The 56909-nt window shown below is 65.5% G+C and carries 51 protein-coding genes, 1 tRNA gene and 1 riboswitch (1 of these 53 running past the window's edge); of the genes, 33 read left to right on the top strand and 19 right to left on the bottom strand.

From position 1 onward, the window contains the following. The 5 genes from lptB to RPPS3_RS00240 form a co-directional block, all read right to left on the bottom strand. Positions 1 to 649, bottom strand: the 5' portion of a protein-coding gene (gene lptB, locus RPPS3_RS00260; protein WP_107342323.1) for an LPS export ABC transporter ATP-binding protein. It extends 314 nt beyond the left edge of the window; only the first 649 of its 963 coding nucleotides appear in the window; it begins with the start codon at positions 647 to 649; its stop codon lies beyond the left edge, outside the window. Between the two features lie 167 nt (positions 650 to 816). Beyond that, positions 817 to 1482 (bottom strand): LptA/OstA family protein, encoded by a 666-nt coding sequence (locus tag RPPS3_RS00255; protein WP_107342322.1) that lies wholly within the window; start codon positions 1480 to 1482, stop codon positions 817 to 819. Positions 1483 to 1490: 8 nt separating this feature from the next. Then, positions 1491 to 2231, bottom strand: a complete 741-nt coding sequence (lptC, locus tag RPPS3_RS00250; protein WP_107342321.1) for an LPS export ABC transporter periplasmic protein LptC — start codon at positions 2229 to 2231, stop codon at positions 1491 to 1493. Between the two features lie 229 nt (positions 2232 to 2460). Further along, positions 2461 to 3075: a ribonuclease D gene (locus RPPS3_RS00245; RefSeq protein ID WP_107342320.1), complete on the bottom strand. Its 615-nt coding sequence runs from the start codon at positions 3073 to 3075 to the stop codon at positions 2461 to 2463. Between the two features lie 168 nt (positions 3076 to 3243). Further along, positions 3244 to 3328, bottom strand: a tRNA-Leu gene (locus RPPS3_RS00240). 160 nt (positions 3329 to 3488) lie between these two features. Here RPPS3_RS00240 and RPPS3_RS00235 point away from each other — a divergent pair. Continuing rightward, on the top strand, positions 3489 to 4454 hold the full coding sequence (locus tag RPPS3_RS00235) for a complex I NDUFA9 subunit family protein (protein WP_107342319.1): 966 nt from the start codon (positions 3489 to 3491) through the stop codon (positions 4452 to 4454). A gap of 49 nt (positions 4455 to 4503) precedes the next feature. Here RPPS3_RS00235 and RPPS3_RS00230 read toward each other — a convergent pair whose 3' ends face one another. Next, positions 4504 to 5310, bottom strand: a complete 807-nt coding sequence (locus tag RPPS3_RS00230) for an undecaprenyl-diphosphate phosphatase (protein ID WP_107342318.1) — start codon at positions 5308 to 5310, stop codon at positions 4504 to 4506. Positions 5311 to 5509: 199 nt separating this feature from the next. Here RPPS3_RS00230 and RPPS3_RS00225 point away from each other — a divergent pair, with 199 nt between their 5' ends. Both RPPS3_RS00225 and queG read left to right on the top strand, forming a co-directional pair. After that, positions 5510 to 6202 carry a glutathione S-transferase family protein gene (locus RPPS3_RS00225; RefSeq protein ID WP_107342317.1) on the top strand — a complete coding sequence of 231 codons (693 nt, stop codon included), beginning with the start codon at positions 5510 to 5512 and terminating at the stop codon, positions 6200 to 6202. Further along, positions 6151 to 7359 (top strand): tRNA epoxyqueuosine(34) reductase QueG, encoded by a 1209-nt coding sequence (queG, locus tag RPPS3_RS00220; protein WP_199852178.1) that lies wholly within the window; start codon positions 6151 to 6153, stop codon positions 7357 to 7359. Before RPPS3_RS00225 ends, queG begins: the two co-directional genes overlap by 52 nt. A 166-nt stretch (positions 7360 to 7525) precedes the next feature. Here queG and RPPS3_RS00215 read toward each other — a convergent pair whose 3' ends face one another. After that, on the bottom strand, positions 7526 to 8311 hold the full coding sequence (locus tag RPPS3_RS00215) for an alpha/beta hydrolase (protein ID WP_107342315.1): 786 nt from the start codon (positions 8309 to 8311) through the stop codon (positions 7526 to 7528). A 320-nt stretch (positions 8312 to 8631) separates the two neighbouring features. On the opposite strand from RPPS3_RS00215, the gene infC reads away from it, so the two are divergent. The 6 genes from infC to pheT all read left to right on the top strand — a co-directional run bounded on the left by infC (position 8632) and on the right by pheT (position 14660). Beyond that, entirely contained in the window at positions 8632 to 9171 is a 540-nt protein-coding gene (gene infC / locus RPPS3_RS00210; protein WP_107342314.1) for a translation initiation factor IF-3, read from the top strand. A 334-nt stretch (positions 9172 to 9505) separates the two neighbouring features. Then, entirely contained in the window at positions 9506 to 9706 is a 201-nt protein-coding gene (gene rpmI, locus RPPS3_RS00205) for a 50S ribosomal protein L35 (protein ID WP_011155610.1), read from the top strand. Between the two features lie 83 nt (positions 9707 to 9789). Continuing rightward, positions 9790 to 10149: a 50S ribosomal protein L20 gene (gene rplT, locus RPPS3_RS00200; RefSeq protein WP_011155609.1), complete on the top strand. Its 360-nt coding sequence runs from the start codon at positions 9790 to 9792 to the stop codon at positions 10147 to 10149. 143 nt (positions 10150 to 10292) lie between these two features. After that, a complete protein-coding gene (pheS, locus tag RPPS3_RS00195) occupies positions 10293 to 11375 on the top strand; it encodes a phenylalanine--tRNA ligase subunit alpha (RefSeq protein ID WP_107342313.1) in 1083 nt (360 codons plus the stop codon). 237 nt (positions 11376 to 11612) lie between these two features. Beyond that, positions 11613 to 12104, top strand: a complete 492-nt coding sequence (locus RPPS3_RS00190) for an endonuclease domain-containing protein (protein ID WP_107346361.1) — start codon at positions 11613 to 11615, stop codon at positions 12102 to 12104. 144 nt (positions 12105 to 12248) lie between these two features. Then, positions 12249 to 14660: a phenylalanine--tRNA ligase subunit beta gene (pheT, locus tag RPPS3_RS00185; protein ID WP_107342312.1), complete on the top strand. Its 2412-nt coding sequence runs from the start codon at positions 12249 to 12251 to the stop codon at positions 14658 to 14660. Between the two features lie 6 nt (positions 14661 to 14666). Here pheT and RPPS3_RS00180 read toward each other — a convergent pair whose 3' ends face one another. Further along, positions 14667 to 16124 carry a flavin monoamine oxidase family protein gene (locus RPPS3_RS00180; protein ID WP_107342311.1) on the bottom strand — a complete coding sequence of 486 codons (1458 nt, stop codon included), beginning with the start codon at positions 16122 to 16124 and terminating at the stop codon, positions 14667 to 14669. Positions 16125 to 16472: 348 nt separating this feature from the next. Between RPPS3_RS00180 and RPPS3_RS00175 the strand changes: the two genes are divergently transcribed. Then, positions 16473 to 17354 (top strand): YiiX/YebB-like N1pC/P60 family cysteine hydrolase, encoded by an 882-nt coding sequence (locus tag RPPS3_RS00175; protein WP_107342310.1) that lies wholly within the window; start codon positions 16473 to 16475, stop codon positions 17352 to 17354. Positions 17355 to 17357: 3 nt separating this feature from the next. On the opposite strand, the gene RPPS3_RS00170 is transcribed toward RPPS3_RS00175, so the two are convergent. Continuing rightward, complete coding sequence (locus RPPS3_RS00170; RefSeq protein ID WP_107342309.1) at positions 17358 to 17930, bottom strand: thermonuclease family protein; 573 nt, start codon at positions 17928 to 17930, stop codon at positions 17358 to 17360. Positions 17931 to 18016: 86 nt separating this feature from the next. Then, the gene (locus tag RPPS3_RS00165; RefSeq protein WP_107346360.1) at positions 18017 to 18235 is read right to left on the bottom strand and encodes a DUF1674 domain-containing protein; all 219 of its coding nucleotides are present in this window, start codon (positions 18233 to 18235) and stop codon (positions 18017 to 18019) included. 152 nt (positions 18236 to 18387) lie between these two features. On the opposite strand from RPPS3_RS00165, the gene RPPS3_RS00160 reads away from it, so the two are divergent. The 3 genes from RPPS3_RS00160 (at position 18388) to purH (ending at position 23601) form a co-directional block, all read left to right on the top strand. Further along, positions 18388 to 19740, top strand: coding sequence for an RsmB/NOP family class I SAM-dependent RNA methyltransferase (locus tag RPPS3_RS00160; protein ID WP_107342308.1), 1353 nt, complete (start codon positions 18388 to 18390; stop codon positions 19738 to 19740). 337 nt (positions 19741 to 20077) lie between these two features. Next, positions 20078 to 21793: a heparinase II/III family protein gene (locus RPPS3_RS00155; protein ID WP_164572407.1), complete on the top strand. Its 1716-nt coding sequence runs from the start codon at positions 20078 to 20080 to the stop codon at positions 21791 to 21793. 111 nt (positions 21794 to 21904) lie between these two features. Further along, a riboswitch (ZMP/ZTP riboswitch) is annotated at positions 21905 to 21986 on the top strand. Positions 21987 to 22011: 25 nt separating this feature from the next. Continuing rightward, entirely contained in the window at positions 22012 to 23601 is a 1590-nt protein-coding gene (gene purH, locus RPPS3_RS00150; protein WP_107342306.1) for a bifunctional phosphoribosylaminoimidazolecarboxamide formyltransferase/IMP cyclohydrolase, read from the top strand. 258 nt (positions 23602 to 23859) lie between these two features. On the opposite strand, the gene RPPS3_RS00145 is transcribed toward purH, so the two are convergent. Together RPPS3_RS00145 and RPPS3_RS00140 are read right to left on the bottom strand one after the other, a co-directional pair. Continuing rightward, positions 23860 to 24948 carry a 3-deoxy-7-phosphoheptulonate synthase gene (locus RPPS3_RS00145; protein WP_107342305.1) on the bottom strand — a complete coding sequence of 363 codons (1089 nt, stop codon included), beginning with the start codon at positions 24946 to 24948 and terminating at the stop codon, positions 23860 to 23862. 215 nt (positions 24949 to 25163) lie between these two features. Continuing rightward, positions 25164 to 26561 (bottom strand): MFS transporter, encoded by a 1398-nt coding sequence (locus tag RPPS3_RS00140; protein WP_107342304.1) that lies wholly within the window; start codon positions 26559 to 26561, stop codon positions 25164 to 25166. A 105-nt stretch (positions 26562 to 26666) separates the two neighbouring features. On the opposite strand from RPPS3_RS00140, the gene ggt reads away from it, so the two are divergent. Both ggt and RPPS3_RS00130 read left to right on the top strand, forming a co-directional pair. Continuing rightward, complete coding sequence (gene ggt, locus RPPS3_RS00135) at positions 26667 to 28400, top strand: gamma-glutamyltransferase (protein ID WP_107342303.1); 1734 nt, start codon at positions 26667 to 26669, stop codon at positions 28398 to 28400. 190 nt (positions 28401 to 28590) lie between these two features. After that, positions 28591 to 29466: an SDR family oxidoreductase gene (locus RPPS3_RS00130; RefSeq protein ID WP_107342302.1), complete on the top strand. Its 876-nt coding sequence runs from the start codon at positions 28591 to 28593 to the stop codon at positions 29464 to 29466. A gap of 95 nt (positions 29467 to 29561) precedes the next feature. On the opposite strand, the gene RPPS3_RS00125 is transcribed toward RPPS3_RS00130, so the two are convergent. Next, positions 29562 to 30230, bottom strand: coding sequence for a glutathione S-transferase (locus tag RPPS3_RS00125; RefSeq protein ID WP_107342301.1), 669 nt, complete (start codon positions 30228 to 30230; stop codon positions 29562 to 29564). Between the two features lie 215 nt (positions 30231 to 30445). On the opposite strand from RPPS3_RS00125, the gene RPPS3_RS00120 reads away from it, so the two are divergent. The 12 genes from RPPS3_RS00120 (at position 30446) to RPPS3_RS00065 (ending at position 41417) form a co-directional block, all read left to right on the top strand. Next, entirely contained in the window at positions 30446 to 31048 is a 603-nt protein-coding gene (locus RPPS3_RS00120; RefSeq protein ID WP_107342300.1) for a 2-hydroxychromene-2-carboxylate isomerase, read from the top strand. A 121-nt stretch (positions 31049 to 31169) separates the two neighbouring features. Then, entirely contained in the window at positions 31170 to 31907 is a 738-nt protein-coding gene (locus RPPS3_RS00115; protein WP_107342299.1) for an SDR family oxidoreductase, read from the top strand. 73 nt (positions 31908 to 31980) lie between these two features. Further along, complete coding sequence (gene panE / locus RPPS3_RS00110) at positions 31981 to 32901, top strand: 2-dehydropantoate 2-reductase (protein ID WP_107342298.1); 921 nt, start codon at positions 31981 to 31983, stop codon at positions 32899 to 32901. A gap of 312 nt (positions 32902 to 33213) precedes the next feature. Next, complete coding sequence (gene ccoN, locus RPPS3_RS00105; RefSeq protein WP_107342297.1) at positions 33214 to 34860, top strand: cytochrome-c oxidase, cbb3-type subunit I; 1647 nt, start codon at positions 33214 to 33216, stop codon at positions 34858 to 34860. 12 nt (positions 34861 to 34872) lie between these two features. Beyond that, complete coding sequence (gene ccoO, locus RPPS3_RS00100; RefSeq protein WP_107342296.1) at positions 34873 to 35607, top strand: cytochrome-c oxidase, cbb3-type subunit II; 735 nt, start codon at positions 34873 to 34875, stop codon at positions 35605 to 35607. Positions 35608 to 35616: 9 nt separating this feature from the next. Further along, positions 35617 to 35781: a cbb3-type cytochrome oxidase subunit 3 gene (locus RPPS3_RS00095; protein WP_011155588.1), complete on the top strand. Its 165-nt coding sequence runs from the start codon at positions 35617 to 35619 to the stop codon at positions 35779 to 35781. Between the two features lie 7 nt (positions 35782 to 35788). Further along, positions 35789 to 36670 carry a cytochrome-c oxidase, cbb3-type subunit III gene (gene ccoP, locus RPPS3_RS00090; RefSeq protein WP_107342295.1) on the top strand — a complete coding sequence of 294 codons (882 nt, stop codon included), beginning with the start codon at positions 35789 to 35791 and terminating at the stop codon, positions 36668 to 36670. 116 nt (positions 36671 to 36786) lie between these two features. Next, entirely contained in the window at positions 36787 to 38238 is a 1452-nt protein-coding gene (gene ccoG / locus RPPS3_RS00085) for a cytochrome c oxidase accessory protein CcoG (protein ID WP_107342294.1), read from the top strand. Between the two features lie 19 nt (positions 38239 to 38257). Next, entirely contained in the window at positions 38258 to 38758 is a 501-nt protein-coding gene (locus tag RPPS3_RS00080; RefSeq protein WP_107346359.1) for a FixH family protein, read from the top strand. A gap of 34 nt (positions 38759 to 38792) precedes the next feature. Further along, on the top strand, positions 38793 to 40991 hold the full coding sequence (locus RPPS3_RS00075) for a heavy metal translocating P-type ATPase (RefSeq protein WP_107342293.1): 2199 nt from the start codon (positions 38793 to 38795) through the stop codon (positions 40989 to 40991). Next, on the top strand, positions 40982 to 41167 hold the full coding sequence (ccoS, locus tag RPPS3_RS00070) for a cbb3-type cytochrome oxidase assembly protein CcoS (protein ID WP_107342292.1): 186 nt from the start codon (positions 40982 to 40984) through the stop codon (positions 41165 to 41167). The genes RPPS3_RS00075 and ccoS overlap by 10 nt, the downstream gene beginning before the upstream one ends. Position 41168: 1 nt before the next feature. Continuing rightward, complete coding sequence (locus RPPS3_RS00065) at positions 41169 to 41417, top strand: hypothetical protein (protein ID WP_107342291.1); 249 nt, start codon at positions 41169 to 41171, stop codon at positions 41415 to 41417. 84 nt (positions 41418 to 41501) lie between these two features. Here RPPS3_RS00065 and RPPS3_RS24865 read toward each other — a convergent pair whose 3' ends face one another. Next, positions 41502 to 41924: a hypothetical protein gene (locus tag RPPS3_RS24865; protein WP_159060633.1), complete on the bottom strand. Its 423-nt coding sequence runs from the start codon at positions 41922 to 41924 to the stop codon at positions 41502 to 41504. Here RPPS3_RS24865 and RPPS3_RS00055 point away from each other — a divergent pair. From RPPS3_RS00055 to RPPS3_RS00035, 5 genes are all read left to right on the top strand, one after another. Beyond that, positions 41905 to 42414: an Lrp/AsnC family transcriptional regulator gene (locus tag RPPS3_RS00055; protein ID WP_107342289.1), complete on the top strand. Its 510-nt coding sequence runs from the start codon at positions 41905 to 41907 to the stop codon at positions 42412 to 42414. The two genes, RPPS3_RS24865 and RPPS3_RS00055, sit on opposite strands and share 20 nt — an antisense overlap. A 263-nt stretch (positions 42415 to 42677) precedes the next feature. Next, a complete protein-coding gene (locus tag RPPS3_RS00050) occupies positions 42678 to 43757 on the top strand; it encodes a methyl-accepting chemotaxis protein (RefSeq protein WP_107342288.1) in 1080 nt (359 codons plus the stop codon). Between the two features lie 209 nt (positions 43758 to 43966). Beyond that, positions 43967 to 45658: a circadian clock protein KaiC gene (gene kaiC / locus RPPS3_RS00045; RefSeq protein WP_107342287.1), complete on the top strand. Its 1692-nt coding sequence runs from the start codon at positions 43967 to 43969 to the stop codon at positions 45656 to 45658. A 9-nt stretch (positions 45659 to 45667) separates the two neighbouring features. Then, on the top strand, positions 45668 to 45952 hold the full coding sequence (locus RPPS3_RS00040) for a circadian clock KaiB family protein (RefSeq protein ID WP_107342286.1): 285 nt from the start codon (positions 45668 to 45670) through the stop codon (positions 45950 to 45952). Next, complete coding sequence (locus RPPS3_RS00035) at positions 45949 to 47400, top strand: sensor histidine kinase (protein ID WP_107342285.1); 1452 nt, start codon at positions 45949 to 45951, stop codon at positions 47398 to 47400. The genes RPPS3_RS00040 and RPPS3_RS00035 overlap by 4 nt, the downstream gene beginning before the upstream one ends. 45 nt (positions 47401 to 47445) lie before the next feature. Here RPPS3_RS00035 and RPPS3_RS00030 read toward each other — a convergent pair whose 3' ends face one another. Then, the gene (locus tag RPPS3_RS00030) at positions 47446 to 47925 is read right to left on the bottom strand and encodes an Lrp/AsnC family transcriptional regulator (RefSeq protein ID WP_164637548.1); all 480 of its coding nucleotides are present in this window, start codon (positions 47923 to 47925) and stop codon (positions 47446 to 47448) included. Positions 47926 to 48051: 126 nt separating this feature from the next. Here RPPS3_RS00030 and hppD point away from each other — a divergent pair, with 126 nt between their 5' ends. Further along, on the top strand, positions 48052 to 49170 hold the full coding sequence (gene hppD, locus RPPS3_RS00025) for a 4-hydroxyphenylpyruvate dioxygenase (protein WP_107342283.1): 1119 nt from the start codon (positions 48052 to 48054) through the stop codon (positions 49168 to 49170). Between the two features lie 285 nt (positions 49171 to 49455). Here the strand turns inward: hppD and gyrB are convergent, their stop codons facing one another. The 4 genes from gyrB to dnaA form a co-directional block, all read right to left on the bottom strand. Beyond that, positions 49456 to 51897 carry a DNA topoisomerase (ATP-hydrolyzing) subunit B gene (gyrB, locus tag RPPS3_RS00020; protein ID WP_107342282.1) on the bottom strand — a complete coding sequence of 814 codons (2442 nt, stop codon included), beginning with the start codon at positions 51895 to 51897 and terminating at the stop codon, positions 49456 to 49458. 216 nt (positions 51898 to 52113) lie between these two features. Further along, on the bottom strand, positions 52114 to 53253 hold the full coding sequence (gene recF / locus RPPS3_RS00015) for a DNA replication/repair protein RecF (RefSeq protein ID WP_107342281.1): 1140 nt from the start codon (positions 53251 to 53253) through the stop codon (positions 52114 to 52116). Between the two features lie 199 nt (positions 53254 to 53452). Then, the gene (gene dnaN, locus RPPS3_RS00010) at positions 53453 to 54571 is read right to left on the bottom strand and encodes a DNA polymerase III subunit beta (protein ID WP_107342280.1); all 1119 of its coding nucleotides are present in this window, start codon (positions 54569 to 54571) and stop codon (positions 53453 to 53455) included. 241 nt (positions 54572 to 54812) lie between these two features. Continuing rightward, entirely contained in the window at positions 54813 to 56231 is a 1419-nt protein-coding gene (gene dnaA, locus RPPS3_RS00005) for a chromosomal replication initiator protein DnaA (protein ID WP_107342279.1), read from the bottom strand. Between the last annotated feature and the right edge of the window lie 678 nt (positions 56232 to 56909).

Raw genomic sequence — 56909 nt, 5'->3', positions numbered from 1 at the left:
GCGCGATCGACGGCGATTTTCGCAGCCGTTCGATGTTGAATTCCTGCAGCAGATTGTCGAGCTGGGCTTCGCGCTTGCGCTTGTCAGGCTCGACCGCCTCCAGCACCGCGCGGATGTTCTGCTCGACGGTGAGGCCGCGGAAGATCGAGGCTTCCTGCGGCAGGTAACCGATGCCGAGCCGAGCGCGCTGATACATCGGCAGCTTGGTGACGTCATGGCCGTCGAGTTCGATCGCGCCGTTGTCGGCCTTGATCAGCCCGGTGATCATGTAGAACACGGTGGTCTTGCCAGCACCGTTGGGGCCGAGCAGGCCGACCGCTTCACCGCGGCGAACATAGATGCTGACGCCGCGCACGATCTTGCGGGTGCCGAAGCTCTTCTCGACGCTGTGCACCGCCAAGTAACTGGATGCCGGTGCGGCCTGCGGCGCAGCCGCCTGCGGGGCGACGGTGCGGCGCGGTGCTGCAGCCGCGGCCGGTTGTCGCTGCGGAGCCGCGTACGCCTCGCTGCGTGCGATCGGCGGCGCGTCGCGCACCGGCGTGGCGAGCAGATCGCCGACGTCGTCGCTGTATCCGGTAATGTCGTTACGCGCGCTGCCGAACCCGGGAGCTTTCGGGCGCCGACGGAACATGCCGCGAAGATCCACCATGCGCTACCGAACCTGTCCCGTGAGGTGCGCCCCCGCAAGGCTCGCGGTGACGTCATTGGCGTCTGCCGAGGCCGTGTGGACGCGGCAAAGCGACGCTTCGCCGGCGCTGTTAAAGGCGGCCGCCGTCCGGTTCAACACTCGCGGTGCGTGCTGGTGACCCGGTACAGTCACTTCGGCTTGCCCGAACTGGTCGGCGGGCCGAGCGGCAGCGGACCGCCGCCATTCGCGCCCGAGGATTGAAACAGGCCCTGCACCCGGCCGCTGTCCGATTCCACCCGCGATACGCCGGTGGTCATGTCGACCAGCAGGCGGTCGCCGCGCACCACGTTGCGGGCCTGGGTCAGCACCACGTTGCCGGTCATCGTCACCAAATTGGTCTTGGTCTCGAACACCGCCTTGTCGCCGGTGACCACCTGATCCTTCTGGGTGACCACGACGTGGCCCTTGGCTTCGAGCCGACGGATCGACGAGGCGCCGTCAGGGCCCGGCGCGGCCGCCGGCATCGGCTTGCCCTTGGCGCCCTTCGCCGGCGTCTGATCCTGGTCGTAGAACACCACCAGCGTCTGCGACGTCATGGTGGTGTCGCCCTGCACGACTTTGACGTTGCCGGTGAAGGTCGCTTCCTTGTTCTTGTCGCGCACTTCGAGGGTGTCGGATTCGATCTGGATCGGCTTGTCGCGGTTCTGCGAGAAGCCCTGCATCGCGTTAGGCACGCCCTGCACGGCGCTCTGCGCCGCCGCCGGCACCGTGCCGGCAACCGACAGAGCAACCAGCGCGGCACTGGCCAGCGCGGCCGGGCCACGAAGCCGGCGAAACCAAACAGCAATGTGCATTGTCGAGATCACCTCGCGACGGCCCGCTGGCCGGGATTGGGGGCCGGCCGCGACTTGGTCGGGGCGGGCGGCGGCGCGGTCTGCGCGGCGGGGGCCGGTTCTCCGAGCGAGGCGTTGTCGATGTTCATCACCACGCCGCCCTCGAACCGGATCAGGTCGCCCTTCTCGGTAATCCGCATCCGCTGGCCGCGCAGCGTGCCGCCGTCCCATTTGACGTCGACCGGCGCGTCGGACGTGACGGTGCCTTTGCCCATGTCGATGTCGGCCTGGGTCATCCAGGCCTCGGTGCCGGTCGAATTGTGCAGATAGACGTCCTTGTTCAGCTTCAGAAGCTGCGCCTTGGTCTCGAACTGGCCTTCGCGCGACTCGATGATGACGGTGGACTGGTCCTCCGACTGCACCTTGGCGCGCAGCGTATGCAGATCGACGTGGTCCTGGCTGGTCAGATCCTGGGTGGCGGTGCGCGCCCACATCTCGTAGGGGCGGCCGTCATTGGTGAAGCCGGCCAGATGCGGCGACTCCATCGTGATCTTGGTGCCCGAGACCACCAGATCGCCGACGTCGATCGGCAATTTCGACAGATAGCGGAACGGGTTGAACACCGAGATCGCGATGATCACCGCCATCGACAGCACCACGACCAGCGGCACGGCGAGCCGCAGCGTGCGCACCAAACGGCTGTGGCGCGCCGCTGCCGCGAAGCGCGCCTCCATTCCGGTCTGATAGGACGACAACTGAACCGCTGTCACCGCTGCTCCCGAGCTCGTCTCGCGCGTGTTACGGAGCCGTGCGCTCCGTCCTCCGGAGCGCCGCTTCGAGCGCGGTCTCCAGTCTGCAATACATCCTTAAGCTTATCTTAATCACCCCGGCAGGGGAGGGCCATGGCAGGCCCCGGCCCATCAGACCGAGGAGTATGACCGAAACGCGGCGCAGGGTGCCGCTCGGGCGCAGGAACCGCCGGGAGGGCCGCCCAGCCGGTCACGAATGAGCGAAAATGTCCTCTTCGCTCCAGCCGTCGAGGTCGAGCCGGGCGCGGACGGGCAGGAAGCCGAAGCAGGCGGTGGCGAGATCGGTGCGATTCTCCCGCGCCAGCATGGTGTCGAGCTTGTCGCGCAGCGCGTGCAGGTGGAGCACGTCGGAAGCGGCGTAAGCGAGCTGCGCGTCGGTCAGGGTATCGGCGCCCCAGTCGCTGGACTGCTGCTGCTTCGACAGATCGACGCCGAGCAGCTCGCGCACCAGGTCCTTCAAGCCGTGCCGGTCGGTGTAGGTGCGGGTCAGGCGCGAGGCGATCTTGGTGCAGTACACCGGCTGCGGCATCACGCCGAACGCCTTGTACAGCGCCGCCAGATCGAATCGGGCGAAGTGGAAGATCTTCACCACGGCCGGATCGCCGAGCAGCTTCTTCAGGTTCGGCGCATCGGTCGACCCTTGCGGGATCTGCACCACATCGGCGCTGCCGTCGCCGTTCGACAATTGCACCACGCACAGCCGGTCGCGATGCGGATGCAGCCCCATCGTCTCGGTGTCGATCGCCACCGAATTTGTATAGCGGGAAAGATCCGGCAGGTCGCCGCGATGCAGGCGGATCGTCATGTGTCGCAAACCTTTGGGCCATGGAGGAGAGCGCCGAACGCCCCGAATCGGCAGCCCAACCTATCGCCCCGATCCGCGCGACGCGAGGGGCGGCGCCACCTTGCGGTGGACGTCTCGAACCGATGTCGATGTGAAGAGATGCGGATACGAGAAGAAGGGCGTGGGCAATGGTGCCCAGGAGAGGACTCGAACCTCCACGGTGTTACCCACTGGTACCTGAAACCAGCGCGTCTACCAATTCCGCCACCTGGGCCCGGGGCGCTTGATAGGGAGGCGTTACGGAAAAGTCAAATGGCTTCCGCCAACCAAATCCGCTGTACACCGGAAGGTTGATGGCGTAACGCGAAACCGCCAGAATGTCCGCGAATTCCCGGACGTCTAAAGACGCTCCTCCGCGATCAGGATCAGCCCGCATGACTTCGAATATCGACACGCTCGTCACGGTTTTCGGTGGCTCCGGCTTCCTCGGCCGGCACGTCGTCAGCGCGCTGGCGCGGCGCGACTATCGGATTCGGGTCGCGGTGCGCCGGCCGGAGCTTTCCGGGCATCTGCAGCCGCTCGGTCGCGTCGGGCAGATCCACGCCGTGCAGGCGAATCTGCGTTACCCCGAATCGGTCGCGGCGGCGATGCGCGGCGCGCATGTGGCGATCAACCTGGTCGGCATCCTCGCCGAAGGCGGCGCGCAGAAGTTCGACGCGGTGCAGGGCAGCGGCGCCGCCAACGTGGCGCAGGCCGCGGCGGCCGCCGGCGCCCGGATGGTGCATGTCTCGGCGATCGGCGCCGATCCGAACTCGCCCGCCCGCTACGCCCGCAGCAAGGCGGCCGGCGAACAAGCGGTGCTCGCCGCCGTGCCGCAGGCCACCATCTTCCGTCCGTCGGTGGTGTTCGGGCCTGAAGACCAGTTCACCAACCGATTCGCCGCGTTGGCGCGGTTGTTGCCGGTACTGCCGCTGGTCGGGGCCGACACCAAGCTGCAGCCGGTCTATGTCGGCGATGTTGCGACCGCGATCGCCGATGCGGTCGACGGTCTGGCCAAGCCGGGCGCGACCTACGAACTCGGCGGTCCGGAACAGCTGTCGATGCGCGAAATCATGCGCATCATTCTGCAGACCACCGATCGCAATCCGCTGCTGGTGCCGCTGCCGTTCGGCCTAGCCAGCCTGCAGGCGATGCTGCTGCAGTTCGCGCCGGGCGCCTTCAAGCTGACGCCGGATCAGGTGCGGATGCTCGAGGTCGACAATGTGGTGTCGGAAGCCGCCAAGTCGGCCGGGCTGACGCTGCAGGGCCTCGGCATTCAGCCCGATTCGCTGCAGGCGATCGTGCCGTCCTATCTGTGGCGGTTCCGCAAGACCGGCCAGTTCGCGCGCAAGACCGCGTAAGCGAACCGCGGCGGCGTCCCTCAAGGACGCCGCGTTCCGAGAGGGTTTGTTACCGCCCCAGCGCCAGCGCGATCAGGCCGAGCGTGCCGACGATCACGCGCCACCAGGCGAACAGCTCGAAGCCGTGGCGGGTGACGTAGCTGAGGAAGGTCTTCACCACGATGATCGCGGTGATGAACGACACCACGAAGCCGATCGCCACGATGATCAGGTTGTCGGCGGTCATGTCGGCGTGGTTCTTGTAGAGATCGTACACGAACGCGCCGAGCATCGTCGGGATCGCCAGGAAGAACGAGAATTCGGCCGCCGAGCGCTTGTCGGTGCCGAGCAGCATTGCCGCAACAATGCTGGCGCCGGAGCGCGATACTCCCGGGATCATCGCGGTGCACTGCGCGCAGCCGATATAGAAATAGGTCAGCAGCGGGAACGCGGTGGCGTCGTGATAGCGCGGCTTCAGGTTGAGCTGGTCGACCCACAGCAGGATCGCGCCGCCGACGATCAGCGAAAAACACACGACCCACGGATTGAACAGGTAGTGCTTGATATAGCCGCCGAACGCCGCGCCGATCACCGCTGCCGGGAGGAACGCCACCAGCACACCGATGACGAAACGGCGAGCGTTGGCATCGGTGAACATGCCGAGCGCGATTCGCCACAATTTCACGAAATACAGCGCCAGAATTGCCAGGATCGCTCCGAGCTGGATCAGCACTGCGAAGCTCTTCCAGAAGTTGCCTTCGCCGAGATTGAAGAACCGCTCCGCCAACAGCAGGTGGCCGGTCGAAGATACCGGCAGGAATTCAGTGACACCCTCGACGATGCCGAGAATGACGGCTCTGATGATATCGATGAGCATGGAATTGTCCGCTGCAAGGGATCGGGCGCCCGCGAGGCCGGACCTTGTCGCCTATTCCCCAAGGGGTCGCAACGTCAAAAATGCGCCTTTCGGTGCCTTGCGTCCGCGTCGCATGAGACTAGTTTGGCCGCCTCCCGAAGAGCCTTTTCGATGCGATCCGCCACGGTTTGTTAAGCTCTTCGAAACTATCTAGGTCAGCATGTACACCCTGTTCCACCACCCGTTCTGCCCGCTGTCGCGGTTCATCCGCCTTGCGCTCGGCGAACACGGTCTCGATCTCAGGTTGGTGGAAGAGCGGTCCTGGGAGCGGCGAACGGCCTTCCTGGCGCTCAATCCGGCGGGAACCACGCCGGTCCTGGTCGCAGAGGGGCGTCCCCCGATTCCCGGCGCCGGGGTGATCGCCGAGTTCCTCGACGAAGTGCACGGCGTTGAAATGGGTGACCGCCGGCTGCTGCCGCAGTCCACCGCCGAACGCATCGAGGTGCGGCGGCTGCTGTCGTGGTTCAATGACAAGTTTTTCGAAGAGGCCTCCGGCCCGCTGATGACCGAGCGCATCTACAAGCGCTTCATGAGCGAGGAAGACGGCGGCGGGCCGCCGGCGATGGACGTGATCCGCGCCGCCAATGCCAATGTGCGCTATCATCTGGCCTATATCGGCTGGCTGGCGCGCACCCGGAACTTTCTCGCCGGCGATCGCATGACTTATGCGGATCTCGCCGCCGCGGCGCACCTGTCGGCGATCGACTATCTGGGCGATGTGCCATGGATCGAGGACGAGGCGGCAAAGGCCTGGTACGCGCGGATCAAATCGCGCCCCTCGTTCCGCCCGCTGTTGAGCGAATGGCTCGCGGGCGTGCCGGCGTCACGGACCTACGTGGATCTGGATTTCTGACCTTCGCCGACGGACAGCCCGCATCGGCCGAACCCGGCGATGCGTTGAAGGCGGAAATCGCCGACCAGGCACGCGCGCTCGGCTTTGATGCGTTCGGAATTTGCGCGCCGGACTCGATCCCCGAAGCGCCGGCGCGGCTGCGCGCGTTTCTCGACGCAGGTTATCACGGCGACATGGCCTGGCTTGCCGATCGTCCCGAGCGCCGCTCCGATCCCCGGGTGATGTGGAGCGAGGTCCGCAGCGTCATCCTGCTCGGCTTCAATTATGGTCCTGATACCGATCCCCGCGCGGTGCTGACGCGAAAGGATCGCGGGGCGATCTCGGTCTATGCGCAGGGCGACGATTATCACGACGTCATCAAGGCCCGGCTGAAGCAGTTCGCACGCTGGCTCGTCGCCACCGCCGGCGGCGACGTCAAGGTGTTCATCGATACCGCAGCGGTGATGGAAAAGCCGCTGGCGCAGGCCGCTGGCCTCGGCTGGCAGGGCCAGCACACCAATCTGGTGTCGAAAGGCCGCGGGTCCTGGATGTTTCTCGGCGCGGTGTTCACCACGCTCGATCTGCCGCTGGACGCCGCCGAGCATGATCATTGCGGCTCGTGCCGCGCCTGCCTGGATGCCTGTCCGACCGGCGCGTTTCCGGCGCCGTATCAGCTCGATGCCCGGCGCTGCATCTCGTATCTGACGATCGAACACAAAGGTCCGATCCCGCGCCAGTTTCGCGCGCGCCTCGGCAACCGGATCTACGGCTGCGACGATTGTCTCGCCGCCTGCCCCTGGAACAAGTTCGCCCAGGCCGGGCGCGAGGCCAAGCTCGCCGCCCGCGACGGCTTGCGCGCACCGGCGCTCAGTGAGTTGGTGGCGCTCGATGACCCGTCATTCCGGGCGCTGTTCACCAAATCACCGGTCAAGCGCATCGGCCGCGACCGCTTCATCCGCAACGTGCTGATCGCGATCGGCAATTCGGGCGACGGCGAGCTGGCGCCGGAGGCCGAACGGCTGCTCGCCGATCCGAGCCCGACGATCCGCGGTGCTGCGGCTTGGGCGCTGGGGCAGCTGCTGTCGCCGGAGCGCTTCGCGGCCCTGAAGGCTGCGCATCTTGCAGCCGAAGCCGATGACCGCGTGCGGGCGGAGTGGGGCGGGGTCGCTGCTGAGTAGGGCACTCCCCCAATCAATCGTCATCCCTCGCGAAGGCGAGGGATCCAGTATCCCAGTGCGCCGATGAACCGATCTCTCTGGAATACTGGTTCGCCCGCCTGCGCGGGCGATGACGATTTATGATGCGGTTATGATGCGGCTGGGCGACGCCGGGCGGCGCCCCTCGTCAGCCCAGCTCCTCGACCGCGGCCAGCATCCGGGCGATGTCCTGCGGGCGGCTGAGCCGGTGGTCGCCGTCCTGGATCATGGTCAGGACGACGTCGTCGGTCGGCAGCCGCTCCGCCAGTTCGAAGGCGTGGCGCCACGGCACGTCTTCGTCCTGTTTGCCTTGCAGGATGCGCACCGGGCAGCCGACCTCGATCATGCCGCCGAGCACGAGGTGATTGCGGCCGTCTTCGATCAGCGCCTTGGTGATCGGGTAGGGCTCACCGTATTCCGAGGGGCGGTGCCAGACGCCCTTGGTCTCGATCTCGGCGCGAATCTCGGGTGAAAAACCCTTCCACATCAGCGCTTCGGTAAAATCCGGCGCCGGTGCGATCAGCACCAATCCGGCCAGCTTGGCGGCCGTCTCGCCGCCGCGGCGGCGCAGGGCGCGGGCCAGCAGCAGCGCCATCCAGCCGCCCATTGACGAGCCGACCACGATTTGCGGACCGCGGGCGTAGGCGTCGAACACCGCCAGACTCTCTTCCAGCCAGCGGCCGATGGTGCCGTCGGCGAAGCTGCCGGAGGACTCGCCATGGCCGGAATAATCGAACCGGACGCAGGCGCGGCCGCGCGCTTCGGCCCATTGGTCGAGCGCGGTCGCTTTGGTGCCGGTCATGTCGGAGTTGAAGCCGCCGAGCCAAAACAGCCCAGGGGAGGTGCCCGGCCGGGGGCGGACCGCAATCCGCCGCGCCGCGGCGCCATCGCCGATGGTGATGAAGTCGGGCGCCGGTTCGGATGGTTTTGTCATGGATCAACAACCTCGTTGCCGGGTTGGTTTGCAGTACACGGCGAGGCGCCGTCAATGCCGGCGCCTCAGGGCGTAGCGCGACGGAAGCCGCGCGGCGAATTGGCCGGCTTTGCGTTTATGCGGAAGTCGGCTTGCCGCTCGGCGGTTCTTCCGCCACACTGCGCGCGGATCAAAAAGGGCATTGACCCTGGTATCGACGCTGAGTGGTTTTGCGTCGGATCGCGCTTCGACCTATATGAAGCGCGCGGATCCGACCAGCAGCCGTACCTGCCTCGATCCCATCGTTCGCCGTCAACGTTCACAAGTGTGGAGAAGAACCCATTCGCCGTCCCAACAGAGCGCCGCCCCCCGTAGCCAAGGACGGGCCGCGCACCAACGATGAAATCCGCAATTTCGAGATCCAGCTGATCGACCAGACCGGTGTGAACCAGGGCAAGGTCGAGACCATTGTCGCGATCAAAATGGCAATGGACGCAGGCATGGATCTGGTCGAGATTTCGCCGACCTCGTCGCCGCCGGTCTGTAAGATCATGGACTACGGCAAGTACAAGTATTCGGCGCAGAAGAAGGCCGCCGAGGCGCGCAAGAAGCAAAAGATCGTCGAGATCAAGGAGATCAAGCTCCGCCCGATGATCGACGACCACGATTACAACGTGAAGATGAAGGCGATGCTGCGCTTCTTCGAGGAAGGCGACAAGGTCAAGATCACCTTGCGCTATCGGGGACGCGAAATGGCTCACCAGGAGATCGGCACCAAGCTGCTCGAAAAGGTGAAGAACGACGTCGCTGAAATCGCCAAGGTCGAGCAGGACCCCCGCTTCGAAGGCCGTCAGGTCGTGATGGTGCTGGCGCCGCGCTGACGCGGATCCGGGTTTTCGATTTCAGAACGAACAAGGCCCGCCAGCGATCTGACGGGCCTTTTTCTTTGCCGCTTTCTTTGCCGTGGCGTTCACCCGTCGTTTGGCAGGACGCGTCGGCGGTGCTCGATCTTCCGCCTTACACGTTGCCAACCGGCCTCCGCTCTGCCATAAGCGCAGCCTTCATCGCCCGGCTGATCAAGGGCTGCCGTGGCGATGGCCCTGCCGACCTGCCTCGATCTTGAGAATGGTCGTGCAATTTCAACGCTCTAACGAGCATGTCCGCCGCCGCAGAGCGCCCCCGGGGCGCTTTTCGCGCGTGGCAAAGGAGAGCCAAATGCCCAAGTTGAAGACCAAATCGGGCGCCAAAAAGCGCTTCAAAGTGACCGCCACCGGCAAGGTGATGTCCGCCCAGCGTGGCAAGCGCCACGGCATGATCAAGCGTACCAAGAAGCAGATCCGTCAGCTTCGCGGCACCCGCGCGATCTTCAAAACCGACGGCGACAACATCAAGAAGTATTTCTTGCCGAACGCCTGACCGTTCACGCCGCGCCTTGCGCGGCAGCCTCATCGGGCCGCATCGCGGCCGTCCAAACCAAATTCAGATGAAGGAGATCAGTCATGGCTCGCGTTAAACGCGGTGTGACGGCTCACGCCAAGCATAAGAAGGTCTACAAGCTCGCCAAGGGTTATCGCGGTCGTCGGAAGAATACGATCCGCACCGCCAAGGCTGCGGTCGACAAGGCCGGCCAGTACGCGTTCCGGGATCGCAAGCGCAAGAAGCGGACGTTCCGCGCGCTGTGGATCCAGCGCCTCAATGCCGCGGTGCGTCCGTTCGGCATGACCTACAGCGTGTTCATCAACGGCCTGTCGAAGTCCGGCATCGTCGTCGACCGCAAGGTGCTGTCGGATCTCGCGATCAACGAGCCGGCGGCGTTCCAGGCGATCGCCGAGAAGGCCAAGGCTGCGCTCGCAGCCTGAGGTTCATTCGAGGCCGCATCGGCGGCCCCGACGTTCAACGGGTTGACCGTCATCGCCGGGCTTGACCCGGCGATCCATCTTTCGAGAAGCGATGGATGCCCGGGTCAAGCCCGGGCATGACTTCTTGAGGGGAACGGCGGCTCATGTCCAATCTCGAAAACCTGCAATCCCAAATCCTCGCCGATATCGCGGCGGCTTCAGACGAGGCCGCGCTCGAAGCGGTCCGTGTCGGAGCGCTCGGCAAGAAGGGCTCGATCTCGGCGCTGCTCGCCACGCTCGGCAAGATGGACCCCGAGCAGCGCAAGACCGAGGGCGCGGCGATCAATCGCGCCAAGGAAGCGGTGACCGAGGCGCTGACCGCCCGCCGCGACGTGCTGAAGGCCGCCGCGCTCGACGCCAAGCTGGCCGCCGAAACCATCGACGTCACCTTGCCGATGCGCGAGCCCGCCGCCGAGCAGGGCCGGCTGCATCCGCTCAGCCAGGTGTGGGATGAGCTCACCGCAATCTTCGCCGACATGGGCTTCTCGATCGCCGAAGGTCCGGACATCGAGACCGACGACTACAACTTCACCAAGCTGAACTTCCCCGAAGGCCATCCGGCCCGGGAGATGCACGACACCTTCTATTTCAACCCGAAGGAAGACGGCTCGCGCCTCTTGCTCCGCACCCACACCTCGCCGGTGCAGGTCCGGACCATGCTGTCGCAGCGGCCGCCGATCCGGGTGATTTGTCCCGGCCGCACCTATCGCAGCGACTCGGACCAGACCCACACGCCGATGTTCCATCAGGTCGAAGGCCTGGTGATCGACAAGGGCAGCCATCTCGGCCACCTGAAGTGGATCCTGCACGAGTTCTGCAAGGCGTTCTTCGAGGTCGACAACGTCAATATGCGGTTCCGGCCGTCGTTCTTCCCGTTCACCGAGCCGTCGCTGGAAGTCGATATCCAGTGCCGCCGCGGCAAGGACGAGATCCGGTTCGGCGAAGGCGAAGACTGGCTGGAGATTCTCGGCTGCGGCATGGTGCACCCGAACGTGCTGACCGCCTGCGGCCTCGATCCGGACGAGTATCAAGGCTTTGCCTGGGGCATGGGCATCGATCGCATCGCGATGCTGAAATACGGCATGAGCGACCTGCGGCAGCTGTTCGAAGCCGACGTGCGCTGGCTCAATCACTACGGCTTCAAGCCGCTCGACATCCCGACGCTGGCGGGGGGATTGAGTTCGTGAGTTGGACGTGCGCGAGCGCCGTGCTCGGCGCAAGTGCCCTCACCCCAGCCCTCTCCCGCAAGCGGGAGAGGGGGCAGGCCGCGGCCTTTGGGAGCTACGCGGCTGAACTCGGACGCTGATAGTTGAAAACGATCTGTTGTTGAAATGATTGAAGCCCTCGCAACCCGGCACGGCGAACTCCCTCTCCCGCTTGCGGGAGAGGGTTGGGGTGAGGGCGACACGGGCACGGAGCTTGCGATGGACGATCCGAAGCAGCCGAGCTGGAGCGTCTCCCCCGGCCAGCGCCGCCACGCGCGCGAGCTGCGCAAAAAATCCACCGATGCCGAGCGGCTGATGTGGTCGGCGCTGCGCGACAAGCAGCTCGACGGGGCTTCGTTCAAGCGTCAGGTGCCGATCGGGCCGTACATCGCCGACTTCGCCTGCCACGCGAAAAAACTGGTGGTCGAACTCGACGGCGGTCAGCATTTTGCTGATGACGCTGAGCGCGCTGATGCGGCCCGCACGGCGGCGATCGAGGCGCGCGGGTTTCGAGTGATCCGCTTCAGCAATGCCGAGGTGATGAGCAATCGCGACGGGGTGCTGCAGAGCATCGCGTCCGAGCTCGCCGCAAGAGCCCTCACCCCAACCCTCTCCCGCAAGCGGGAGAGGGAGCGCGCCGAGCGTGCGGGGAAGCTGCGGCCTAAACAAAACGAAGCAACGCAGCGCCCGTCATCGGACGATTCGGACTAACGACATGGCCCGCAGCCTCTCCATTCGGCACGGCCTGCTCCCTCTCCCGCTTGCGGGAGAGGGCTGGGGTGAGGGCGACGCGGGCACGACCTTGAGCATTCAGTACGACGCGCCCACTGCGCGGCCAGACGGAAGTAACAACCGATGAAACTCACGCTCTCCTGGCTGAAAGATCATCTCGACACCGACGAGCCGCTGGAAAAGCTCGCCGACAAGCTCACCATGATCGGGCTTGAGGTCGAGGGCATCGAGGACAAGGCGAAGGTGCTGGCGCCGTTCATCATCGCCAAGGTGCTGACCGCCGCCAAGCACCCCAACGCCGACAAGCTGCAGGTCTGCACGGTGGACGTCGGTGACGGCGGCGCGCCCGTGCAGGTGGTATGCGGCGCGCCGAATGCGCGCGCCGGCCTCGTCACCGTGTTCGCGCCGCCCGGCACCTATATTCCGGCCAAGGACTTCACGCTCGGCATCGGCAATATTCGCGGCGTCGAAAGCCGCGGCATGCTGTGCTCCGCGGCCGAGCTGGAAATTTCCGAAGATCACGACGGCATCATCGAGCTGCCGGCCGATGCGCCGGTCGGAACGCCCTATGCCGCCTGGGCCGGGCTCGGCGATCCGGTGCTCGACATCAACCTGACGCCGAACCGGCAGGACTGCGCCGGCGTGCATGGCATCGCGCGCGATCTCGCCGCCGCCGACATGGGCAAGTTCAAAGACCCGGGCATCAAGCAGATCAAGGGCGAATTCCCGTGCCCGGTCAGCGTCACGGTCGAAGACAGCAAGCTGTGCCCCGGCTTCGCGCTGCGGTTGGTGAAGGGCGTCAAGAACGGCCCGTCGCCGGAATGGCTGCAGAAGCGCCTGACCGCGATCGGGCTGCGCCCGATCAACGCGCTGGTCGACATCACCAACTACCTGACGTTCGATCGCTCGCGCCCGCTGCACGTGTTCGACGCCGCCAAGGTGAAGGGCAATCTGGTGGTGCGCCGCGCCAAGGACGGCGAGACGCTGCTGGCGCTCGACGGCCGCACCTACACGCTCGATTCGTCGGTCTGCGTCATCGCCGACGACCACGGCGTCGAATCGCTCGCCGGCATCATGGGCGGTGAAGTGTCCGGCTGTTCGGCCGAGACCACCGACGTGCTGATCGAATCGGCGTTGTGGAACGAGATCAACATCGCCCAGTCTGGCCGCAAGCTCGGCATCAACACCGATGCGCGCTACCGCTTCGAGCGCGGCGTCGATCCGGCCTTCATGCTGCCCGGGCTCGAACTCGCCACCAAGCTGGTGATGGAGTTCTGCGGCGGCACGCCGTCGGACGTGGTGGTGGTCGGCAATCCGTTCGCCGACGACAAGATCATCGACTTCCCGCTCGCCGAGGTGAAGCGGCTGGCCGGCATCGAAGTGTCGCTCACCGAGATCCGCCGCATCCTCAATCATCTCGGCTTCACCGTCGTCGGTCAGGCGCCGGTGGTGAAGGTCGCGGTGCCGTCGTGGCGCAGCGACGTCCACGGCAAAGCCGATATCGTCGAGGAAATCGTTCGGATCGTCGGCGTCGACAAGGTGCCGCTGACGCCGTTCGAGCGCGGCGATGCCCCGCGCAAGCCGGTGCTCACCCAGATCCAGAACCGCACCCACCGTGCCAAGCGCGCGCTGGCGGCGCGCGGCCTGACCGAGGCGGTGACCTGGTCGTTCATCTCCAAGCCGTTCGCCGAAGCTTTCGGTGGCGGCCAGCCAGAGCTGGCGCTGGCCAATCCGATCGCCTCCGATCTGTCCGACATGCGGCCGAGCCTGTTGCCCGGCCTGATCGCAGCCGCCCAGGCCAACGCCGATCGCGGTTCGGCCGATCTGGCGCTGTTCGAAGTCGGGCAGGTGTTCAAGGGCGACCGGCCGCAGGATCAGTTCATGGCTGCGAGCGGCGTCCGCCATGGCGTTGCGTCCTCCGCCGGCCTCGGCCGGCATTGGTCGGGCTCGGCGCAGGCGACCGCGCTCGATGCCAAGGCCGATGCGTTCGCGGTGCTGGCTGCGGCCGGTGCGCCGATGGCGGGTCTGCAGATCGCCACCAATAAGCTGCCGGCCTGGCTGCATCCGGGCCGCTCCGGCGCGATCCAGATCGGGCCGCAGAACGTGCTCGGCTATTTCGGTGAGCTGCATCCGCGGGTGCTCGAACAGCTCGGAGCCGATGGCCCGCTGGTGGCGTTCGAGGTGATTCTGGAGAAGATCCCCGATCCGAAGCAGCGGCCGACCCGCGCCAAGCCGGCGCTGGAATTGTCTGCGTTCCACCCGGTGTCGCGCGACTTCGCCTTCATCGTCGATCGCAAGGTCGCGGTTGCCGATATCGTCCGCGCCGCGCAGGGCGTCGATAAGAAGCTGATCACTTCGGTCAGCGTGTTCGACGTCTATGAAGGCAAGGGCATCGATCCCGACAAGAAGTCGGTGGCGATCGCCGTGACGCTGCAGCCGCGCGACAAGACCATGACCGATCAGGAGATCGAGGCGGTCGCGGCCAAGATCGTGGCGGAAGTCACCAAGAAGACCGGCGGCAGCCTGCGCGGCTGAGGCCGCTCAGCGCCACCACGACGGCGTGCCGCTCGCGGTGGCGGGCGGGCGCTGCTCGCGCTGACGCTGCGGTTCGCGCCGCGGCTTCTGTTTGCGTGCGGGCTTCTCCGGCGCGGGCTCCTTGACGGCGCCGATCTTTTTCAGCGCAGCGTCGGCGGCGCGCTCGCCGGATTCCCAGGCGCCCTGCACCGTGCCGAACAGCGTTTCGTGGGTCGCTTCACCGGCAAAGAACAGATTGCCGAGCGGCTCGCCCAGCACCTTGCGCGACGGCTGGCCGCCGGGCTCCGCCGCCGACATCGCGCCCAGCACGTAGGGCATCTCGTTCCAGCGCGTCACCGCCTTGCGCTCGACGGCGCCCGCGATGTCGCTACCGAACAGCTTGCCGAGCCATTCGATCGCGAAATCCTGCATCGCGGCTTCGCCCTGCGCGGCGAGCTGGCGCCCGAACGAGCCGGCGACGTCGACCGTGCACAGCGAGGTCCCGCCGATATTGCCCATCAGCGTCGCGGTGCGGATGTCGTCGGCGCGTTCGATGATGGTCTCGTCGCGCGACAGCCCGAGCGGATTGCCCTTGAACTGCAGCGCGATGCGGTCGGCGCTGCCAAGGCTCAGCCGCGCTGCGGCGTCGAGCTGGCGTTTCGGCAGTTCGGGGGAGAACGCCAGATTGCCCGAGGTCAGCACGTTGGTTGATGCGGTGACGATGATGGCGCGCGCGCCGATCCGGCCGGCCGCGGTTTCGACCGCGAGGTCGCGCCCGCTCCACACGATCCGTTTGACCGGCGTCGACAGCGCAATCGGCAGCGAGGACGCGAGCTGAGTCAGCAGACTGCCGACGCCCTGCGGGCAGCCGAGCAGCGCGGTGCGGTCCAGCGTCCGCGCGGCATCCATCGCCGACAGCGCGCGCAGGTCCTTGCTGGTGGTCGCAGGGCCCAGCACATATTCGATCGTCGCCGCCCAATCGCCGAGATCGTTCGGCAGCGCGGCGGCGCAGGAAATATCGGCCTTGCCGCGTGAGGCGTCGCTGATGGCGCGGGTGGCACGGACGTAGGCGGCGAGAAAATCCTCGGTCTCGCGCGAACGGGCGTTGCGGCGTCCGATCCTGACCTTTTGGCCGGGGGCGACCGGCGTCACCGCAAAGCCGGAGCTGCGCGCCAGCCGGACCAGCGGGTTGCTGTCGGGGCTGTGCAGCCAGCGCGCGCCGCGGTCGAACGGCGCTGCGAAGCTGGTGGTATCGGTGACGCAGCGGCCGCCGATCTCCGAGGCGGCCTCGACCACGATCACCTTGCGGCCGGCCGCCACGATCCGCCGCGCCGCCGCGATTCCGGCGGCGCCGGCGCCGACCACCACCACCTCCGCCTCGCGCGGCAGAGCGGCGTTCGCTCGGCTTGCTAATGCCGGCAGCAACGCAAGGCCGGCAGTGGCGCCGAGCAGGCCCTCGAGCAGGCTGCGTCGCGAAATCGTCATTGCATGGTTTCCGAAAGCTTGGAGGCGGCCGGGGCGATCGACCGACGCGGCCAATGGCGGCCGGCGCGGCGACTATCCGGTGGGGCGACGGTGCGGCGTCCCGCGACTGTGACCAATGTGTTGAACTCCGTCGCGTTTTGCGTCGTCCGCCGACTGGTTCGGCGGTGCCGCACTGCCCGGCCGACCCCGTCAACTTGCCGGAATCGCCTCCGGCCGGCAACCGTTCGTGGTGAACGATGCGTAACTGCGCCAGGAACCAGATGAACTAAACTGCAACGGCTTTGCTCGACGATCGTCCACGAACGCGATGTGACGATGTCGCAGTAGGGATCCCGCAGGAGCGCAGCAATGGGTGTGGTGCTCGAGACCATCGGCAAGTTGATCGCCAGCTACTTGCAGAAGGAAGAGCCCGGCTATGAGCCGTTCACCCCGAGCGATCCCGACCATCTGCGTACCATCATGGAGCCCGGCGATGTCCTGCTGGTCGAGGGCAACAGCCGGATCGCCGGCATCATCAAGTATCTGACGCAGTCGACCTGGTCGCACGCCGCGCTCTATGTCGGGCCGATCGATGGCGTGACCGAACCGGACGGCGAGCCGCATGTGCTGGTCGAGGCCAATATCGGCGAAGGGGTGAGTTCGTCGCCGCTGTCGCGGCACCTTGCCTACCACACGCGGGTGTGTCGCCCCGTCGGCCTGTCCTACGAGGACCGCCACACGGTGTGTCGCTACGCGATCAATCGCATCGGCTTCGGCTACGACACCAAGAACATCATCGACCTGATGCGCTATCTGGTGCCGCTGCCGCTGCCGCAGCGCTGGCGCCGCCGCATGATTGCGCTCGGTTCGGGTGACCCGACCAAGATCATCTGTTCGGCGCTGATCGCGCAGGCGTTCGAGGCGGTGCGCTATCCGATCCTGCCGAAGATCACCAAGGCCGGCAGCCGTGCGGCGCGGCGCGAGATCCTGCATATCCGGCACTCGTCGCTGTACATGCCGCGCGACTTCGATATCTCGCCGTATTTCGAGGTGGTGAAGCCGACCATCGTCAACGGCTTCGACTACACCGCGCTGCATTGGGCCGACAAACCGAAGCCGGTCGAGAGTGACGGCCCGTTCGCGCCGCCGATTGATGAGTCCGAAACGGCGCCGTCGCTGGTGACGCAGACCGCCGAAGCCGATCCGGCCCTCGATCTCGCCGGACCGCCCAAGCTTGGCGCAGTCGCCTAAACCTTAGCGTCCGTCGCACCAGCCATCGCGATGTCCGCCGCCATAGGCGCGGGCATAGCCGCCGTCGAGCAATGCGTTCGACACGCTGGCGGTGCGTTTGGTCGCTACGTCCGCCACGACGCGGCCCTGATATTTGTCGGGGCCGATGTTGTAGATCGCGACCTCGCCCTCGGCGAGCAGCCGGCGCAGCGCCTCGGCGGCGGCTTCGGCCATCCGCAATTCGCGGGCGCATTGCGCCTTCAGTTCCGGCGCATCGATGCCGCGCAGCCGCACCCGCGTGCGCAGGTCGGTGCCCGGCCATAGATGCACCCGCGCATCGAAGGTGTCGCCGTCGATGGTGTACAGCACGTCGACCGGATGCCGAGTGGTCGGGTTGCCGGCGCGTCGCCACACCGTCTCGCTGTCGTTATCGATCCCCTGCGAGGCCGGCGGCTGCAGCCACGGCAGGTGCAGCCAATGCCGTGCAGGCAGCATGGTGCCGGCCGCAACACCGAGCACGAACACCCACGGCCACAGCCGGCTGCGCCAGGGCAGCCGCGAAATCCGGACGGGGTTCGTTCTCGGATATGGGGACATATTCCTATGATAACCCGAGTCGAAAGATGGCGCAACAATTCCGCGCAATCACCGGTTGCGGTGAGCCTTGGCGCCCCGCCAAAGTCTCAGAAGTCCGATGCGATGCCTTTGACTTCCCAGTCGCCGTAGCGGGTCGGCTCGGGACCCTTCGGGCCCTGGACTTCCTTGGCGCGGGCTTCGGCGTGCTTGGCGGCTTCGACGCGGCGGGCTTCGGCTTCGGCGAGGGCACGCTTGGCCGCTTCGGGGAGATCCTTGCGCGGCGGGGCGGCATCCGTCGGGGCGGATTTCGGATCGGGGTTTGTCATCGGCGGACGCCTTTCTTCATCGCGCGGGGCGCAGGCCATCACCGGCAGGTGCGACGGCGATTCTTACATTTGGCATATTCGAATGCCATCCACGGCAGACCAGCGCGCGGCCTCGCGCGGCGTCTCTCCTCCTGCTGTGATACCCTCAATCCATGCCTGCTCCAAGATTCGCCCAAGCTTCCGAGGTGCCCGGCCTCGCTGCGCGCCGCATTGCCGCGGACATTCTGGATGGGGTGCTGCAGAAGCGCCGTATGCTCGACGACCAGCTCGAGGGCCCGGCCGCGCATCCGGGTCTGAAGACGCTGTCGGATCGCGACCGCGCGCTGATGCGCCGGCTGGTTGCGACCATCCTGCGCCGGCTCGGAACGCTGGAAGGACTGCTCGCCAAGCTGCTCGATCGCGGCGTGCCGACCGACGCGCCGCGCGCCAAGAGCGCGTTGTTGATCGGCGCCGCGCAAATTCTCTGGATGGACGTGCCCGATCATGCCGCCGTCGATCTGTCGGTACGGCTGGTGCAATCCGACCGTCGCGCCGCCAAATATGCCGGCCTCGTCAACGCCGTGCTGCGCCGTTGTGCGCGTGAGGGCCTGCCGCTGGTCGAGGAACTGGCGGCCGGCACGCCCGACGTGCCGCAATGGCTGCTGGCGCGCTGGAGCGAACATTATGGCGCCGACACCGCGCGCGCGATCGCGCAGGCGATCAGCCACGAACCCTCACTCGACCTCACGGTGAAATCCGACCCGGCGCATTGGGCAACCCGGTTGCATGGTGAAGTGCTGCCGACCGGGACCGTTCGCACGCTGCTGCAGGGCTCGGTGCGCATGCTGCCGGGGTTTGATGAAGGTCAGTGGTGGGTGCAGGACGCTGCGGCCGCGCTTCCGGCCCGGCTGTTCGGGGATATCGCCGGGAAGAGCGTCGCCGATCTTTGTGCGGCCCCCGGCGGCAAGACGGCGCAGCTCGCCGCTGCCGGTGCCCGGGTCACGGCGATCGACCGCTCGCCCGCGCGCGTGGCGCGGTTGCGCGAAAATCTGGCGCGGCTGTCGCTCGAGGTTGAAACCGGAGTTGCCGATGCGGCCGAATGGCGGGGTGATGCGACCGCGGAGTTCGACGCGGTGCTGATCGACGCGCCGTGCGCCTCGACCGGCACGATCCGGCGACATCCCGACGTCGCCTGGCTGAAGCAGGAGAGCGACATCGGCGCGCTCGCTGCGGTTCAGAACCGGCTGTTGAAGAAGGCGGCCTCGCTGCTGCGACCCGGCGGTACGCTGGTATATTGCACCTGTTCGCTCGAGCCCGAGGAGGGCGAGCAGGCGATCGCCGCGCTGCTCGACGCCGAGCCGTCGATGCGGCGGCAGCCGATCGACCCGGCGGAAGTCGCCGGTCTCACCGAGATCGTCACGGCTGACGGTGCGCTGCGGACCCTGCCGTGTCATTTGCCGCATAGCGATCCGCGGCTCGCCGGGCTCGACGGCTTCTATGCCGCGCGGCTGGTGAAGTCGTTGTAATCCTTCGAGATTAGCCGCCTGTGGGACGTGGCGCAGCAGCGCCCGTCCACATTCGCCTATCGCCAGGGTGTGTGAACGCCAATTCCAGATTAAAAGGATTCGCAACGAATTTTCGTTAACTTGAGGTTGCTTTGGTCCAGAACAATCTTTCGTCTCCGCTGCGCGCATGTCTGCAGAGCCGTTTCAGTCGAAGCTGTACCGGACTGGACGATTGTCCGACGTCTTGCGCGGACTGACGTCGGCCGTCCGCAGGGGGCAGCAACGTGATGCGTACCAACGACCCGGGGCTCTAGCGCAGGTGTCGGCCGCGCCCCGCAGAGGAATTTCGACGCTGATCGTGGGCCGCTTCGCGCGGACCGTGATGGCGCGCGCCTCCAGTGGTTCGGTGGCGGTGACCCGGCTGTGGCCTGGCCGCACCGATCGGCTAATCATTGCGCCTCACGATTTGCGCACCGCGGACGCGACCCGCGCCGCCGAAATCTATGCGGGCCGCTTCGTGTTTGCGGGCAAGATCGTCACCTGCCACGGCCGCTCGATCTTCGATCTCGAACCGCCTTCCGACGACTGGGAAGCCGCGCTGCTCGGGTTCGGCTGGCTGCGCCATCTGCGCGCCGCCGACACCGCGATCACCCGTGCCAACGCCCGTTCGCTGGTCGACGACTGGCTCAGCAACATGTCGCGCACCGGCCCGGTCGGCCGGCGGCCGGATGTGTTGGCGCGGCGGGTGATCTCGTTATTGTCGCAGGCGCCGCTGGTGCTGTCCGACACCGACGGCAAGTTCTATCGCCGATATTTGCGCGGCCTGACCCGCGAAATCCGTGCGCTGCGCTACGCGCTGCTCGATGTGCAGGATGGCGTGCCGCGGCTGCAGGTGCTGATCGCGCTGTGCTACGCGTCGCTGTGCCTCGCCAACCAGGCGCGTCAGATCCGCGGCGCCACCAAGAAGCTGTCCGACGAGCTGCAACGCCAGATCCTCCCGGACGGCGGCCATATCTCGCGCAATCCGAGCGCGCTGATCGAATTGTTGATCGACCTGTTGCCGCTGCGCCAGACGTTTGCGGCCCGCAACATCGCACCGCCGCCGGCGCTGCTGAACGCGATCGACCGGATGATGCCGATGCTGCGGTTCTTCCGCCATGGCGACGGCAATTTCGCGCTGTTCAACGGCATGAGTGCGACGCCGTCGGATCTGCTGGCGACGCTGCTGGCCTATGACGACAGCCAGGGCACGCCGCTCGCCAGCATGCCGCATTCCGGCTACCAGCGGATCGACGCCGGCACCACGCTGGTGATCGTCGATGCCGGCACCCCGCCGCCCGCGAATGTCAGCCAGGAGGCGCATGCCGGCTGCCTGTCGTTCGAATTGTCGTCGGGGTCCTGCCGGATCGTGATCAACAGCGGCATGCCGACCACCAATCGCGAGAGCTGGCGCGGTTTTGCCCGCTCGACGGTGGCGCACTCCACAGTCACCTGCCACGACACTTCGTCGTGCAGCTTCGTCGAGCGCTCCGCGATGAAACGCTTCCTGCACGGCGCGCCGGTGGTTGGCGGTCCGCGTCAGGTCGAGAACCGGCGCGAAGAAGTTGCCGGCGGCGTGCTGCTGACGACGTCGCATGACGGCTACCGCGACAAATTCGGCGTGCTGCATCGGCGCGTCCTGATGGTGAAGCATGACGGCAGCCGGGTCGATGGCGAGGACAGCCTGTCGCCGGTGCAGGGTGGCCGGCACCGCGCCGCGCAGGCCGACTACGCCGTGCGCTTCCACTTGCACCCGCTGGTCAAGGCCAGCCGGCTGCATGATGCCCGCGGTGTGATGCTGGTGCTGCCCAATCGCGAGGTCTGGACCTTCGAGGCGGCCGACGACAAGGTCGATCTCGAAGAGACCGTGTTCCTGGCCGGCAACGACGGACCGCGGCGCTCGACCCAGATCGTGATCCGGCAGAATTCGATCGAGGCGCCCAACGTGCGCTGGAGCTTCGTCCGCTCCAATGCGTCGCCGCAGGCGACCAGCGCCCGCCGCGCCGCCCGCCACGAGCCCGAGCTGCCGCTCTGAGGCGTTGTCCCGGCGACGGGAATAGCGGTTCGCCAGCAAAACCCGGCAAATCCGCAAGGCTGAACGACCTTGGTCGCCGTTGTGGCCGCAGGCGAAAACTGCTAACCAACGCCCGCCTCGCGCGACTGGCGACCTAGGATGGAGCACCATCGGGAAGCGCGGGACGTATCTGCCGCGCGCCTGGGCATATGTTTCCTTCCATCAGAGGATCTTGCCCCATGACTAAGCCGCGCCGCGTCACCCGTGCCCTTCTGTCCGTTTCCGATAAGACCGGTCTGATCGATTTCGCCAAGGCGCTCGTTGGCCACGGCGTCGAGCTGGTCTCGACCGGCGGCACCGCCAAGGCGATCGCCGCCGCCGGCCTGCCGGTGAAGGACGTCTCCGACCTGACCGGCTTCCCCGAGATGATGGACGGCCGGGTCAAGACGCTGCACCCCAAGGTGCATGGCGGCCTGCTGGCGATCCGCGACAATGCCGAGCACAACAAGGCAATGGCCGATCACGGCATCGCGCAGATCGACCTCCTCGTCGTCAACCTCTATCCGTTCGAAGCCACCGTCGATAAAGGCGCCGGCTACGAAGACTGCATCGAGAACATCGACATCGGCGGTCCGGCGATGATCCGCGCCGCGGCCAAGAATCACGACGATGTCGCCGTGGTGGTCGAGGCTAACGACTATCAGGCGGTGCTCGACGAGCTGACCGCCAACAACGGCGCGACCACGCTGAATTTGCGCAAGCGCCTCGCCGCCAAGGCCTATGCGCGCACCGCGGCTTACGATGCGGCGATCTCCAACTGGTTCGCGCTGCAGCTCAAGACCGACGCGCCGGACTTCCGCGCGATCGGCGGTCGGCTGATCCAGTCGCTGCGCTACGGCGAAAATCCGCACCAGACCGCGGCGTTCTACGCCACCCCGGAGAAGCGTCCGGGCGTTGCCACCGCACGCCAGGTGCAGGGCAAGGAGCTGTCCTACAACAACATCAACGACACCGACGCGGCCTATGAGTGCGTCGGCGAGTTCGATGCCAAGCGCACCGCGGCCTGCGTCATCGTCAAGCACGCCAACCCATGCGGTGTCGCCGAGGGCGCGAATCTGCTCGACGCTTATCGCAAGGCGCTGGCCTGCGATTCGGTGTCGGCGTTCGGCGGCATCGTGGCGCTCAACCGTACCCTCGATGCGGAGGCCGCGCGCGCCATCACCGAGATCTTCACCGAAGTGATCATCGCGCCCGACGCCACCGAGGAAGCGATCGCGATCGTCGCCGCGAAGAAGAATCTGCGGCTGCTGCTGGCGGGCGCGCTGCCCGATCCGCGCGCCAATGGCCTGACCTACAAGACCGTCGCCGGTGGCCTCTTGGTGCAGAGCCGCGACAATGCGGTGGTCGATGACATGGCGCTGAAGGTCGTCACCAAGCGGCAGCCGACCGAAGCCGAACTACGCGACCTGAAGTTCGCGTTCCGCGTCGGCAAGCACGTCAAGTCCAACACCATCATCTACGCCAAGGATCTCGCCACCGTCGGCATCGGCGCCGGTCAGATGAGCCGCGTCGACTCCGCCCGCATCGCCGCCCGCAAGGCGCAGGATGCGGCGGCCGAGCTGAAGCTCGCGGCGCCGATGACCAAGGGTTCGGTCGTCGCCTCGGATGCGTTCTTCCCGTTCGCCGACGGCATGCTGGCCTGCATCGAAGCCGGCGCCACCGCGGTGATCCAGCCCGGCGGCTCGGTCCGCGACGACGAAGTGATCAAGGCTGCGGACGACGCCGGCATCGCCATGGTGTTCACCGGCACCCGGCACTTCCGGCACTGAGGCGTTTCATAACTTGAGCTCTGAAGCGTCAGCAACAAGCACAGCCTCATGGTGAGGAGGCGCGAAGCGCCGTCTCGAACCATGCCCCGCTGGCAATGCGTGGTCCCATCCTTCGAGACGCCCGGCTTCGCCGGGCTCCTCAGGATGAGGATTCAGTGCACCTTGGATCGTATCGCTTCACTCAAGTCCTGCAGCGCCCTAACAACCGATGCGAAAAGCGGGGCAGCGATCTGAGGTCGCTGCCCTGCGCTTAGCTAATCAAGCCGCCGCACCTTCCTGCTGCTCCGTGCGCCGCGTAGCTCGCCGGCTCTCGACCGCAGCGGCCAGCTCGTGCAGCACTGTCTCGGTCGTTGCCCAGTCAATGCAGCCGTCGGTGATGCTCTGGCCGTATTGTAGCGGCCGACCCGGCACTACATCCTGCCGACCGGCCACCAGATTGCTCTCGATCATCACGCCGATGATGCGGTTCTCGCCCGCCGCCAATTGGCGTCCGACATCGGCCGTGACCTTCGGCTGGTTGTCCGGCTGCTTGCTGCTGTTGGCGTGGCTGGCGTCGATCATCAGTCGCGGCGCCAGGCCGATCTTGCCGAGCACCGCCGCGGCGGCTTCCACACTTGCGGCGTCGTAGTTCGGCGTGACGCCGCCGCGCAGAATGACATGGCAGTCGCTGTTACCAGTGGTGGCCGCGATCGCATTGCGCCCGCCCTTGGTCACCGCCATGAAATGATGCGGTTGCGCCGCGGACTTCACCGCCTCCGCGGCGATCCGGACATTGCCGTCGGTGCCGTTCTTGAAGCCGATCGGGCAGGATAGCCCCGACGCGAGTTCGCGGTGGATCTGGCTCTCGGTGGTGCGCGCGCCGATCGCCCCCCAGGCGACGAGATCCGCGATGTACTGCGGCGTGATTAGATCGAGGAATTCGGTGGCGGCCGGCAGGCCGAGATTGTTCACGGCCGACAGCACTTCACGCGCCAGCCGCAGTCCCTTGTCGATCCGGAAGCTGCCATCGAGATCCGGGTCGTTGATCAACCCCTTCCAACCCACTGTGGTGCGCGGCTTTTCGAAATACACCCGCATCACGATCTCGAGCCGGTCGGCCAGGGTCTCGCGCAGCGCCGCCAGACGGCTGGCATAGTCCATGGCCGCGGCCGGATCGTGAATCGAACAGGGACCCACTATCACGAGGAGCCGGTCGTCGGCCCCGGTCAGGATGGCGTGAATCGCGCTGCGGCTCGCCGCGACGGTGCGTGTCGCGGTCAGGGTGCGCGGAATCTCGCCCATCACTTCGGCAGGCGTACTCAGTTCGGTGATTTTCTGAAGGCGAAGGTCGTCTGTGGTGGTCAACACGGCAGTTTGCTCCTGTTCAGGAGACCTGCCGGCTCAAACGAAAAAGCCGCCAGGTCTGGCGGCTTGTCGGATCTCTATGCTGCAATCTTCAGATCGCGCGAAATCCTCCCGCCGCCAGCGAGCTGCTAAAATAAAAGTACCAGTACGAGGCGGTCAGGTGGATCATGCCCGCTCCTATAGACCAGGTCGGCGTGTTTGTCCACGCACCGGCGCGATCAGTCCGCGGAGCCCCGAACCTGGGTCAGCAGCGCCAATCCGGCGACGAAGAACAGCACCAGCACGGCCATGCCGGCCTTCTGGCTGCTCGCCAGCGCGGTGACGGTCGCGATCAGCAGCGGGCCGATGAACGAGGTGACTTTGCCGGTGAGGGCGAACAGGCCGAAATACTGGGCGATCCGGTCTCGTGGGGCGATCCTGATCAGCAGCGTGCGCGATGCCGCCTGCAGCGGGCCGCCGGCGATGCCGATCAGGCAGCCGAGCAGCAGGTAGGCGCGTTCGGCAGGTGAGGCGAACAGCGCTGCGCCCGGTTGCGGCGGCGTTACTTCAATCAGCAAGACATGGCTGGGATCGACCAGCAGGATGCCGCCGATCGCGATCAGCAATAGGACCAGCGAGCCGGTGATCACCCGCTTGGACCCGAACGCATCGTCGAGGCGGCCGCCGACGAACGCGCCGATGGTGGCGGCGATTGCCAGGATGATGCCGAAAGTGCCGATCTGGATCGTGCTCCAGCCGAAGGTGCCGGTGGCGTAGATGCCGCCGAACGCGAACAGCGATACCAGGCCGTCGGTGTAGATCATGTTGGCGAGCAGGAAGATCGCGAGCGAACGCCGTCGCGGTAGGTCGCGCAGCGTTTCGGCGAGCTCGCGCAGGCCCTCGCGGATCGCGGCGCGCGGCGCCAGCTTGGCGGGGAAGTCCGGCGTCAGCAGAAACATCGGCAGCACGAACAATACGAACCACGCCCCGGTGAGTGGGCCGCTGATCCGATCGCCCTCGTGCAGCGCCGGGTCGAGTCCGAACCACGGCGCAAGGCCGAGCAGGGTTTTGCCGGTATCTGGGCTCGCGGCCAGAAAGCCGAGCACCAGGACGAGCGACAGGATGCCGCCGACATAGCCGGTCGCCCAGCCGGTCCCTGACAGACGGCCGATCTTCTCCGGCGGCACCAGGTTGGGCATCATCGCGTTGTTGAACACGGTGGCGAATTCAACGCCGATGGTGGCGATCGCGTAGGCGATCAGCAGCGGCAGAATCGTATGTGGTTCGCCCGGCTTGCCGAACCACATCAGCATCGATCCAATCACCAGCATGGCGCCGAACAGCGCGATCCACGGCTTGCGCCGGCCGCTGGCATCCGCGATCGCGCCGAGCACCGGCGATGCCAAGGCGATGACGAAACCGCTCGCTGCCGTGGCGAAGCCCCACAGCGATTGGCCGGTCGCCGGATCGGGCGCCACGTAGGTGGCGAAATAGGGCGCGAAGATAAAGGTCGTGATCAGCGTGAAGTACGGTTGCGCCGCCCAGTCGAACAGGATCCAGCCGACGACGGCGCCCTGCGACGGATAGCGGATCGGTTCACGAGTTTGCGCGATGCCTTCCGCAAGCGATGACGACATCTTGTTCCTTCCGCGGGCCGGACCGCGTTTTGCCTCGCGGCTTCGATTGCCTATAGGATTCGTCCGGCGCGTGGCAGCCTGCGCCGCAGAAATCGGAGCCGCTCGATGATCACACTGCGCGTCCCGCAACGCATTTTGATGACGCTGGCCGTGCTGGTGCTGGTGGTGAGCCCGCTTGCCGCGCCGGCGCAGGATATGCGCAGCGGCATGGCGCGCGGGCCGGCCCAAGCGGTGATCGCCAAACACGGCATGGTAGTGGCGCAGGAACGGCTGGCTGCGGAAATCGGCGCCGGCTTTTTGTCCCGCGGCGGCAATGCGATCGATGCCGCGGTGGCGACCGGCTTCGCCATGGCAGTCACCTATCCGCGCGCCGGCAATCTCGGCGGCGGCGGGTTCATGGTGATCCATTCCGCGGCGAAGAATGAGGACGTGGCGATCGACTATCGCGAAACCGCGCCGCAGGCCGCCACCCAGGACATGTTCCTGACGGACGGCAAACCCGACCCGGACAAATCGCGCAAATCCGCGCTCGGCATCGGCGTTCCCGGCACCGTGGCTGGGTTGGCGCTCGCTCTTGAGAAATACGGCTCTGGCAAGTTCAAGCTCGCGGACGTGATCGCGCCAGCGATTGCGCTGGCCCGGGACGGCATCATCATCGCCGACGACACCGCCGATACGCTGCCGGATTGGCACGCCTGGCTGTCGCGCTGGCCGTCCACCCGCAAGGTGTTCGCGCGTCCCGACGGCTCGCCGCTGCAGGCCGGCGACAGGCTGGCGCAGCCGGATTTGGCCGCCACGCTGGAGGCCATCGCCAAGCAGGGACCGGACGGGTTCTATCGCGGCCCGATCGCCGAGAAGTTGTCGCGCGGCATTCGGGAGGCCGGCGGGCTGATCACTCCGGAGGATCTCGCCGGCTATCAGCCGATGCTGCGCCCGCCGCTGCGTGGCAGCTACCGCGGCTACGATATCGTGGCGATGCCGCAGCCGTCGTCCGGCGGCGTCGTGCTGATCGAAAGCCTGAACATCCTGGAAGGCTTCGCGATGCGCGACCTCGGGCAGGGCACGCCGCCGTCGCTGCATCTGTTGATCGAAGCGATGAAGCGCGCCTATGCGGATCGCGCCCGCTATCTCGGCGATCCCGCCTTCAGCGCGGCACCGGTCGCGAAGCTGTTGTCGAAGGACTACGCAGCCAGCCTGCGCGCCGCGATCGATCCGCAGCGAGCCACGCCGGTCGAGCAACCACTGCCGCAGCCGCGCGAGGGCCAGAACACCACGCACTTCTCGGTCGCCGATGCCGAGGGCAATGCAGTCAGTAACACCTACACGCTCAACTTCTCTTACGGCGTCGGGCTGGTAGCGGATGGCACGGGCGTTTTGCTCAACAACGAACTCGATGATTTCACCGCGGCTCCTGGCGCCTCTAATGCCTACGGTCTGGTCGGCTTCGCCGCTAACCTCCCGGCGCCGGGAAAGCGGCCGCTGTCGTCGATGTCGCCGACGATTCTGCTCAAGGACGGCAAGCCGGTGCTGGTCACCGGCTCGCCCGGCGGCAGCCGCATCATTTCGGCGGTGCTGCAGGTGATCGTCGACGTGATCGATTACCGGATGAATGTCGCCGACGCCGTGTCGGCGCCGCGGCTGCATCATCAGTGGCTGCCGGACGAGGTGCGGGTCGAAAGCGGCTTTCCCGACGCAACCCTGGACGCGCTCCGCGCCATGGGCCACCGCGTCGTCACTCCGCTCGGCCAGACCTCGGCAAATTCGATCCTGATCGACACCGACGGCTTCCACGGCGCGCCGGACCCGCGAACACGGGGGGCGACGGCGGCGGGATATTAGCGATCCAGCTGTTGAGTTTGCCGCAAGCACAGCGCGCTCCCTCTCCCGCAAGCGGGGGAGGGAGCGCGCTGCGTGTGCGGCGAAGGCTTCGGCTTGCACGGGGCGTTCAACGTCTCGCCGCAAGCGGATGCAGCGGCGCCCTGCTAATCTGTTCGGCCAATCGATTTGGGCGACCAGGAGGCTGCATCAGATGGCATCACTGCAAGGCAAGACGCTGTTCATCACCGGGGCGAGCCGGGGCATTGGGCTTGCGATCGCGCTGCGGGCGGCGCGGGATGGCGCCAATGTGGCGATCGCCGCCAAGACCACCGAGCCGCATCCGAAGCTGAAGGGGACGATCTACACTGCCGCCGAGGAGATCGTTGCGGCCGGCGGCAAGGCGCTGCCGCTGGTGTGCGACATCCGCGATGAAGCGCAGGTGATCGACGCGATCGGCAAGACGGTGGCGGAGTTCGGCGGCATCGACATCTGCGTCAACAACGCCAGCGCGATCAGCCTGACCCATTCGCAGGCGACCGACATGAAGCGCTACGACCTGATGATGGGGATCAACACCCGCGGGACCTTCATGGTGTCGAAATACTGCATCCCGCATCTGAAGAAGGCCGCCAATCCACACATCCTGATGCTGTCGCCGCCGCTCGATATGAAGGCGAAGTGGTTCGCCGCGTCGACCGCCTACACCATGGCGAAGTTCGGTATGAGCATGGTGGCGCTCGGTCTCTCGGGCGAACTGAAACATGCCGGCGTTGCGGTGAATGCGCTGTGGCCTCGCACCACGATCGCCACGGCGGCGGTCGGCAATCTGCTCGGCGGCGACGCGATGATCCGCGCCAGCCGCACGCCGGAGATCATGGGTGACGCCGCCCATGCGATCCTGACTAGGCCCTCGCGTGAATTCACCGGCCAGTTCTGCATCGATGACAGCGTGCTGTACGAGGCCGGGTTGCGCGACTTCGAACCGTATCGCGTCGACCCGAGCGTGCCGCTGATGTCGGACTTCTTCGTGCCGGACGACAGCGTCCCGCCGCCCGGCGTGACCGTCACGCCGCTGCCGATGGGGTAGGCTCTCCCCAAGCACAGCGCGCTCCCTCTCCCGCCTGCGGGAGAGGGAGCGCGCTGTGCTTGGCGCGTCGGTCGTTGCTCTAATCGAAGCTGCTATTACGCCTTGCCGATTTCGTACGGCCCGCCTTTTTCAAGCGCGCGGTTGTAGGCGGGGCGGGCGTGGATGCGTTCGAGCCAGGCCAGCGCCTTCGGATAGCGCTGGTCGAGGCCGCCGCGTGAGGCGGCGGCTTCCAGCGGGAAGCTCATCTGGATATCGGCGGCGGTGAATTCGTCGCCGGCGAAATACGCGGCCTTGCCGAGTTCGCTCTCCCAATAATCCATGTGCAGCTTGAGCTGCGGATCGACGAAGCCGGTCAGCGCGCCCGACGCCACCATCTTCACCAGCGGCCGCACCAGCGCCGGAGCGCGCCGCGGCATCATCGAGAACAGCAGCTTGAGCAGCAAGGGCGGCATCGCCGAGCCTTCGGCATAGTGCAGCCAGTAGGTGTAGCGCAGCCGCTCCGGGGTGTTCGGCGGCGGGATCAGCCGGCCGTCCCCATAGGTGCCCACGATGTATTCGATGATCGCGCCGGACTCGGCGATGGTATTGCCGTTGTCGGTAATCACCGGGGATTTGCCGAGCGGATGCACGGCGCGCAGCTCCTTCGGCGCCATCATGTCCGGCTGACGCTGATAGCGCTTGATCTCGTAAGGGGTGCCGAGCTCCTCCAGGAGCCACAGCACGCGTTGCGAGCGGGAGTTGTTGAGGTGATGGACGGTCAGCATGTCGCGAAGATCCCGGATGTCTGTCAGTGATTGAAGCGGCACCAGCCGTGAGAACGCGCTTCGCCTTAGCAGAGTTTCCGCGGCGCGGGACATCACAGTTCCGAAGGTCGCGACCCTCGCCTCCGACCCGGTTGATCGGTCGCGGCAGACGCGCTACGGTCGGTATGGGATGACGATAATCATATAAGGCGACCCCGCCGCTGCCGGAGGAGATCATGACCCAGCCCGCCCCGCAATTCCTGTTCGACTTCGGCAGTCCCAACGCTTTCCTGGCCCACGAGGCAATCCCGGCGATCGAGCGGCGGATCGGCGTCAAGTTCGACTACGTGCCGGTGCTGCTCGGCGGTATCTTCAAGGCGACCAACAACAAGTCTCCGGCGGAGACGCTGGCCGGGATCAAGAACAAGCGCGAATTTCTCACGGTGGAAACTGAGCGCTTCCTCAAGCGCTACGGGGTGAAGCCGTATGTCTGGAATCCGCATTTCCCGGTCAACACGCTCAACCTGATGCGCGCCGCGGTCGCGGCGCAGCTCGACGGCGTGTTCGACCAATACGTCGAGGCCGCGTTCCACCATATGTGGGTGGAGCCGAAGAAGATGGACGATCTCGAAGTCGCAGCGGCGGCGCTGTCGTCGTCGGGGCTCGACGGCAAGGCGCTGCTGACCCGCGCGCAGGAGCCGGAGGTGAAGGCGAAGCTGATCGCCAACACCGAAGATGCCGTCCAGCGCGGCGCGTTCGGCTCGCCGACCTTCTTCGTCGGCACCGAGATGTTCTTCGGCAAGGAACAGCTCCGCGACGTCGAAGAGATGTACGGCTAGCTTCAATCGATCTCTCCCGTCAGTGCGAGGAGCGAAGCGACGACGCAATCCAGTCGCTCCGTGCTGAGAACGTGGATTGCTTCGCTTCGCTCGCAATGACGAGCTTGAGGGAGACGCCCGCATGACGCCACGCAACGCAACTGTCGCGGTGATCGGAGCCGGCGATTACATCGGGGCGGAGATCGCCAAGAAGTTTGCCGCCGAGGGCTTCACGGTGTTCGCCGGCCGGCGCAACGGCGAGAAGCTTGCGCCGCTGGTGGCGGAGATCGAGGCGGCCGGCGGTCGCATCGTCGCGCGCTCGCTCGATGCCCGAAAAGAAGATGAGGTGACGGCATTCCTGAACGACGCCGACGCCCACGCGCCGCTCGAGGTGACGATTTTCAACGTCGGTGCCAATGTCAATTTCCCGATCCTGGAGACGACCGATCGGGTGTTTCGAAAAGTGTGGGAGATGGCGTGCTGGGCCGGCTTCGTGTCGGGCCGGGAGTCGGCGCGGCTGATGCTGGCGCGCGGGCAGGGCAAGATCTTCTTCACCGGCGCGACCGCGTCGTTGCGCGGCGGCTCAGGCTTTGCGGCGTTCGCCTCAGCTAAATTCGGGCTGCGCGCGGTGGCGCAGTCGATGGCGCGCGAGCTGATGCCGAAAAACATCCATGTGGCGCATCTGATCATCGATTCCGGCGTCGACACCGCCTGGGTGCGCGAGCGCCGTGAGCAGATCTTCGGCAAGGATGCGCTCGCCAACCCGGATCTGCTGATGCCGCCGGCGGCGGTCGCCGGCGCGTACTGGCAGCTGTATCAGCAGCCGAAGAGCGCCTGGACGTTCGAGATGGAAATCCGGCCCTACGGCGAGAAGTGGTGAGGGGTATGCCGGCATCGCGCTCGCAGCGGCAGCGCGATCCGGTTAAGACTCGCGAAAATTCCGGGAGGACGTGATGCGGATTCTGATCGTTGGTGCCGGCGCGATCGGCGGATATTTCGGCGGGCGCCTGCTGCAGGTCGGCCGTGACGTCACGTTTCTGGTGCGGCCCGGCCGCGCAGCGGAATTGGCGCGGGACGGGCTGGTGATCAAGAGCCCGCACGGCGACGGGAGAATCGCAAATCCGCCTGCGCTGCAGGCTTCGGCGCTCGCTCCCGACTACGATCTGGTGGTGCTGAGCTGCAAGGCATTCGACCTCGACGACGCGATTGCGTCGTTCCGGGGTGGTGTCGGGGCTCACACGACGATTCTGCCGCTGCTCAACGGCATGAAGCATCTCGATGTGCTGGACTCTGCATTCGGCCGCGACCGCGTGCTCGGCGGCCAATGCGTGATTGCCGCGACGCTCGATGCGCAGCGCCATGTCGTCCAGCTCGCGCCGATGAGTGCGATCACCTTCGGCGAGCGTGACGGCGCGATGTCGGAGCGCGTGACGCAGATCGCCGCCGCGCTCGGCGGCTGCGACTTCGGCGTCAACGCCTCGCCGGTGATCATGCAGGAGATGTGGGAGAAGTGGGTGTTTCTGGCGACGCTCGCCGGATCGACCTCACTGATGCGGGGCGCGGTCGGCGACATTCTCGCCGCGCCGGGTGGCGCCGACTTCATGCTCGGGGTGTTCGACGAGATCACCACGATTGCGGCGGCGGCCGGCCATGCGCCGCGCCAAGCCTCGGTCGAACGCACCCGGGGCATGCTGCTCGCCGAAGGCTCGACGCTGACGGCTTCGATGTTTCGTGACATCCAGGCTGGCGCCCGGATCGAAGCCGATCACGTGATCGGCGACCTCATCATCCGTGCCGATGAGGCGAAGGTTCCGGTGGCACGGTTGCGGGTGATCTACACCCACCTCAAGACCTATGAACGGCGTCGTCCCTGACGACCGTCAGACAGTTTTTCCCGCACTGCGGAAGCGAATGAAAGTCATTCGCTGAGCCGGGCCTCATTCTTTGGTCGAACGTTCCGTTGGGGGTGTTCGTCCGTCCTCGTACGCAGCCGAGGGCAGCCCGCGCAAGTCGCGATGGTTCTTGCAATTTCGAGGCATTTCATCGAAAAGCAGCAAGTGTCGATCGCACCGCACAAAACGCGCGTCGTCGTGGCGCAAATTTGGGCATTTTGATTTCAATCAAACGTGCGGTCCCGAAACCGGGGATGGTGCAGTCACCTGCCCGCCGAAGAAAAGATTGATCAGATGAATCAAGCCCTGAATTCGAAGCGGATCACCCTTGGCGAGGGTGGTCTCACGGTCGTGTTCGCATTGACCACGATCCTGTCCATCTACGCGGCGATCTACGCCAAGGATGCTCCCTTCGCATTTCATGCCGCGCTCGCGGCCGCGTTCAGCGCCTGGGCGGTGTTCGCGATCATCGTTCGGCATCGCAGCCGTTCGGGCCTGCCGCCGCAGGAAATCAACGGCGCTCCGAATTACAATCTCGGGCCGATAAAGTTCCTCTCCTTTATGGCAATGTTTTGGGGCATCGCCGGTTTCTCGGCCGGCCTCTACATCGCCCTGGAACTCGCCTATCCGGGCCTGAACATCGCCCAGTGGGTCAATTTCGGCCGGCTTCGTCCGCTGCACACGTCGGCGGTGATCTTCGCGTTCGGCGGCAACGTGCTGCTGGCGACCTCGTTCTACGTGGTGCAGAAGACCACCCGGGCCCGGCTCGCCGGTGACCTCGCGCCGTGGTTCGTGGCGATCGGCTACAACTTCTTCATCGTCATCGCGGGCACGGGCTATCTGCTGGGCGTCACCCAGTCGAAGGAATACGCCGAGCCGGAATGGTACGCCGACCTGTGGCTGACCATCGTCTGGGTCACCTACCTGCTGGTGTTCCTGGCCACCCTGATGAAGCGCAAGGAACCCCACATCTACGTGGCGAACTGGTTCTATCTCGCCTTCATCATCACCATCGCGGTGCTGCACCTCGGCAACAACCCGACGCTGCCGGTCAGCTTCCTCGGCTCGAAGTCCTACATCGCCTGGTCGGGCGTGCAGGACGCGATGTTCCAGTGGTGGTACGGCCACAACGCGGTCGGCTTCTTCCTGACCGCCGGCTTCCTGGCCATCATGTACTACTTCATCCCGAAGCGGGCTGAGCGGCCGGTCTATTCCTACCGGCTGTCGATCATCCACTTCTGGGCGCTGATCTTCCTGTACATCTGGGCCGGTCCGCACCACCTGCACTACACCGCGCTGCCCGACTGGACGCAGACCCTCGGCATGACCTTCTCGATCATGCTGTGGATGCCCTCATGGGGCGGCATGATCAACGGCCTGATGACGCTGTCGGGCGCCTGGGACAAGCTCCGCACCGACCCCGTGCTGCGCATGATGGTGGTGTCGGTCGCCTTCTACGGCATGTCGACCTTCGAAGGTCCGATGATGGCGATTAAGGCGGTCAACTCGCTCAGCCACTACACCGACTGGACCGTCGGTCACGTCCACTCCGGCGCGCTCGGCTGGGTCGGCTTCGTCTCCTTCGGCGCGCTGTACTGCCTGGTGCCGTGGGTCTGGGGCCGGAAGCAGCTCTACAGCATCCGCCTAGTGAACTGGCACTTCTGGATCGCGACCCTCGGCATCGTCCTCTACATCTCGGCGATGTGGGTGTCGGGCATCCTGCAAGGTCTGATGTGGCGTGCTTACACCTCGCTGGGCTTCCTCGAATACTCGTTCATCGAGTCGGTCGAAGCGATGCACCCCTTCTATGCCATCCGCGCCGCCGGCGGCGGCCTGTTCCTGATCGGCGCGCTGATCATGGCCTACAACCTCTGGATGACCGTCCGCGTCGGCGAACGGTCCGAGGCTCAGCCTCGCGTCGCCCTGCAGCCTGCCGAGTAAGGAGAGCAAACAATGTCAATCTGGGCTCGGCACAAGATCTTCGAGACCAACTCGGTCGTCCTGATCGTCGGCATCCTGCTCGTGATCGCGATTGGTGGTCTCGTCGAAATCACTCCGCTGTTCTACCTCAAGAGCACCATCGAAAAGGTCGACGGGGTGCGTCCTTACACCCCGCTCGAACTGGCAGGCCGCAACATCTACATCCGCGAGGGCTGCTATCTGTGCCACTCGCAGATGATCCGTCCGCTGCGTGACGAGACCGAGCGTTACGGCCATTACTCGCTGGCTGCGGAGTCGATGTACGACCATCCGTTCCAGTGGGGTTCCAAGCGGACCGGTCCGGATCTCGCCCGGGTCGGCGGCAAGTACTCCGACGATTGGCACGTCGCGCATCTGAAGAACCCGCGTTCGATCGTGCCGCAGTCGGTGATGCCGAACTACGCGTTCCTCGCCAACAGCAAGGTCGATCTCGCCAGCCTTTCGGATCACCTCAAGACCAACCGCACCCTCGGCGTGCCTTACAGCGACGAGGACATCGCCAAGGCGGCGGCCGACGCCAAGGCGCAGGTCGCTCCGGACGGCGCCGACGCGGCCGATCTGCAGAAGCGCTACCCCAAGGCGGTGGTGCGCAACTTCGACGGCCAACCGGGTGACCCGACCGAGCTCGACGCGCTGGTCTCGTACCTGCAGATGCTCGGTACCCTGGTCGACTTCAAACTGTACGACGAAAAAGCGAACCTTCGCTGAGGCGGCGACATGAAAGCGATCATCTACTTCGACAACATCGCGTCCAGTCTCGTCACGACATGGTGGACGCCGCTGTTCATGGCCATCTTCGTCGCCATCGTGGTGTATGCGCTCTGGCCGAAAAACAAAGAGGCGTTCGACGAGGCCGCCCAGATGCCGCTTCGAGAGGACTGAGACGACCATGGCTGACCATGCACATCACGGCGAAATCGACAAAGTCACCGGCACGGCCACGACCGGCCACGAGTGGGACGGCATCCAGGAACTGAACACTCCGCTGCCGCGGTGGTGGATCTGGACCTTCTACGCCACCATCATCTGGTCGATCGGCTACTTCATCGTCTATCCGGCGTGGCCGCTGATGAACGGCTACACCCGCGGCCTGTTCGGTTACTCCTCGCGTGCCGAACTCGACGTCGATCTCGCCAAGCTCAATCAGGTTCGCGGCGAGAAGATGCAGGCGCTGGCGACTGCCTCGCTCGAAGAGATCGAGAAAAACCCGGCACTGCTTGCTCTGGCCCGCGCCAAGGGCAAGGTGGTGTTCGGCGACAACTGCGCCCCGTGCCACGGCTCGGGCGCTGCCGGCGGCAAGGGCTTCCCGAACCTCAACGACGACGATTGGCTGTGGGGCGGTTCCCTCGAGCAAATCGAAAAGACCATCAAATACGGCGCGCGCTCCGGTAACGACGAAGGCCACATGGGCAACATGCTGGCGTTCGGCAAGGACGGCACGCTGAGTAAGGACCAGATCGTTCAGGTCGCCAACTTCGTTCGTTCGCTGTCGGGCCAGTCGACCCGTCCGGGCGTCGATCTGGCGGCCGGCAAGCAGATCTTCGCGGAGAACTGCGTCGCCTGTCACGGTGAAGACGCCAAGGGCAATCCCGAACTTGGTGCGCCCAACCTGACGGATAAGATCTGGCTGTACGGTGGTGACGAAGCCACCATCATCGAGACGATCACCAACGGCCGCGGCGGCGTGATGCCGGCGTGGATCGGTCGCCTCGATCCCACCACCATCAAGGCGATGGCGGTGTACGTCCACTCGCTCGGCGGCGGCAAATAGCCGACGCTCGCGGGCGCGCAGAACCTTGTGTGTTGGGGGACACGCGAGGTTGTGATCTGCGCGCCCGGAATTGAGCTTGCGCTCGACGATAGAAGAAGTGGAAAAGAACCCTCGATATGAACAAGCCCCTGCGCGCGACGGACCTGCAGCCGGACGACGACGGACCGCTGTACACGGCCCAAAAGAAAATCTTCCCCCAAAGCGTATCCGGCTCGTTCCGGCGAACCAAATGGATCCTGATGGCGGTCTGCCTCGGGATCTATTACTTTTTGCCCTTCGTGCGATGGAACCGCGGTCTCGGCGCCCCCGATCAGGCGGTGCTGATCGACCTCGCCAATAACCGGTTCTACTTCTTCGCCATCGAGCTGTGGCCGCAGGAAATCTATTACTTCACCGGCCTATTGATCGTCGCCGCTATCGTCCTGTTCCTGATGAACGCGCTCGGCGGCCGGGTGTGGTGCGGCTATCTCTGCCCGCAGACGGTTTGGACCGATCTGTTCTACGCGGTCGAGCGGTTCGTCGAAGGCGATCGCCGCGAGCGGATGCGCAAGGCCGGCGAAGGCTTCAAGATGCAGCGCGCCGCGGAACTCGCGCTCAAGCACTCGATCTGGCTGATGATCGCGTGGTGGACCGGCGGCGCCTGGGTTCTGTACTTCGCCGACGCTCCGACCCTGATCAAGGAGCTGGTCACCTTCGACGCTCCGATGGTGGCGTATATCTGGATCGGCATCCTCACCTTCACCACCTACACGCTGGCCGGCTTCATGCGGGAGCAGGTCTGCGTCTATATGTGCCCGTGGCCGCGCATTCAGGCGGCGCTGACCGACGAGTGGGCGCTCAACGTCACCTATAAGTACGACCGCGGCGAGAAGCGTTCGTCGCTCAAAAAGGCGGCGCAGCTCCGCGCGATCGGCGAGCCGGTCGGCGATTGCGTCGACTGCAACCAGTGCGTCGCCGTGTGCCCGACCGGCATCGACATCCGCAACGGACCGCAGCTCGACTGCATCCAGTGCGGCCTGTGCATCGACGCCTGCGACAACGTGATGAAGAAGATCGGCCGCCCGACCCGGCTGATCGGCTATGACAACGACATCAACATCCATCGCCGGATGGAGGGCAAGCCGGAGGTCTTCAAGCCGGTCCGCGCCCGTACCGTGATCTACTCGCTGATCATCGTCGCGATCGGTGGTGCGATGGTGTACAAGCTGGCGAACCGCAGCCTGCTCGACGTCAACGTCCTGCACGACCGCAACCCGGTCGCGGTGCGGCTGTCCGACGGCTCGGTGCGCAACGGTTACACCATCCGCTTCCTCAACAAGCGCGGCTTCGACCGCGTGGTGGCGGTCGACGTCGAAGGTCCGCCGAATGCGATGATCCACATCGTCGGTGCGGACTCGATCACGCCGGCCCGGCCGATGATCATCCTCGGCCGCGACACCACCACCGAGCTGCGGGTGCTGGTCGACGCAAACGATGACGTGCCGCAGTCGGTGCCGGTGACCTTCCATGTCACAGATATCGGGCTGGGCGAGGTCGCCTCCACCAAGGACGTCTTTGTCACGCCCTGATCCGAACCGGAGCCTTATGATGAGCCGTTCGCAATCATCGCCGCGTCCTCTCACCGGCAAAGTCGTTCTCGCCGTCCTGGTGGCGTTCTTTGGCATCGTGTTCGGCGTCAACGGACTGATGATGACGCTGGCGATCAAGACGCTGCCCGGCACCGAGGTCGACAGCGCCTACGCCGCCAGCCTCGCTTACGAACGTGAGATCGCAGCCGCGCGTGATCAGGATCAGCGCGGCTGGAAGGTCGAAGCCAAGGTCGAGCGCAAGCCCGATGGCGCCGCCGTGCTGCAGGTCGAAGCCCGCGACAAGGCCGGCCTGCCGCTGGCCGGTCTGAACTTCTTCGGCCGGCTGGAGCGGCCGTCCGACAAGCGCTACGACCGCGAGGTTGCGCTCGCGGAGGTCGGCAGCGGCGTGTACCGGGGGGACGCCAATGGCGTGCTGCCGGGCCGTTGGGATCTGGTTCTGGAAGGGGATCAGGGCGGCGTTCGCATGTTCCTCTCCAAGAACAAGCTGCTGTTGAACTAAGCGCCGATCCGGCAGGCGTGACGAGGATCGCCGAATGCTGCAAACGCGGGATTTCTCTCACTACGTCAAAGACGTCGACGGCCGGATCGCGCATCTCGACCTCGCCGTAGAGGGCGTTCACTGTGCCAGCTGTATGGCCAAGATCGAGCGCGGCCTGCAATCGATCCCGGACGTGACGCTGGCCCGCGTCAATCTCACTGATCGCCGTCTCGCGGTGGAGTGGAACAAGGGCAGCACGCTGGAGCCCGGCCAGTTCATCGATCGCCTCGCCGAGCTCGGCTACAAGGCTTACCCCTACGAGCCGGTGCGGGCCGAAGTCGAAGAGGCCGAGCGCACCAAGTTCCTGCTGCGCTGCCTCGGCGTCGCCGTGTTCGCCACCATGAACGTGATGATGCTGTCGGTGCCGGTGTGGTACGGCGGCGATCTCAGTCCCGAAGCACGCGACTTCTTCCATTGGCTGTCGGCGCTGGTGGCGCTGCCCTGCGCCGCCTATGCGGGGCAGCCGTTCTTCCAGTCGGCATTCCGCGCGCTGAAGGCCAAAAGCGTCAACATGGACGTGCCGATCACGATCGGCATCACGTTGGCGCTCGGCATGTCGCTGGTCGAGACCATCAATCACGCCGAGCACGCTTACTTCGATGCCGCCGTGATGCTGATCGCGTTCCTGTTGGCGGGCCGTTTCCTCGACCAGAAGATGCGGCAGAAGACCCGCGCGGTCGCCGGCAATCTCGCCGCGCTGAAGGCCGAGACCGCCACCAAGTTCGTCGGCCCCGATGAGATCAGCGAAGTGCCGATCGCCGCCGTCCGCGCCGGCGACATCGTGCTGCTGCGCCCCGGCGAGCGCTGCGCCGTCGACGGCACGGTGATCGAAGGCCGCTCCGAGATCGACCAGAGCCTGATCACCGGCGAGACGCTGCATGTGCCGGCTGAGCGCGGTACCCAGGTTTATGCCGGCACGCTGAACATCTCCGGTACGCTCCGCGTGCGCGTCGCGGCGGCCGCAGAGGGCACGCTGCTGTCCGAGATCACTCGCCTGCTCGACCACGCGCTGCAGGCCCGCTCGCGTTACGTCCGGCTGGCGGACCGCGCCTCGCAGCTCTATGCGCCGGTGGTGCACGCCACCGCGCTGCTGACGATCATCGGCTGGGTGCTGGCCGGTGCGGGCTGGCACGATTCGATCGTGATCGGCATCGCGGTGCTGATCATCACCTGCCCCTGCGCGCTCGGCCTCGCCATTCCGGCGGTGCAGACCGTCGCATCCGGGGCGATGTTCCGCGCCGGCGTGCTGCTCAACGCCGGTGATGCGATCGAGCGCGCCGCGTCGGTCGACACCATCGTGTTCGACAAGACCGGCACGCTGACGTTGCCCGAGCTGGATGTCGTCAACGCTGCGGGCATCCCGCCCGACGCGTTCGACCTCGCCGGCCGGCTCGCGCTCGCCAGCCATCATCCGGTCGCCGCTGCGGTGGCGCGGGCCGCGCACGCCAAGTCGCCGTTGCCGAACGTGGTCGAAGAGCCCGGACGCGGCGTCCGCACTACCTTTGGCGGCGAAGAATTGAGGCTCGGCAGTCCGGCGTTCTGCGGCGCCGATGCCGAAGCCAATCAGATCCTCAGCGAAGACCCCGAAGTCTCCGTGGTGGCGTTCAGCCGCGGCCAACAGCGGGTGGTGTTTGCGGTGCGCCAGTTGCTGCGTCCCGATGCTGCCAAAACGATCGACGCGCTGATCAATCGCGGCATCGCGGTGGAGCTGCTGTCGGGCGATCGAGAACCGGCGGTGCGCCATGCGGCCGATGCGCTCGGCGTGTCCGCCTGGCGTGCCGGGGTGAAGCCGGCCGAGAAGATCGCCCATATCGAGGCGCTGAAGAAGCAGGGTCGCACCGTGATGATGGTCGGCGACGGCATGAACGACGCACCGTCGCTCGCCGCCGCGCACGTCTCGATGTCGCCGATCAGCGCCACCCATCTCAGCCAAGCCACCGCCGATCTGGTGTTCCTCGGCAAGGAGCTTGCGCCGGTGCTGGCCGCGGTCGATTATTCGCGTAAAGCGATGGCGGTGATGCGGGAGAATCTCGGTCTGGCGATCGGCTATAATGTGCTGGCGGTGCCGATTGCGATCGCAGGCTATGCCACACCGCTGATCGCGGCGCTGGCGATGTCGGGATCGTCGCTGCTGGTGATGCTGAATGCGATGCGGGCCCGCCGCGTTCGCCGGGGAGCCGCGGCATGGAAGTAATGGTGATCCTGGTCCCGCTGGCGCTCGGGCTCGGCCTGCTTGGACTGATTGCGTTTCTGTGGTCGCTGAAGAGCGGCCAGTACGAAGATCTCGACGGAGCCGCCTGGCGAGCGATCGCCGACGACGATCCGCCCTTGCCACCGCCGGCTACTGCGCCGGCAGAAAAGCGAGGCTGATATGGCGATGCTCACCTATGACGACCGGCCGCGGATCGCGGTCGCGTTCGAGGCTCCGGCCAAGCCCGCTGCCCCACCGGTGATCGATCCGGCGCCAGCACCTGCCGCCACCGAGGCGCCGATCGAGCCCGACGAGGACGTTCAGGAGCGCTGGCTCCAGGCGCAGCCCTGGCCGCGCCGCTGGTTTGCCCGGTTTTACCGCGCGCTGCGCAAGCTGCAGCCGGCATTTCCGCCGATGTCCTGCTGCTGAGCGGCCGGTTCCCTCCTGCTCAGCAGATCGACGTAAGATCAAAGCTTTAAGCGCGCTTCATCTGGGTGAAACAGAGCGCGGCTATCAGGCCGGCGTACCCGCTCCCCCGAGCGAGTCGACGACCAATGAAGTGCCGCCATGTCCCATGCCTTTATCATCGAAGTGAATTCGCGCGCCGCCGGTATCGTGGTTCGCGACGGTCGCAGTTTCCGCTTCCACGCCGCTAGCGACGACTTCTCCGGGCTCGAAGGGCAGGGCTTCCGCTCGCCCGGAGATGCGCATAAAGCCGCGGTCCGCCATCTGGAAAACTGCCCCGCAGCGCGCGCTCCTAAGCTCAGGGTTGCGTAACTGCTTGAAAACGATGGCGTTTACGTCCTCCGCGAGCGCGGCGTTGCACCGGCGCATGCGCGGAACCAGTGGCTTGCGAGAAATTTCATTCCATATATGATGCTGCGCGTCATTGAATTTGGAAGAAAGTTCTCTCGCCATGACCGACACCGACAGCATCGTCGCCGAATCCAGTCGGCGGCTGGATGCCATTGACCGCAAAATTCTGACGGTGCTGCAGCAGGATGCCTCGCTGTCCGTGGCCGAGATCGGCGATCGGGTCGGGCTGTCGTCGACGCCGTGCTGGAAGCGGATCCAGCGGCTCGAGGCCGACGGGGTGATCATCAAGCGGGTCGCTCTGGTCGATCAGGACAAGATCGGGCTCGGATTGTCGGTGTTCGTCTCGATCGAGAGCGGCGATCACTCCGACGCCTGGCTGAAGACCTTCGCCGATGCCGTCAGCGCGATGCCCGAGGTGATCGAGTTCTACCGGATGGCCGGCGATGTCGACTACATGCTGCGCGTCGTCGTCGCCGACATGCGCGCCTACGATCAGTTCTACAAGAAGCTGATCGGCACGGTGGCGCTGAAGAACGTCACCTCGCGTTTCGCGATGGAGAAGATCAAGTCGGTGACGGCACTGCCGGTGCCGCCGATGCCGGTATCCTAATCGCCTGGATTTGCTTGGTCGCACGACCTCGGCCGGCGAATCAGTAGCGATGGTGGCGATTCAGAACTCCTTCGGTCGAAGGTAGTTAGTTGCCGTTCTGAATTGTGATGATTGTTAGTTGTCGACTAATCGGTCGATTTGCACAAACTAACAGCAATCGAAGGTTGCTTCCGGGCGTCTTTCCCTGTTTTTGGTTTAGTCCTCATTAGGACTATTCGCTCAAATTTATCCCCGGCGCCGTACAGCGTCGGGGATGGAAACATATGCACGCCGCAGCCGTTCGCAGAGACGATCCGGCGGGTGAGCCCAAGGCGGATGATCGCGCCGATATCTCTGCGCTGGTGGCGCGGCTGACGTCGGAGGTGAACGAGATTGCCTGCGGCAAAACCCGGACGATCCAGAAGATTACCAGCCAGATGAAAATTCTGGCGCTCAATGCGCTGATCGAAAGTGCCCGCGCCGGCAAGCAGGGCGCCGGCTTCGCCATCGTGGCGCAGGAAGTCCGCAACGTCGGTGCCCAGATCGAACAGATCGCGCGCGACCTCGAAACCCAACTCACCAAGCGAACCGGCGAGCTGATCGACTCGATCGGCAATATGACAGAACGATCACGCGGTGACCGGCTGGTCGATCTGGCGCTCAACGCCGTCGAACTGATCGATCGCAATCTCTATGAGCGCACCTGCGATGTCCGCTGGTGGGCGACCGATTCCGCTGTGGTCGACTGCGTGGCTGAGCCTTCCGCCGAGGCGGTCGCCTATGCGTCCACGCGCATGGGCGTGATCCTGTCGGCCTATACGGTGTATCTCGATCTGTGGCTGTGCGGCCTCGACGGCACCATTCTGGCTAACGGCCGGCCCGACCGTTTCGCCGTGGCAGGCAAGAACGTGGCGGGGCAGGGCTGGTTCAAGGAAGCGTTGCGGCTGCGCAGCGGCGACGACTATGTGGCAGGCAATATCGAACGCGTGCCGCTGCTCGGTGATGCGCAGGTGGCGACTTACTGCGCCAGCGTCCGTGCCGACGGCCGCAGCGACGGCGCGCCGCTCGGCATCCTGGCGATTCACTTCGACTGGGAAGCTCAGGCCAAGGCGATCGTGCAAGGCGTGCGGGTCGACGATCCGAACCGCTCGCGGGTGCTGCTGCTCGACGCCGACCGCCGTGTGATTGCCGCTTCGGATGGGCAGGGGATTCTCGATGAGCGCTTTCCGCTGCAGTCGGCTCATCCGACCTGTGGCACCTATCGCGACGGCCGGGGAGCGCTGGTCGGCTTCCACCTGACGCCCGGCTACGAGACCTATCGCGGGCTCGGCTGGTACGGCGTGATCGTCAGCTCCCCGGAGTGATGGATTTCAGATCGTGACCTGTTTCGAGACAGTGCGCCGCTCAGTGGCCCGCTAGAATCGTCAAGTTAGTTTGACAGTTAGGTAGGATCAGTCGCCGCAACGCAGAAAGCCTCGTTTCGTTCCCGCGTCGGACACCAGGATTTTCGTTGGGCTTCCACTAGGCAGCGAGTTCCTGTTCTCCTACAAATCGGAAAACGGCCTGGGGTACGATGGCGGACGGCATATCCAAATCTCTGACGGGGATCGAAGGGTTCGACGATCTCACCCTTGGCGGCTTGCCCTCAGGGCGACCCAGTCTGGTGTGCGGTTCGGCCGGCTGCGGCAAGACGCTGTTCGCCTCCACCTTCCTGATCAACGGCGCGCGCTTTTATGACGAGCCCGGCGTGTTCGTCACCTTCGAAGAGCGTCCGGTCGACATCGTCGATAACGTCGCCTCGCTGGGCTTCGACCTGCAGGGGCTGATCGAGCAGGAGCGGGTTCTGATCGAGCACATCGCGATCGATCCGACCGAGGTCGCCGAAGTCGGTGACTACGATCTCGAAGCGCTGTTCTTGCGGCTGGAGTTCGCGGTCGACCAGATCGGCGCCAAGCGGATCGTGCTCGACACCATCGAGAGCCTGTTCTCGGCGTTTCAGAATCCCGCCGTGCTGCGCGCCGAAATCCGGCGGCTGTTCGATTGGCTGAAGCAGAAGGGCCTCACCGCAGTCATCACCGGCGAGCGCGGCGACGGCACGCTGACCCGGCAGGGGCTGGAGGAGTACGTCTCCGACTGCGTCATCCTGCTCGATCACCGCGTCGACAATCAGATTTCGACCCGCCGGCTGCGCATCGTTAAATACCGCGGCACTGCGCACGGTACCAACGAATATCCGTTCCTGATCGACGAAGAGGGCTTCAGCGTTCTGCCGGTGTCGTCGCTCGGGCTGTCACATAAGGTGCACGAGGAGCGGATCTCGAGCGGCGTTCCCGATCTCGACGCGATGCTGTCCGGCGGCGGGTTCTATCGCGGCACCAGCGTGCTGATCACCGGCGTCGCCGGTTCGGGCAAGAGTTCGCTGGCCTGCATGATGGTCGACGCCGCCTGCCGGCGCGGCGAGAAGGCGTTGTATCTGTCGTTCGAAGAATCCGAGGCGCAGACCGTCCGCAACATGAAATCGGTCGGCACCGATCTCGGCCGCTGGCTGAGCAGCGGCCAGCTTCGCTACATCGGGGCGCGGCCGACGTTCTATAGCCTGGAAATGCACTTGGCGGTGATGCTGCGCGAAGTCGCGCGTTTCAAGCCGGACCTCGTGGTGCTCGATCCGATCTCGGCGTTCACGGAAAGTGGGCAGATCGGCGAAGTGCAGTCGATGCTGTTGCGCATCGTCGATTACTTGAAATCCAACGGCATCACCGGCGCCTTCACGCATCTTGCGCACGGCGCTCAGACCGAAACCGACGCCGGGCTGTCGTCACTGATGGATGCCTGGATCCTGCTGCTCAATCGCGAAGCGCACGGCGAATTCAATCGCGAGCTCTATCTGCTCAAGGCACGCGGCATCGCGCACTCCAACCAGGTGCGCGAGTTCGTGATGTCGAACGACGGCATCCATCTGTTGCCGCCCTATCTCGGCGAAGGCGGTGCGCTGACCGGATCGGCGCGCCGGGCCGAGGAAGCCAAGGCGCGGCGCGCCGAAAGCGAGCGCCGCGTCGAGGTGGCGCGGGTGCAGGACCAGATCGAGCAGCGCCGCCGGCGTGCGCTCGCGCAGATCGAGGCGCTGAAGGCCGATCTGGCGGTCGACGAGGCCGAGCTGCAGCGGCTCACGCAAGATGAAGTCAGCTTCCGGGCGCAAAGCGAGCGCGATGTCAGCGAGATGGCGCGGAGCCGGGGCCTGATCGGCTCGCCCGACGACACCGAATAGGGGACGACGATGGCCGATCCGATCAAACTGGTGCTGTACGTCGCCGGCGAGACGCCCAAATCCCTCGCGGCGATCCGCAATCTCGAGAAGATCTGTGCCGAACATCTGGCCGGCAAGTACAAGGTCGAGGTCATCGATCTGAAGAAGCAGCCGCAGCTCGCCCGCGAGCACGGCATCGTGGCGATCCCGACGCTGGTGAAGGAGTTGCCGGTGCCGATCCGCAAAATCATCGGAGACTTGTCCGATACGCCGAAAGTTCTGGTGCATCTGGCGGTGGAGGAGCCGTCCTCGTGACGTCGGCGGTCTCGGCGCTGAGCAGGGCGGAACTGGAAGCCCGGCTTGAGGAGGCCGAGGAGACGCTGCGGGCGATCCGCGACGGCGAAATCGATGCGGTCGTGGTCCGCGGCGCCGACGAAGAGCAGGTGTTCACGCTCGAAGGCGGCGGCCAGTCGTATCGCACCTTCATGGAAGCGATGGACGTCGGGGCCGCGGCGTTCGATCAGGATGGCCAGCTGCTCTATGCCAATCAGGCGCTTTGTGCGCTGCTCGACTACGCCCATGGCTCGCTGACCGCATCGGCGCTGATCGGATTGCTCGATCAGGTGAATCAGGCGGCGTTCCGTCGCCTGCTGGCGCAGGCCCAGCGCGAACGGCAATCCGCCGAAATCCACCTGCGGGTCGGCAGTGCCGAACGCAGCATGCTGCTCACCGGCACCCCGCTGGAATTTGGTGTGGTCCGCGGCGCGGCGATCACCTTCACCGACATCAGCGAGCGCGAGCAGGCTGCCGCCGCCCGCGAGTCCGAGCGGCTGGCGCGCGCGATCCTGTCCTCGGCCAACGAGGCGGTGATCGTCTGCGACCGAGCTGGCCGCGTCACCCATCTCAATGGCGCCGCGATGCGGATCTGCGCCGAGGCGCCGGTCGGCAAGACCTTTGCCGAGGCGATCGCGCTGAGCTTCCCCGAAGCTTCCGAACTGATGAGCAGCGACGACATCGTCGTGATGGCGACCGCGGGCTTGCCGGTGCAGGGGCTGGAGGCGGCGGTGCGCATCCCCTCGGCCGTGATCACCGACGTGATGATCAGCGCGGCGCCGCTGGTGGTTTCGGGCGAGCGCACTCAAGGCTGCGTGGTTACGCTGGTCGACCTGTCGCAGCGCAAGGCCGCCGAGCGGCATCAGGCGCTACTGATGGGCGAGCTCGACCATCGCGTGAAGAACACGCTGACCATGGTGATGGCGATCTGCGCCCGCACCGCCGCGCACGAGCGCACCATCGAGGATTTCCAGAAATCCTTCACCGGCCGGATTCAGGCGCTGGCTGCGACCCACACGCTGCTGTCGAATGCCTCGTGGCAGAACCTGCAGATCCGCGATGTGCTCGCCGCCGAGCTGGCGCCGTTCGCCTCGCTGTCCAGCGGCCGTATCGTCACCGATGGTCTCGACATTGCGGTCGACGCCAAGACCGCGGTGTCGCTCGGCTTAGTGTTTCATGAACTCACCACCAACGCGGTGAAATACGGTGCCTTGTCGGTGCCGTCGGGGCGGATCTCGGTGCGCCGGGTCGGCGCCACCGACGAGGCGCTGACGATCGAATGGCAGGAGCACGACGGCCCGCCGGTGACGCCGCCGCAAAGCTCCGGCTTCGGCCAGACGCTGATCTCGCGCAGCCTCGGCAATGGCGGCGCCAAGCTGGAGTTTCCGCCCGCCGGCGTGGTTTGTCAGATCTCGATTCCGAGAAGCTGAACAACGTCGGGCAGTACTGCGCCTGATCGCTGTCGTCCAAAAGAGTCAGCCGTCCGTGAGCTGTTTCAGCGGCAGCCGTGCGCTTTCCTTGAGGCGATCGAGCACGATTGACGAGCGCACATGCGCGACACTCTGGTGCGGCATCAGCACGTTGTTGACGAGGTCGGAGAGGCCTTTCAGGTCGCGCAGTACGGCCTTCAGCACGTAGTCCGCATCACCGGTCAGCGAATAGGCTTCCTGCACTTCGTCGATCCGGCCGACCAGTGATCGAAACTTCTCGGCGTTGCCCGGCGAGTGCGTCGCCAGCGTGATCTGGATGAAGGCGACCACGCCGAAGCCAAGCGCATCGCCGGACAGCTCGGCCCGATAGCCGGTAATGATATTGTCCTGCTCCAGCCGCATCCGCCGCCGCGAGCATTGCGACGGCGACAGCTGCACCCGGTCGGCCAGCTCCTGGTTGGTGAGGCGGCCATCGTCCTGCAGCGCGCTGAGGATCTTCAAGTCGAACGCATCGACAGATATCATGCGAAAAAGCTCGGTTTGATGCACGGATCGTGCGCAGGCTAGCGCGATCGGCTCGCATTTGCACGCTTCTTGCGGGCGGCGCGGACGATACTACCGGCTCAAAGAACCAATCTGGAGGAGCCGCCAATGGGACCATTTCCGCACGATGCGCAGCCGGCCACGATCAGCGCCGACAATCCGATGGGCACGGATGGCTTCGAATTCGTCGAATTCGCCCATCCGGATCCGGCGCAGCTTCATAGCCTGTTCAAGCTGATGGGCTTCAGCCTGGTTGCGAAACATCGCACCAAAGCGATCTCGGTCTATCGCCAAGGTGACGTCAACTATCTGGTCAATGAGCAGCCCGGCACCCACGGCACCGACTTCGTCACCGCGCACGGCCCTTGTGCGCCGTCGATGGCGTTCCGGGTGGTCGATGCCAAGGAGGCCTATGAGCGGGCGATCGCACTCGGCGCCGAACCGGCCGGCGTCACGGCCGCGCAGGCCACGCTGGACGTCCCGGCCATCAAAGGCATTGGTGGAAGCCTGCTGTATTTCGTCGATCGCTACGGCGCCAAGGGCTCGGCTTATGACGCCGAGTTCGATTGGGTCGGCGCCCGTGATGCTCGGCCGATAGGGGCCGGCCTCTATTACATCGATCACCTGACCCACAACGTTCATCGCGGCCGCATGGACGTATGGACGGAGTTCTACGCCAAGCTGTTCAACTTCCGGCAGATCCGCTTCTTCGATATCGAGGGCCGCGCCTCCGGCCTGTTCTCGCGCGCGCTGACCAGTCCGGATGGCAAGATCCGGATTCCGATCAACGAGGATGCCGGCGACTCCGGCCAGATCGAAGAATATCTCAACCTGTATCGCGGCGAGGGTATTCAGCACATCGCCTGCGGCTGCCGCGATATCTACAGCACCGTCGAAGGCCTGCGCGCCGCCGGCCTGCCGTTCATGCCGTCGCCGCCCGAGACGTATTTCGAGCGCGTCGATGCACGGCTGCCAAAGCATGGTGAGGATGTCGCCCGGCTGCAGCGAAACGGCATTCTAATCGACGGCGAAGGCGTTGTGGACGGCGGTCAGACCAAGGTGCTGCTGCAGATCTTCTCGGCCAATGCGATCGGCCCGATCTTCTTCGAATTCATCCAACGCAAGGGCGATGACGGCTTCGGCGAAGGCAACTTCAAGGCGCTGTTCGAGTCGATCGAAGAAGACCAGATCCGCAGAGGCGTGCTGAAGACGGGGGAGGCGGCTTAGGCGTGGGACTCGGCGTTGCCGGGCGCCCCAAAGTTTAGCTCAGTAAGCGCACTCGACTCACAGCATTTTTGTAGGTCACTTAGTTCGCCACGAATGCCGTCATGGCCGGGCTTGTCCCGGCCATCCACGCCTTTCGCGCATGGACGTCGGCAAGGCGTGGATGCCCGGCACAAGGCCGGGTATGACGCGTGGAGACGGACGCGCTGGATTTCGGAGGGCGCGTGTCGGGTAGCCCTTAGGGCAAAGGCGCAGCGTCTCGGAGATCGCTGCGATCGACGACGTCAGTTACACGTCCACGGTCGCGTGCAGCGAGTTCTCCTGGATGAACTCGCGGCGCGGCTCGACGACGTCGCCCATCAGCTTGGTGAAGATGTCGTCGGCTTCGTCGACTTCGCGCACCTTCACCTGCAGCAGCGACCGCGCGTTGGTGTCGAGCGTGGTCTCCCACAGCTGTTCCGGGTTCATCTCGCCGAGGCCTTTGTAGCGCTGCAGCGTCACACCCTTGCGGCCGGCGTCGGTCACCGCCTCGAACAGGCTGACCGGGCCGTGGATCGCAGTTTCGGCGTCCTTGCGGCGCAGCAGGCCGGGCCGCGGATACACTTCCTGCAGGATCGCCGCATATTCATCGAGCTTGCGCGCGTCGGCCGAGCCGAGCAGCGCATCGTCGATGGTCGCGACTTCCTTGACGCCGCGCACCGTGCGCTCGAATGCGAAGCCTTCGCCTTCGATGAAGCGGCCGACCCAGCCGCGTTCGACCTCGTCGGCCAGCGCGTCGAGCCGCCGAGCGATATAGGCGGCAGCTTCATTGGCGGTGGCGATGTCGGTGGTGATCCGCGGGCTGAGCACGCCGGCGATCGCCGCCTGTTCGACCACGCTGCGGTTATAGCGGCTGTGCAGATTGTGCAGCGTGCCGCGGATCACGCGCGCATCCTCGACCAGCTTCAGCAGGTCGCGGCGGCCGCGCTCTTCGCCGGTCGCCAGCTTGAACACGCAATCGTCGAGGCCGGTGGCGATCAGATAGTCTTCGAGCGCGCGTTCGTCCTTGAGATACTGCTCGGACTTGCCGCGCGTCACTTTGTAGAGCGGCGGCTGCGCGATGTAGAGATAGCCGCCCTCGATCAGCGCCGGCATCTGCCGGAAGAAGAACGTCAGCAGCAGTGTGCGGATGTGCGCGCCGTCGACGTCGGCGTCGGTCATCAGGATGATCTTGTGGTAGCGCAGCTTCGACAGGTCGAAGTCTTCGCGGCCGATGCCGGTGCCGAGCGCGGTGATCAGCGTGCCGATCTGCTCGGAGCTCAGCATCTTGTCGAAGCGCGCGCGCTCGACGTTGAGGATCTTGCCGCGCAGCGGCAGCACGGCCTGGAATTCGCGGTTGCGGCCCTGCTTGGCGGAGCCGCCTGCCGAGTCACCCTCGACGATGAACAGTTCGGATTTGGCCGGATCGCGCTCCTGGCAGTCGGCGAGCTTGCCGGGCAGCGAGGCGATATCGAGCGCGCCCTTGCGGCGGGTCAGTTCGCGCGCCTTGCGGGCGGCTTCGCGCGCAGCGGCGGCTTCGACCACTTTGCCGATCACGATCTTGGCTTCGGACGGATGTTCTTCCAGCCACGCCGCGAGGGCTTCGTTGATGACGTTTTCGACCACCGGCCGCACTTCCGAGGACACCAGCTTGTCCTTGGTCTGCGACGAGAACTTCGGGTCGGGCACCTTCACCGACAGCACGGCGGTGAGGCCTTCGCGGCAGTCGTCGCCGGTCAGCGCGACTTTCTCTTTCTTGGAGCCGGCCTCGGCATAGCCGGTGATCTGTCGCGTCAGAGCGGCGCGGAAGCCGGCCAGATGGGTGCCGCCGTCGCGCTGCGGGATGTTGTTGGTGAAGCACAGCACGTTCTCATGATACGTGTCGTTCCACCACAGCGCGGCTTCGACCGCGATGCCGTTCAGTTCGGCGCCGATCACCACCGGGGTGGGCACGATCGGCTTCTTGTTGCGATCGAGATATTTGACGAATTCGGTGACGCCGCCCTCGTAGCGCATCTCTTCGCGCTTCTCGACCGCGTGGCGCATGTCGGACAGCACGATGTAGACGCCGGAATTGAGGAAGGCGAGTTCGCGCAGCCGGTGCTCCAGCGTGGCAAAGTTATACTCGATGTGCGTGAACGTCTCGGCCGAAGCGTAGAACGTCACCTCCGTGCCGCGCTTGCCATTGGCGTCGCCGACGACTTTCAAAGGTGCCACCGCGTCGCCGTGGGCGAATTCGATGTAGTGCTCCTTGTCGTTGCGCCACACCCGCAGCATCAGCTTGCTCGACAGCGCGTTGACGACCGAGACGCCGACGCCGTGCAGACCGCCCGACACCTTGTAGGAGTTCTGGTCGAATTTTCCGCCGGCGTGCAGTTGGGTCATGATGACCTCGGCTGCCGACACGCCTTCGCCCTTGTGAATGTCGACCGGGATGCCGCGACCGTCGTCGCGCACCGTCACCGAGCCGTCGGCGTTGAGGATCACCTCGACGCGGCTGGCATGGCCGGCGAGTGCTTCGTCGATCGCGTTGTCGACGACTTCGTACACCATGTGGTGCAGGCCGGAGCCGTCGTCGGTGTCGCCGATATACATGCCCGGCCGCTTGCGAACGGCATCGAGGCCCTTCAGCACCCGGATCGATTCCGCGCCATATTCGGCCGGCGCGGGATGCACGGATTCGGCAGAGGGCTGCCGGGCAGGTTCAGTCATGCAGGGACCTTCAGGATTGCGATCGAATCGGCGTGCGCCATTCGTTGCGAAGCGCTCTTTTGTGCCATGAAAGGTGGGTCGTCACCAGCGCAAAGTCGCGCCGTTCAACCCGTTGAAGAGATAGAGATTTTAGCCGCGTTCGCAAGCCTCGCGAAGGCCGATTCGACGGTCGCTGCAAACCGCGGCCAAGCTGCCGATTTTGCGCGTCTCAGCGCCTCATCCGCGCGGCCTGATTCGCCCGTTCTCGACGTCGAAAATGCCTGCTGCCGGACCGATCTCGGCAAACGCCAAAGGATCGGCGCCAGTCATCCAAACCTGCGCGCCGAGCTTGCCGAGTTCGGTGAACAGCGCCGCGCGGCGGCCGGGGTCGAGATGCGCCACCACTTCATCGAGCAGCAGCAGCGGCGTGATCGAAGTGGTTTCGGCAACGAGCTGCGCGTGCGCCAGCACCAGGCCGATCAGCAGGGCCTTCTGTTCGCCGGTGGAGGCATCGCGCGCCGGCATCGCCTTGGGCGCGTAGATCACTTCGAGATCGGTAAGGTGCGGTCCGTCGAGCGTGCGGCCGGCGGCGGCGTCGCGGCCGCGGCTGTCGCGCAGGATGGCGCGGTAGCGGTCTTCCACCGCGGTCGCCGGCTCGGAGGTCAGCGCGTTCTCCATCCAGCCGTCGAGCATGATCTTGGCAGACGGAAATGCCGAGGTGGCGCCGCGGGCGTCGAGCATCGCGGCGAGCTTGAGCGCGGTCTGGCCGCGCTGGGCTGCCACTGCGATCGCAAGCTCCGCGGTTTCGCGCTCGATGGCGTCGAGCCAGTGCGAGTCGGCGTTGCGGATGTCTTCGAGAAGCCGGTTGCGCGACCGAAGGCTGCGATCGAGCGCCGAAACCCGGGCCGAATGGCCGCTGTCGATCGCCAGCACCAGGCGGTCGAAGAACCGCCGGCGTTCCGAGGCCGCGCCCATGAACAGCCCATCCATCGACGGCGTCAGCCACACCATCCGCAGATGATCGCCGAACGCGGCCGCCGACCCGACCGGCTCGCGGTCGATCCGGCAACGCCGCGTCGTTGTGGTGTCGCCGCGCGGCGGCTCGATCCCGGTGCCGAGCGTCGCCAGCCCGAGCGCACCTTCGACTTCGGCCGACACCGCCCAGGAGCCGTCGCCCTCATGATCGGCGACGTCTTCCAGCGTCGCACGCCGCAATCCGCGGCCCGGCGACAGAAACGAGATCGCTTCCAAACAATTGGTCTTGCCGGCGCCGTTCGGCCCGACCAGCACCACCTGGTCGGCCGTCGTGGTCAGCGACGCCCCGCGATAGTTCCGAAAATGCGTCAGCGTCAGGCGTGTGATGCGGGCGGCGGTCATGATCAGGGTGTCATTGCCGGGCTTGACCCGGCAATCAAGCGTCCGCGCCAGCGGACAGAATTATCGTCGAGATCCTGCGACGTCTCGCTGGCCGCAACGCTTGGGTCACACGATCAAGATGGATTGCCGGGTCAAGCCCGGCAATGACGAATTCGGCTCCAACCGTGCGATGACGATGGTGCTATTGAAGCGGCTCGTATTACACCCGCATCGGCATCAGGACGTACAGCGCATTCTTGGAATCGCGGTCCTGGATCAGGGTCGGCGAGCCGGGATCGGCGAGCTTGAGAACGGCGACTTCGCCTTCGATCTGCGCGGCGATGTCGAGCAGATAGCGCGAGTTGAAGCCGATATCGAGCGGATCGGAAGCGTATTCGACCTCGAGTTCTTCGGTCGCGCTGCCGGAATCCGGATTGGTCACCGACAGCACCAGCTTGCCGGCGGACAGCGCCAGCTTCACGGCGCGGCCGCGTTCAGAAGAAATCGTCGAGACGCGGTCGACCGCGGCTTCGAAGTCCTTCTTGTCGACCAGCAGTTCCTTGTCGTTGTTCTGCGGGATCACCCGGCCGTAGTCCGGGAAGGTGCCGTCGATCAGCTTGGAGGTCAGCACGACATTGCCGAGCGTGAAGCGGATTTTGCCGGTCGACAGTTCGATGCCGATCTCGGCTTCGGTGTCTTCGATCAGCCGCTGCACTTCGCCCACGGTCTTGCGCGGTACGATCACGCCCGGCATGCCGTCGGCGCCGCTCGGCAGCGTCAGGTCGAGCTGCGCCAGCCGGTGGCCGTCGGTCGCAACCGCGCGCAAGCTCGAAGCCTTGGGGCTGCCGGCGGTGTGCAGATAGATACCGTTGAGATAGTAGCGGGTCTCTTCGGTCGAGATCGCGAACTGGGTGCGATCGATCAGCCGCTTGACGTCGGAGGCCGGCAGCCGGAAGGCGTGGCTCATCTCGCCGGCGGCAAGATCCGGGAAGTCGCTCTCCGGCAGCGTCTGCAGCGTGAACCGCGAGCGGCCGGCGCGGATCGCCAGCACCGAGCGGTCGCCGTCGCTCTCGAGCACGATCTGCGAGCCGTCCGGCAGCTTGCGGACGATGTCGTAAAACATATGCGCCGGCACGGTCGTCGAACCCGCGGTCGCGGTTTCGGCCGGCAGCGTCTCGGTGACCTCGAGGTCGAGGTCGGTCGCCTTCAGCGCAAGCTGCGCGTTTTCGGCGCGCACCAGCACGTTGCCGAGGATCGGGATGGTGTTGCGGCGCTCGACCACGCGATGCACGTGGCTCAACGACTTCAACAGTTGCGCGCGTTCGACCGTGACCTTCATTGCAAAACCCGCCTGCTCCGCGCCCACATCGTGTGATGAAGCTGCCGGATATGATGGAGGTGCCCGGCAGCCGTTGCGGCGCCAAGGCCATTGGCACCCGCTGAGGTCGCCCGGACCCCGCGGGGGGTCCGCAGGGTGGCGTGGTTGAGCGATCGACGCAAGAGCACGCGACCGCCGCCGGCGCAAATTTCCCCGAGATTCGGCCCGAGAATGAAGGCCGCCTGCAGCGAGCGCGAGCGCCTTACTCCTGAAGCTGGCGCTTCAGGGATTCGACCTCGTCCGACAGCGTGGTGTCCTTCGACACCAGCCCTTCGATCTTGCGCACGGCATGCAGCACCGTGGTGTGGTCGCGCCCGCCAAAGCGGCGGCCGATCTCCGGCAGCGAGCGCAGCGTCAGCGTCTTGGCCAGATACATCGCGACCTGACGCGGCCGCACCACATTGGCGGTCCGGCGCGACGACAACAGATCGGAGCGGCTGACATTGTACTGCCGCGCCACGATGCGCTGAATGTCTTCGATCTTGATGCGCTTCGGCTCGGATGGGCGGATCAGGTCGCGCACTTCGTGCTCGGCCATCTCCAGCGTCACCGGCTGATTGTTCAGTTTGGAGTGCGCCAGCAGGCGATTGATCGCGCCTTCGAGATCGCGGCCATTATGCGTGATGGTGCGCGCGAGATACTCGAGCACCGGCTGCGGCACGTCGAAGCTGACGTGATGGGTGCGGGCCGCGACCACGCGCGAGCGCAGGATGCCGAGGCGCAGATCTTCGCCGAGCGGCGCCATTTCGACCACGAGACCACCGGCGAGCCGCGAGCGCACGCGCTCGTCGAGGCTTTCCAGATCGGCCGGCGGCCGGTCGGCGGCCACCACCACCTGGCGGCCGGCGTCGATCAGCGCGTTCAGCGTGTGGCAGAACTCGGCCTGAGTGGTCTTGCCCTGCAGGAATTGAAGATCGTCGATCACCAGCACGTCGATGCCGCGCAGCGCTTCCTTGAAGGCGAGCGAGGTCTGCGTCTTCAGCGCCGCGACGAAGCCGTACATGAACTTCTCGGCGGTGAGATACAGCACCTTGCGTTCGGTGCCGGCATTGCCGGCCCAGGTCACGGCCTGCAGCAGATGGGTTTTGCCGAGACCGACGCCGGAGTGAATGTAGAGCGGATTGAACATCACCGGGTCGCCGCGGCGGCCTTCGGCCACCTGCTTGGCGGCGGCGTGCGCCAGCGTATTGGAGCGGCCGACCACGAAGCTCGCAAACGTCAGGCGCGGATCGAGCGGCGAGCCGCCGAGCGCATCGTGATTGGCCGAGACCGGCGTCGCGCCGTTGCTGCGTTCAGCCGACGGACGCTGCTCGTCGCGGCGGCTCTCCACCGGCGCCGGCGCTTCCTTGGCGGGCGCTGCACAGCGCACCGGCGAACGTACGGTGAGGTCGACGCGATTGACCTCCGGCAGTTCGGCCTGCCAGCACGACAGCACCTTGTCGGAGTAGTGCGTCTGAATCCAGCTCTTCAGGAACCGGGTCGGCACCGACAGGTGCACGCTCTCGTCCTGGACGCTTTCGAGGTCCATCCGCGCGAACCAGCTCGAATAAACGTCCTCGCCGACGCTCGAGCGCAAACGGCCCTTCACGCGTGACCAGCGATCCTGTTCCATGTTCGACATTTCAGCAGCTTTTCAATTCCAGAGTTACGGGCCATCGCAGCGGCGAGCCATGACGGCTCACGCCATCGCCGCGACCAGCGAGTTGAGTTCGGACATGGCTCCGCCGCTTCGGCTGAAGCAGCCGGCGTCAGATCAGGGCCGAAGAGAGATGGAAAAAGGTCAGCTCAGCGGAGGACTCGACGGATAAACCGGAGTGTGAGCACGGCAATGACTATTGAAAAACGCATGGCCCGCGAAGGCGGAAAATTCAACCGGATGATCGGCAGGTTCGAATGATACGTCGACTTCGGTGCTCATGAAACCTCCCCCTCTCGCCGCGCTTGCGCGCGGCCAGACGTCGCCAAAACAAAACCGCGTCGATGCTCTCACCAAGACTGCGTCTGCATTCCGCTGGATCGCCGGTGCCGTCGTTCTTTAGAAACCTTCGAACGAAGGCTTCCGCTTGAATTCAGACACGGCTTCGCCGGCCCCATATTGCTATGAGTTGCAGGTCGACCGTCATTTGGAAAAGCCACCAACATGCACACCGCCGCCGATTTGCATGTCCGCCCTTGGTTCTCAAACCGCGCTGATCTGAAGAGCCGTGGGCGTCGCGGGTGGACTATGAAAACCACGACGGCCCCTCCGCTGCAATGGATATGATTCCGAGGGGAGGGTGAAGATTTCGCCTCGACCGGT

The organism is Rhodopseudomonas palustris (assembly GCF_003031265.1).
In the GTDB taxonomy this organism is placed as follows: domain Bacteria; phylum Pseudomonadota; class Alphaproteobacteria; order Rhizobiales; family Xanthobacteraceae; genus Rhodopseudomonas; species Rhodopseudomonas palustris_H.
This window is presented reverse-complemented; position numbering and strand designations above follow the sequence as displayed.

Coding starts and splice junctions, on each gene's coding strand:
- RPPS3_RS00255 (WP_107342322.1), bottom strand. CDS start 1,482: ATGCACATTGCTGTTTGGTTTCGCCGGCTTCGTGGCCCGGCCGCGCTG.
- RPPS3_RS00245 (WP_107342320.1), bottom strand. CDS start 3,075: ATGACGATCCGCCTGCATCGCGGCGACCTGCCGGATCTTTCCCGCTAT.
- RPPS3_RS00235 (WP_107342319.1), top strand. CDS start 3,489: ATGACTTCGAATATCGACACGCTCGTCACGGTTTTCGGTGGCTCCGGC.
- RPPS3_RS00230 (WP_107342318.1), bottom strand. CDS start 5,310: ATGCTCATCGATATCATCAGAGCCGTCATTCTCGGCATCGTCGAGGGT.
- RPPS3_RS00225 (WP_107342317.1), top strand. CDS start 5,510: ATGTACACCCTGTTCCACCACCCGTTCTGCCCGCTGTCGCGGTTCATC.
- queG (WP_199852178.1), top strand. CDS start 6,151: ATGGCTCGCGGGCGTGCCGGCGTCACGGACCTACGTGGATCTGGATTT.
- RPPS3_RS00215 (WP_107342315.1), bottom strand. CDS start 8,311: ATGACAAAACCATCCGAACCGGCGCCCGACTTCATCACCATCGGCGAT.
- rpmI (WP_011155610.1), top strand. CDS start 9,506: ATGCCCAAGTTGAAGACCAAATCGGGCGCCAAAAAGCGCTTCAAAGTG.
- rplT (WP_011155609.1), top strand. CDS start 9,790: ATGGCTCGCGTTAAACGCGGTGTGACGGCTCACGCCAAGCATAAGAAG.
- pheS (WP_107342313.1), top strand. CDS start 10,293: ATGTCCAATCTCGAAAACCTGCAATCCCAAATCCTCGCCGATATCGCG.
- RPPS3_RS00190 (WP_107346361.1), top strand. CDS start 11,613: ATGGACGATCCGAAGCAGCCGAGCTGGAGCGTCTCCCCCGGCCAGCGC.
- pheT (WP_107342312.1), top strand. CDS start 12,249: ATGAAACTCACGCTCTCCTGGCTGAAAGATCATCTCGACACCGACGAG.
- RPPS3_RS00180 (WP_107342311.1), bottom strand. CDS start 16,124: ATGACGATTTCGCGACGCAGCCTGCTCGAGGGCCTGCTCGGCGCCACT.
- RPPS3_RS00175 (WP_107342310.1), top strand. CDS start 16,473: ATGGGTGTGGTGCTCGAGACCATCGGCAAGTTGATCGCCAGCTACTTG.
- RPPS3_RS00170 (WP_107342309.1), bottom strand. CDS start 17,930: ATGTCCCCATATCCGAGAACGAACCCCGTCCGGATTTCGCGGCTGCCC.
- RPPS3_RS00165 (WP_107346360.1), bottom strand. CDS start 18,235: ATGACAAACCCCGATCCGAAATCCGCCCCGACGGATGCCGCCCCGCCG.
- RPPS3_RS00160 (WP_107342308.1), top strand. CDS start 18,388: ATGCCTGCTCCAAGATTCGCCCAAGCTTCCGAGGTGCCCGGCCTCGCT.
- purH (WP_107342306.1), top strand. CDS start 22,012: ATGACTAAGCCGCGCCGCGTCACCCGTGCCCTTCTGTCCGTTTCCGAT.
- RPPS3_RS00140 (WP_107342304.1), bottom strand. CDS start 26,561: ATGTCGTCATCGCTTGCGGAAGGCATCGCGCAAACTCGTGAACCGATC.
- ggt (WP_107342303.1), top strand. CDS start 26,667: ATGATCACACTGCGCGTCCCGCAACGCATTTTGATGACGCTGGCCGTG.
- RPPS3_RS00130 (WP_107342302.1), top strand. CDS start 28,591: ATGGCATCACTGCAAGGCAAGACGCTGTTCATCACCGGGGCGAGCCGG.
- RPPS3_RS00125 (WP_107342301.1), bottom strand. CDS start 30,230: ATGCTGACCGTCCATCACCTCAACAACTCCCGCTCGCAACGCGTGCTG.
- RPPS3_RS00120 (WP_107342300.1), top strand. CDS start 30,446: ATGACCCAGCCCGCCCCGCAATTCCTGTTCGACTTCGGCAGTCCCAAC.
- RPPS3_RS00115 (WP_107342299.1), top strand. CDS start 31,170: ATGACGCCACGCAACGCAACTGTCGCGGTGATCGGAGCCGGCGATTAC.
- panE (WP_107342298.1), top strand. CDS start 31,981: ATGCGGATTCTGATCGTTGGTGCCGGCGCGATCGGCGGATATTTCGGC.
- ccoN (WP_107342297.1), top strand. CDS start 33,214: ATGAATCAAGCCCTGAATTCGAAGCGGATCACCCTTGGCGAGGGTGGT.
- ccoO (WP_107342296.1), top strand. CDS start 34,873: ATGTCAATCTGGGCTCGGCACAAGATCTTCGAGACCAACTCGGTCGTC.
- RPPS3_RS00095 (WP_011155588.1), top strand. CDS start 35,617: ATGAAAGCGATCATCTACTTCGACAACATCGCGTCCAGTCTCGTCACG.
- ccoP (WP_107342295.1), top strand. CDS start 35,789: ATGGCTGACCATGCACATCACGGCGAAATCGACAAAGTCACCGGCACG.
- ccoG (WP_107342294.1), top strand. CDS start 36,787: ATGAACAAGCCCCTGCGCGCGACGGACCTGCAGCCGGACGACGACGGA.
- RPPS3_RS00080 (WP_107346359.1), top strand. CDS start 38,258: ATGAGCCGTTCGCAATCATCGCCGCGTCCTCTCACCGGCAAAGTCGTT.
- RPPS3_RS00075 (WP_107342293.1), top strand. CDS start 38,793: ATGCTGCAAACGCGGGATTTCTCTCACTACGTCAAAGACGTCGACGGC.
- ccoS (WP_107342292.1), top strand. CDS start 40,982: ATGGAAGTAATGGTGATCCTGGTCCCGCTGGCGCTCGGGCTCGGCCTG.
- RPPS3_RS00065 (WP_107342291.1), top strand. CDS start 41,169: ATGGCGATGCTCACCTATGACGACCGGCCGCGGATCGCGGTCGCGTTC.
- RPPS3_RS00055 (WP_107342289.1), top strand. CDS start 41,905: ATGACCGACACCGACAGCATCGTCGCCGAATCCAGTCGGCGGCTGGAT.
- RPPS3_RS24865 (WP_159060633.1), bottom strand. CDS start 41,924: ATGCTGTCGGTGTCGGTCATGGCGAGAGAACTTTCTTCCAAATTCAAT.
- RPPS3_RS00050 (WP_107342288.1), top strand. CDS start 42,678: ATGCACGCCGCAGCCGTTCGCAGAGACGATCCGGCGGGTGAGCCCAAG.
- kaiC (WP_107342287.1), top strand. CDS start 43,967: ATGGCGGACGGCATATCCAAATCTCTGACGGGGATCGAAGGGTTCGAC.
- RPPS3_RS00040 (WP_107342286.1), top strand. CDS start 45,668: ATGGCCGATCCGATCAAACTGGTGCTGTACGTCGCCGGCGAGACGCCC.
- RPPS3_RS00030 (WP_164637548.1), bottom strand. CDS start 47,925: ATGATATCTGTCGATGCGTTCGACTTGAAGATCCTCAGCGCGCTGCAG.
- hppD (WP_107342283.1), top strand. CDS start 48,052: ATGGGACCATTTCCGCACGATGCGCAGCCGGCCACGATCAGCGCCGAC.
- gyrB (WP_107342282.1), bottom strand. CDS start 51,897: ATGACTGAACCTGCCCGGCAGCCCTCTGCCGAATCCGTGCATCCCGCG.
- recF (WP_107342281.1), bottom strand. CDS start 53,253: ATGACCGCCGCCCGCATCACACGCCTGACGCTGACGCATTTTCGGAAC.
- dnaN (WP_107342280.1), bottom strand. CDS start 54,571: ATGAAGGTCACGGTCGAACGCGCGCAACTGTTGAAGTCGTTGAGCCAC.
- dnaA (WP_107342279.1), bottom strand. CDS start 56,231: ATGTCGAACATGGAACAGGATCGCTGGTCACGCGTGAAGGGCCGTTTG.